This is a genomic window from Streptomyces sp. yr375 (genome assembly GCF_900110755.1).
Lineage (GTDB): Bacteria > Actinomycetota > Actinomycetes > Streptomycetales > Streptomycetaceae > Streptomyces.
In genome coordinates this window covers 114,386-172,056 of the sequence record NZ_FOFF01000012.1, presented here as the reverse complement: position 1 = coordinate 172,056, position 57,671 = coordinate 114,386, and the positions used below count along the sequence as shown (strand labels likewise).

General features: G+C 72.6%; 46 protein-coding genes (1 of these 46 cut by a window edge). 25 read left to right on the top strand and 21 right to left on the bottom strand.

What is annotated here, in order from left to right; genetic code table 11:
- Positions 1-1,191, top strand: partial view of a glycoside hydrolase family 31 protein gene (locus BMZ82_RS15665; protein WP_093776012.1) — the 3' portion only. It extends 1,176 nt beyond the left edge of the window; only the last 1,191 of its 2,367 coding nucleotides appear in the window; its start codon lies beyond the left edge, outside the window; the stop codon is at positions 1,189-1,191.
- A gap of 2 nt (positions 1,192-1,193) precedes the next feature.
- Here the strand turns inward: BMZ82_RS15665 and BMZ82_RS15660 are convergent, their stop codons facing one another.
- Both BMZ82_RS15660 and BMZ82_RS15655 read right to left on the bottom strand, forming a co-directional pair.
- Positions 1,194-1,730, bottom strand: coding sequence for an NUDIX domain-containing protein (locus BMZ82_RS15660; protein WP_093776010.1), 537 nt, complete (start codon positions 1,728-1,730; stop codon positions 1,194-1,196).
- Positions 1,731-1,777: 47 nt separating this feature from the next.
- Positions 1,778-2,596 (bottom strand): M15 family metallopeptidase, encoded by an 819-nt coding sequence (locus tag BMZ82_RS15655; RefSeq protein ID WP_093776008.1) that lies wholly within the window; start codon positions 2,594-2,596, stop codon positions 1,778-1,780.
- Positions 2,597-2,695: 99 nt separating this feature from the next.
- Here BMZ82_RS15655 and BMZ82_RS15650 point away from each other — a divergent pair, with 99 nt between their 5' ends.
- From BMZ82_RS15650 to BMZ82_RS15640, 3 genes are all read left to right on the top strand, one after another.
- The gene (locus BMZ82_RS15650; RefSeq protein WP_093776006.1) at positions 2,696-3,121 is read left to right on the top strand and encodes a Zn-ribbon domain-containing OB-fold protein; all 426 of its coding nucleotides are present in this window, start codon (positions 2,696-2,698) and stop codon (positions 3,119-3,121) included.
- On the top strand, positions 3,118-4,308 hold the full coding sequence (locus BMZ82_RS15645) for a lipid-transfer protein (protein ID WP_093776052.1): 1,191 nt from the start codon (positions 3,118-3,120) through the stop codon (positions 4,306-4,308). The genes BMZ82_RS15650 and BMZ82_RS15645 overlap by 4 nt, the downstream gene beginning before the upstream one ends.
- 134 nt (positions 4,309-4,442) lie before the next feature.
- Positions 4,443-6,098: a GGDEF domain-containing protein gene (locus BMZ82_RS15640; protein WP_093776004.1), complete on the top strand. Its 1,656-nt coding sequence runs from the start codon at positions 4,443-4,445 to the stop codon at positions 6,096-6,098.
- A gap of 194 nt (positions 6,099-6,292) precedes the next feature.
- On the opposite strand, the gene BMZ82_RS15635 is transcribed toward BMZ82_RS15640, so the two are convergent.
- Genes BMZ82_RS15635 through BMZ82_RS15615 form a run of 5 tightly spaced genes read right to left on the bottom strand, consistent with a single transcriptional unit; the run spans position 6,293 to position 14,311 of the window.
- On the bottom strand, positions 6,293-6,898 hold the full coding sequence (locus tag BMZ82_RS15635) for a GTP-binding protein (protein ID WP_093776002.1): 606 nt from the start codon (positions 6,896-6,898) through the stop codon (positions 6,293-6,295).
- On the bottom strand, positions 6,879-10,535 hold the full coding sequence (locus BMZ82_RS15630) for a hydantoinase B/oxoprolinase family protein (RefSeq protein ID WP_093776000.1): 3,657 nt from the start codon (positions 10,533-10,535) through the stop codon (positions 6,879-6,881). Before BMZ82_RS15630 ends, BMZ82_RS15635 begins: the two co-directional genes overlap by 20 nt.
- Positions 10,536-10,559: 24 nt before the next feature.
- A complete protein-coding gene (locus tag BMZ82_RS15625; protein ID WP_093775998.1) occupies positions 10,560-10,955 on the bottom strand; it encodes a DUF742 domain-containing protein in 396 nt (131 codons plus the stop codon).
- Between the two features lie 9 nt (positions 10,956-10,964).
- Positions 10,965-11,396, bottom strand: a complete 432-nt coding sequence (locus tag BMZ82_RS15620) for a roadblock/LC7 domain-containing protein (RefSeq protein ID WP_093775996.1) — start codon at positions 11,394-11,396, stop codon at positions 10,965-10,967.
- Positions 11,393-14,311, bottom strand: a complete 2,919-nt coding sequence (locus BMZ82_RS15615; RefSeq protein ID WP_093776050.1) for a sensor histidine kinase — start codon at positions 14,309-14,311, stop codon at positions 11,393-11,395. Before BMZ82_RS15615 ends, BMZ82_RS15620 begins: the two co-directional genes overlap by 4 nt.
- 420 nt (positions 14,312-14,731) lie before the next feature.
- Between BMZ82_RS15615 and BMZ82_RS15610 the strand changes: the two genes are divergently transcribed.
- Positions 14,732-15,391: a hypothetical protein gene (locus BMZ82_RS15610; protein ID WP_093775994.1), complete on the top strand. Its 660-nt coding sequence runs from the start codon at positions 14,732-14,734 to the stop codon at positions 15,389-15,391.
- 220 nt (positions 15,392-15,611) lie between these two features.
- Here the strand turns inward: BMZ82_RS15610 and BMZ82_RS15605 are convergent, their stop codons facing one another.
- Positions 15,612-16,796 carry an NAD(P)/FAD-dependent oxidoreductase gene (locus tag BMZ82_RS15605; RefSeq protein WP_177244510.1) on the bottom strand — a complete coding sequence of 395 codons (1,185 nt, stop codon included), beginning with the start codon at positions 16,794-16,796 and terminating at the stop codon, positions 15,612-15,614.
- 307 nt (positions 16,797-17,103) lie between these two features.
- A complete protein-coding gene (locus BMZ82_RS15600; RefSeq protein ID WP_093775992.1) occupies positions 17,104-17,427 on the bottom strand; it encodes a bifunctional 3-phenylpropionate/cinnamic acid dioxygenase ferredoxin subunit in 324 nt (107 codons plus the stop codon).
- Positions 17,428-17,731: 304 nt separating this feature from the next.
- Here BMZ82_RS15600 and BMZ82_RS15595 point away from each other — a divergent pair, with 304 nt between their 5' ends.
- From BMZ82_RS15595 to BMZ82_RS15555, 9 genes are all read left to right on the top strand, one after another.
- Positions 17,732-18,562, top strand: a complete 831-nt coding sequence (locus tag BMZ82_RS15595) for an IclR family transcriptional regulator (protein ID WP_177244509.1) — start codon at positions 17,732-17,734, stop codon at positions 18,560-18,562.
- A 235-nt stretch (positions 18,563-18,797) separates the two neighbouring features.
- Positions 18,798-19,883 (top strand): S-(hydroxymethyl)mycothiol dehydrogenase, encoded by a 1,086-nt coding sequence (locus tag BMZ82_RS15590; protein WP_093776044.1) that lies wholly within the window; start codon positions 18,798-18,800, stop codon positions 19,881-19,883.
- Entirely contained in the window at positions 19,880-20,023 is a 144-nt protein-coding gene (locus tag BMZ82_RS40690; RefSeq protein WP_177244508.1) for a hypothetical protein, read from the top strand. The genes BMZ82_RS15590 and BMZ82_RS40690 overlap by 4 nt, the downstream gene beginning before the upstream one ends.
- 31 nt (positions 20,024-20,054) lie before the next feature.
- Complete coding sequence (locus tag BMZ82_RS15580; RefSeq protein ID WP_093775990.1) at positions 20,055-22,592, top strand: GcvT family protein; 2,538 nt, start codon at positions 20,055-20,057, stop codon at positions 22,590-22,592.
- A gap of 56 nt (positions 22,593-22,648) precedes the next feature.
- Complete coding sequence (gene solA, locus BMZ82_RS15575; protein WP_093775988.1) at positions 22,649-23,818, top strand: N-methyl-L-tryptophan oxidase; 1,170 nt, start codon at positions 22,649-22,651, stop codon at positions 23,816-23,818.
- Complete coding sequence (locus BMZ82_RS15570; RefSeq protein ID WP_371271225.1) at positions 23,815-25,008, top strand: aromatic ring-hydroxylating oxygenase subunit alpha; 1,194 nt, start codon at positions 23,815-23,817, stop codon at positions 25,006-25,008. The genes solA and BMZ82_RS15570 overlap by 4 nt, the downstream gene beginning before the upstream one ends.
- The gene (locus BMZ82_RS15565) at positions 25,001-26,467 is read left to right on the top strand and encodes an aldehyde dehydrogenase family protein (protein WP_093775986.1); all 1,467 of its coding nucleotides are present in this window, start codon (positions 25,001-25,003) and stop codon (positions 26,465-26,467) included. Before BMZ82_RS15570 ends, BMZ82_RS15565 begins: the two co-directional genes overlap by 8 nt.
- Before the next feature lie 123 nt (positions 26,468-26,590).
- Positions 26,591-28,159, top strand: coding sequence for an APC family permease (locus BMZ82_RS15560; RefSeq protein WP_093775984.1), 1,569 nt, complete (start codon positions 26,591-26,593; stop codon positions 28,157-28,159).
- Positions 28,160-28,174: 15 nt separating this feature from the next.
- Positions 28,175-29,725, top strand: a complete 1,551-nt coding sequence (locus BMZ82_RS15555; protein ID WP_093775982.1) for a GMC family oxidoreductase — start codon at positions 28,175-28,177, stop codon at positions 29,723-29,725.
- Here BMZ82_RS15555 and BMZ82_RS15550 read toward each other — a convergent pair whose 3' ends face one another.
- From BMZ82_RS15550 to BMZ82_RS15535, 4 genes are all read right to left on the bottom strand, one after another.
- The gene (locus BMZ82_RS15550; RefSeq protein WP_093775980.1) at positions 29,726-34,360 is read right to left on the bottom strand and encodes a hypothetical protein; all 4,635 of its coding nucleotides are present in this window, start codon (positions 34,358-34,360) and stop codon (positions 29,726-29,728) included. It abuts the gene before it with no gap.
- A gap of 68 nt (positions 34,361-34,428) precedes the next feature.
- A complete protein-coding gene (locus tag BMZ82_RS15545; RefSeq protein ID WP_093775978.1) occupies positions 34,429-35,307 on the bottom strand; it encodes a hypothetical protein in 879 nt (292 codons plus the stop codon).
- 112 nt (positions 35,308-35,419) lie between these two features.
- Entirely contained in the window at positions 35,420-36,949 is a 1,530-nt protein-coding gene (locus BMZ82_RS15540; RefSeq protein ID WP_093775976.1) for a hypothetical protein, read from the bottom strand.
- Positions 36,950-37,081: 132 nt separating this feature from the next.
- Entirely contained in the window at positions 37,082-37,786 is a 705-nt protein-coding gene (locus BMZ82_RS15535) for a GntR family transcriptional regulator (protein WP_093775974.1), read from the bottom strand.
- 161 nt (positions 37,787-37,947) lie between these two features.
- Between BMZ82_RS15535 and BMZ82_RS15530 the strand changes: the two genes are divergently transcribed.
- Genes BMZ82_RS15530 through BMZ82_RS15510 form a run of 5 tightly spaced genes read left to right on the top strand, consistent with a single transcriptional unit; the run spans position 37,948 to position 42,529 of the window.
- The gene (locus tag BMZ82_RS15530) at positions 37,948-39,249 is read left to right on the top strand and encodes an MFS transporter (protein WP_093775972.1); all 1,302 of its coding nucleotides are present in this window, start codon (positions 37,948-37,950) and stop codon (positions 39,247-39,249) included.
- Positions 39,246-40,148 carry a putative hydro-lyase gene (locus BMZ82_RS15525; protein WP_256251931.1) on the top strand — a complete coding sequence of 301 codons (903 nt, stop codon included), beginning with the start codon at positions 39,246-39,248 and terminating at the stop codon, positions 40,146-40,148. Before BMZ82_RS15530 ends, BMZ82_RS15525 begins: the two co-directional genes overlap by 4 nt.
- A 28-nt stretch (positions 40,149-40,176) precedes the next feature.
- A complete protein-coding gene (locus BMZ82_RS15520) occupies positions 40,177-40,980 on the top strand; it encodes a LamB/YcsF family protein (protein ID WP_093775970.1) in 804 nt (267 codons plus the stop codon).
- Between the two features lie 2 nt (positions 40,981-40,982).
- Positions 40,983-41,645 (top strand): 5-oxoprolinase subunit B family protein, encoded by a 663-nt coding sequence (locus BMZ82_RS15515; RefSeq protein ID WP_093776038.1) that lies wholly within the window; start codon positions 40,983-40,985, stop codon positions 41,643-41,645.
- Complete coding sequence (locus tag BMZ82_RS15510; RefSeq protein WP_093775968.1) at positions 41,642-42,529, top strand: 5-oxoprolinase subunit C family protein; 888 nt, start codon at positions 41,642-41,644, stop codon at positions 42,527-42,529. The genes BMZ82_RS15515 and BMZ82_RS15510 overlap by 4 nt, the downstream gene beginning before the upstream one ends.
- Before the next feature lie 16 nt (positions 42,530-42,545).
- Here BMZ82_RS15510 and BMZ82_RS15505 read toward each other — a convergent pair whose 3' ends face one another.
- The 5 genes from BMZ82_RS15505 to BMZ82_RS15485 all read right to left on the bottom strand — a co-directional run bounded on the left by BMZ82_RS15505 (position 42,546) and on the right by BMZ82_RS15485 (position 48,231).
- The gene (locus BMZ82_RS15505; RefSeq protein ID WP_093775966.1) at positions 42,546-43,469 is read right to left on the bottom strand and encodes an SGNH/GDSL hydrolase family protein; all 924 of its coding nucleotides are present in this window, start codon (positions 43,467-43,469) and stop codon (positions 42,546-42,548) included.
- Positions 43,466-44,740 (bottom strand): glycosyltransferase, encoded by a 1,275-nt coding sequence (locus BMZ82_RS15500; protein ID WP_256251930.1) that lies wholly within the window; start codon positions 44,738-44,740, stop codon positions 43,466-43,468. Before BMZ82_RS15500 ends, BMZ82_RS15505 begins: the two co-directional genes overlap by 4 nt.
- Positions 44,737-45,864, bottom strand: coding sequence for a glycosyltransferase family 4 protein (locus BMZ82_RS15495; RefSeq protein WP_093775964.1), 1,128 nt, complete (start codon positions 45,862-45,864; stop codon positions 44,737-44,739). Before BMZ82_RS15495 ends, BMZ82_RS15500 begins: the two co-directional genes overlap by 4 nt.
- A gap of 229 nt (positions 45,865-46,093) precedes the next feature.
- The gene (locus BMZ82_RS15490) at positions 46,094-47,515 is read right to left on the bottom strand and encodes a hypothetical protein (protein WP_093775962.1); all 1,422 of its coding nucleotides are present in this window, start codon (positions 47,513-47,515) and stop codon (positions 46,094-46,096) included.
- 323 nt (positions 47,516-47,838) lie between these two features.
- Positions 47,839-48,231 (bottom strand): ankyrin repeat domain-containing protein, encoded by a 393-nt coding sequence (locus tag BMZ82_RS15485; protein WP_093775960.1) that lies wholly within the window; start codon positions 48,229-48,231, stop codon positions 47,839-47,841.
- 261 nt (positions 48,232-48,492) lie between these two features.
- On the opposite strand from BMZ82_RS15485, the gene BMZ82_RS15480 reads away from it, so the two are divergent.
- The gene (locus BMZ82_RS15480; RefSeq protein ID WP_020128927.1) at positions 48,493-48,687 is read left to right on the top strand and encodes a hypothetical protein; all 195 of its coding nucleotides are present in this window, start codon (positions 48,493-48,495) and stop codon (positions 48,685-48,687) included.
- Between the two features lie 40 nt (positions 48,688-48,727).
- A complete protein-coding gene (locus tag BMZ82_RS15475; RefSeq protein WP_093775959.1) occupies positions 48,728-50,299 on the top strand; it encodes a P-loop NTPase family protein in 1,572 nt (523 codons plus the stop codon).
- A 98-nt stretch (positions 50,300-50,397) separates the two neighbouring features.
- Here the strand turns inward: BMZ82_RS15475 and BMZ82_RS15470 are convergent, their stop codons facing one another.
- Complete coding sequence (locus BMZ82_RS15470; protein ID WP_093775957.1) at positions 50,398-51,897, bottom strand: SCO1417 family PLP biosynthesis transcription factor; 1,500 nt, start codon at positions 51,895-51,897, stop codon at positions 50,398-50,400.
- Between the two features lie 152 nt (positions 51,898-52,049).
- Between BMZ82_RS15470 and BMZ82_RS15465 the strand changes: the two genes are divergently transcribed.
- From BMZ82_RS15465 to BMZ82_RS15450, 4 genes are all read left to right on the top strand, one after another.
- A complete protein-coding gene (locus BMZ82_RS15465; protein WP_093775955.1) occupies positions 52,050-52,703 on the top strand; it encodes a membrane protein YczE in 654 nt (217 codons plus the stop codon).
- Positions 52,700-53,467, top strand: coding sequence for a glycerophosphodiester phosphodiesterase family protein (locus BMZ82_RS15460; RefSeq protein WP_093775953.1), 768 nt, complete (start codon positions 52,700-52,702; stop codon positions 53,465-53,467). Before BMZ82_RS15465 ends, BMZ82_RS15460 begins: the two co-directional genes overlap by 4 nt.
- A 54-nt stretch (positions 53,468-53,521) precedes the next feature.
- Positions 53,522-54,886 carry an MFS transporter gene (locus BMZ82_RS15455; RefSeq protein ID WP_107487669.1) on the top strand — a complete coding sequence of 455 codons (1,365 nt, stop codon included), beginning with the start codon at positions 53,522-53,524 and terminating at the stop codon, positions 54,884-54,886.
- A 279-nt stretch (positions 54,887-55,165) separates the two neighbouring features.
- Positions 55,166-55,540: an RNA polymerase-binding protein RbpA gene (locus BMZ82_RS15450; RefSeq protein ID WP_020128921.1), complete on the top strand. Its 375-nt coding sequence runs from the start codon at positions 55,166-55,168 to the stop codon at positions 55,538-55,540.
- 201 nt (positions 55,541-55,741) lie between these two features.
- On the opposite strand, the gene fxsA is transcribed toward BMZ82_RS15450, so the two are convergent.
- Positions 55,742-56,269, bottom strand: coding sequence for an FxsA family membrane protein (gene fxsA / locus BMZ82_RS15445; protein ID WP_093775951.1), 528 nt, complete (start codon positions 56,267-56,269; stop codon positions 55,742-55,744).
- Positions 56,270-56,315: 46 nt separating this feature from the next.
- Positions 56,316-57,173 (bottom strand): polyprenol monophosphomannose synthase, encoded by an 858-nt coding sequence (locus tag BMZ82_RS15440; protein ID WP_093775949.1) that lies wholly within the window; start codon positions 57,171-57,173, stop codon positions 56,316-56,318.
- Positions 57,174-57,671 lie beyond the last annotated feature (498 nt).

Sequence of the window (57,671 nt, the reverse complement as noted above, 5' to 3'; positions counted from 1 at the left end):
TTCGTGCGGGACGCGTCGGGACGCCTCGTCGAGGGTGTGGGGTGGCCGGGTGAGGTGGTTTTCCCAGACTTCACGCACGCGCGTGTGCGGCAGTGGTGGGGGGCTCTCTATGCCGAGCGGATCGCCCAGGGGTTCGCCGGTTTCTGGCACGACATGAACGAGCCGACGTCGTTCGCCGCCTTCGGGGAGTCGACGTTGCCCCGGTCGGCGCGGCATTCCCTGGAGGGGCGCGGTGGTGACCATCGCGAGGCGCACAACGTGTACGGGCTGTGCATGGCCCAGGCGGCCTACGAGGGGGTGCGGGAGCTGGTGGCCGACCAGCGGCCGTTCGTCTTCTCCCGGTCCGGTTGGGCGGGCCTGCAGCGCTACGGCGGCACCTGGTCCGGGGACGTCGCCACGGGCTGGCCGGGGCTGCGGGCGTCCCTGTCGCTGGTGCTGGGGCTCGGGCTGTGCGGGGTGCCGTATTCCGGGCCGGACGTGGGCGGTTTCGACGGCAGTCCGTCGCCCGAGCTGTATCTGCGCTGGTTCCAGTTGGGCGCGTATCTGCCGCTGTTCCGCACGCACGCGAGCCTGCGGGCGGGACGCCGGGAGCCGTGGGAGTTCGGTCCCGAGGTGCTGGAGCACGCGCGCGTGGCGCTCGTCGAGCGGCGCCGGCTGTTGCCGTACTTCGTGACGCTGGCGCATCTGGCCCGGCGCACCGGGGCCCCCTATGTGCGCCCGGTGTGGTGGGGAGCGCCGGGCAACCGGGCGTTGCGGGACTGCGAGGACGCCTTCCTGCTGGGTGACTGCCTTCTGGTGGCGCCGGTGCTCGACCCGGGCGCCGACCGGCGTGCCGTGCAGCTACCTCGGGGGCGCTGGTACGACACGGCGACGGGGCGGGCGTACGAGGGGCCGGGTCAGGTGCTGGTGGACGCCCCTCTGTCGCGTATTCCGGTGCTCGCGCGCGCGGGCGCCGTCCTCCCGGTGCGGGGAGACGACGGCGGGCTGGAGCTGGAGGTGTGGGCGCCGGTCCGGGGGCGGACGGGTGGCGGCCCGGTGGTGCGCGACGCGGGCGACGGCTGGGCGGAGCCGGAGATCGAGCGGTACGTCGCCCGCTGGGAGGGCCCGCGGGTCGTCGTCGAGCGGGAGGGCGAGGACGGCGTGCGGGTGCCGTCCCACCCGGTGCGCGTGCGCGGGCTCGGCGAGGGGTGAGGTCAGACGTAGCGGCCTTCGAAGAACGCCCGCACGGCGTGTGTGTGCAGGGGGAAGGCGAGTTCCTCGGGCCTGCGCAGGAGGTGCCAGCCCTCGGTCTCGTCCGTGGCGGCGGACGACGGGAGGCGGTCCGCGGGGCGATCGGGAAGGAGCCCGAACAGCAGCAGGTGGCCGTCGGAGGCGCTCATGGCGTCGGCGAGCCGCACGTCACGGGCCGCCGCCTCGATGCCGGTCTCCTCCTTGAGCTCGCGCACGACGGCCTGGCGCCAGTCCTCACGGTCGTCGATGTAGCCGCCGGGCAGTGCGACGCCCCCGCGCGCGGGGGCGATGGTTCGGGTGATGACGACCAGGGCGGTGCCCTTCGTGTCGTACACGGGCTGGAGCGCGACGGCCACCGGCAGCGGGTTGCGGTAGGCCACGGTGGCGCAGGCCTGACAGGTGCGGGGCCAGCCGGTGACGCCCTCCCCGTAGGGCGCTCCGCAGCTCGAACAGTGGGAGTCGCGCGCGGAGTTCGAAGTGGAGTGCAGAGTTTCGGACACGCGGCGGAGCGTATCCGATCTTGGGGAGAGCGTCGTACGGGGGCGGCTCACCTCCTCCTGGAGAGGGACTCGGCGGACACGGGGAAGTCGAAGTAGGTGTCCGGGTAGGGCTCGGGCTTGAGGGTGTAGTGCCACCATTCCTCGGCGAGGTTCACGAAGCCGAGGTCTTCCAGGGTGCTCTTGAGGAGCAGCCTGTTGGCGCGCTGCTCGCCCTGGATGCGTGGGTCCAGGGTGTGCGCGAGGGTGTCGAAGCAGTCGAACCCCGTTCCCATGTCGACGGAGTTGTCGGGGAAGCGCTGCTGTCGCGGCGCGTGGCAGGGGACGAGGGGCTCGCCGGGGACGTAAGGCCTGGTCGGCGTGGCCGGGAGCTTCACCAGGGTGAGGTCCATGGTCGAACCGCGGCTGTGGCCGGACTTCTCGGCGATGTAACCGTCCTCGAAGAGACGGGTCTTGTCGACGTCCGGGTAGAACTCCCCCTTAGTCGACTGGTCGTTCAGGTCCTCGGCCCAGCGGACGAAGTGGTTCACGGCGCGCTGGGGCCGGTAGCAGTCGTACACCTTGAGTGTGTATCCCTGGCGAAGCAGTTTCGCCTGGGCCTTGTGCAGCGCTCGGGCGGCCGGCCGCGTGAGGATGCAGATCGGCTGCCGGTAGCCGTCGATGGGCTCGCCGACGAAGTTGTGCGGGGTGATGTAGCGCATCTCCTGGAGGATCGTCGGGTCCACGGTGCGCAGGGCCACGAAGTCCGCCGGGGCCTCGGCGTCGGTGTGCGCCCGCGCGATGGCGGAGGTGGTGGGCACGGCCAGCAGGGCGGCGAGTGCGACGAGTAGGGCGACGGCACCGCGTGTTGCGCCGGAGAGTCGTGTCATGCCTGCTCCCTGCCCATTTCCCGACGACCGTGCCACACTTCTGACGGATCGTCAGGTTTGCTAGGCCGGGAGGGGAACTTGTCACGTACACGTACACCGGTGGTCGCCGGGTGGTTCACCGGGAGCGGAGACGACTTCAGACTGCTGGGGACGAGCTGCTCGGCATGCGGGGCGGTCTTCTTCCCGCGTGAGGACACGCACTGCCGCAATCCAGGCTGCCGGGGCGGCGACCTGGAGGAGATCCCGCTCTCGCGACGCGGGCGCGTCTGGTCCTACACGGACAGCCGGTACCGCCCTCCGTCACCCTATGTGACCGATCGGGAACTTCCGTGGGAGCCGTACGCGTTGATCGCTGTGGAGCTGGAGTCCGAGCGGATCGTGGTGCTGGGGCAGGCGGTTCCCGGGGTCACCGTCGCCGATCTGACGGTGGGCATGGAGGTGGAGGTCGTCCCGGGCGTGCTCGACGAGGACGCGGAGACGACCTGGACGACCTGGCGATGGCGGCCGACGGGGGTGACGGGATGACGGCAGAAGTGGCGGTGCTCGGCGCGGGCATGCATCCGTGGGGCAAGTGGGGGCGCGGCTTCGTCGAGTACGGAGCGAAGGCGGCGCGGGCGGCCCTCGCGGACGCGGGCGTGGACTGGCGGGAGGTCGGTTCGATCGTCGGCGCGGACACGGTGCGTGGCGGCTATCCGGGGTACGTGGCCGGGGCGACGTTCGCGAAGGCCCTGGGGTGGCAGGGCGCCCGGGTCGCGAGTGTGTACGCGGCGTGCGCGTCGGGGGCCCAGGCGATCAGCACGGCTCGGGCCCAGATCCTCGCGGGCCTGGCGGACGTGGTGCTGGTGGTGGGGGCCGACGCCGCCCCCAAGGGCTTCTTCCGCCCGGCGGGCGGGGACCGGCCGGACGACCCGGACTGGCTGCGGTTCCGGGTGCTCGGCGCGACCAATCCGACGTACTTCGGGCTGTACGCGCGCAGGCGCATGGCGGTGCACGGGGACACGGTGGAGGACTTCGCCCAGGTCAAGGTGAAGAACGCGGCCATGGGCGCACTGAATCCGAACGCGCGCTACCGGAAGCGGGTCACCGCGGAGGAGGTGGCCGCGTCGGCGGTGGTCGCCGATCCGCTGCGGCTGCTGGACATCTGCGCGACCTCGGACGGCGGGGCGGCCCTGGTGCTGTCCAGCATGGAGTTCGCCCGTCGGCACGGGGCGGCGGAACCGGTGCGGATCAGAGCCGTGTCCACCGTGACGCCCCGCTACCCCAACACGGTGCTGGACCTGCCGGACATCGCGACCGATTCCGCCGTGGCGGTGGAGCCGTCGGGTGAACCCTTCCGGGCCTCGATCGCCCGAGCCGCCTACGAGGAGGCGGGCATCGGACCCGAGGACCTGTCCCTGGCCGAGGTCTACGACCTGTCCACCGCCCTGGAGTTGCAGTGGTACGAGGACCTGGGGCTATGCGGCGACGGCGAGGCCGCGAAGCTACTGAGGGAGGGCGTGACGGCGCCGGGCGGCCGTATACCGGTGAACATGAGCGGAGGGCTTGCCTCCTTCGGGGAGGCGGTGTCGGCGCAGGCGATCGCCCAGGTCTGCGAGGTCACCTGGCAGTTGCGGGGGCAGGCGGGCGACCGGCAGATCGTGGACGCGCGCGTGGCCGTCACGGCGAACCAGGGGCTGTTCGGGCACGGTTCGGCGGTGGTCGCCGTACGGTGAGCGGGAGGGGATCACTCGAAGTGCCGCAGCCGTCGAGCAGTTGGCTTTCTCACGCTCTGTGAGTGGCTGGGAATCCTGTGTGAACGTCTCATGAACTGCGCCCGGGCGCACGCCCGCAGCGCCATCATGCTCCCGTGCAATCCTGGACGGACACACTCCACTTCGCCTTCCAGCCGGTGGTCAACCTGACCACCGGAGGGGTCACAGGGCTGGAGATACTCGCCCGCCCCGAGGCCGGCGACATCCTGGCCCGGGCCCGCCGGGAACCCGAACTCGACGGACAGTTGGCCGTGTTGGCGGTTCGCGCGGCGGCACGCAAGGAGACCCTGCTGCCCCTGCACGTGAACGTGTTCGCCGGCACCCTGGCCGACCTCGGCGGACTCACCCCGCTGCACAACGCCGTACGCGAGGCGGGGCGGCTGCCCTGGGAGGTGACGCTGGACGTCGTCCCGCCGTACACGCACGTGCCGCAGCCCGCGCTCCTGGAGGCTCTGGCGGCGCTCCGGGACCAGGGCTTCCGGATCAGCGCGGACGGGGTCGGGGACGGGGACGCGCCCCTGCGGCTGCTCGTCGACATCGCGCCGGACCTGGTGAAGCTCGACGCCTCGCTCCTGGCACGGCCCGCGGCGGTTCGGGCGATGCGGACGCTGTGCGACGAGTTGGGGGCGCTGCTGGTCGTCGAGGGGGTGGAGACCGAACCGCAGTGTGCGGCCGCGCTGTCGGCCGGGGCGCAGTGGGCGCAGGGCGCGCTGTTCGCGCCGCCGAGCCGGTTGCCCGCCGCCGACGTGTACGTTCCGCACCTCGGCCCCGGCCCTGAGCCTGAGACCCGGTCGGGGCCGTCGGTGCGGGAGTTCGTGCGGCCGGCCGCGCTGCTGCCCGTGACCGCCTCCGCCGATCAGGTGCGGGCGTTGCTGACCGGGTCGCCGGAGGTGTCCGGGGTGCTGCTCGTGGATCGCGCGGGGGTCCCGGTCCGCTCGGTGCACAGGTCGCGGTTCCTGTTGTCGATGTCGGGGCGCTACGGCCACGCCCTGTACGCGGACCGTCCCGCGGCGAAACTCGGCGATCCGCCGCGGACGGTGGGCGTCGACGCGACGGCGTGGGAGGTGCTGGACGTGGTCGCGGTCGGCGGCCGGGACCGTACCTCCGACGACGTGGCCGTCGTCGACCGCAACGGGCGATGCGTGGGCGTCGTCCGGCTCGCCGACCTCGTACGGGCACTGGCCGAGAACCAGGTCGAGGAGGCGGCCGGACTCAATCCGCTGACCCGGCTGCCCGGTTCGGACGCGATCACCGGAAAGGCCGACCGGCGGATCGCGGCGGGGCGGACGTTCGCGCTGAGCTGGCTGGACATCGACCACTTCAAGCAGGTCAACGACGGGGCCGGGTTCGCGGCGGGCGACGAGCTGATCCGGTCGGTGGGAGCGGCTCTACAGAGCGCGGCGGCAGGCAACGCGCGCGTGGGGCACATCGGAGGGGACGACTTCCTGGTGCTGGCCGATCCGGAGGGCCTGGTTCCGCTGGCCGCCGCCGTGCTGGACGCGCCGTGGTCGGCGGGCGGGCATCCGGTCACGCTGTCGCTGGCCACGGTCCTGTGCCGGCCGGGCAGCGTGGCCGATCACCGCCAGTCGGCGGCGTGTCTCGCGCCGTTGAAGAAGGCCGCGAAGTCCTTGAGAGGGGCGAGTTGGGTAGTGGGGCACGCGGGGCAGGCCGGCTACGAGATCCGGCGTGGGGTGCCGCCGCTGGCTCCTGCGGGTACGGAAGCGGTCGGGGCGGAGCCGGGGGTGGGCTGACCTGGAACAACCTGCTGATGCGGCATCAGGCGCGGTGTATGCGGCGGGGCTGGCCACCGGTGTGTGGAACGACCTCGTCGCGCTCCCGGGCGCGCTGGCAGATGGACGGCGAAGGCTGGTACGCGCGCGTGCTTCTGATCCGCGACACGCGCGCGTGTCTCTCGCTCGTGCTCACACGCGCGCGCGTGGGTGCCTCAGGTGGTGACGGCCTCGCGGTGTTCGGCCCCGTAGTCCATCGCGTGCTGGACCACGCCGACGAGGACGTCTCGGACCGACCTGCGGTCGCGGGCGTCGCACAGCACCACCGGGATGCCGTCATCGAGGTCGAGGGCCTGGCGTACGTCCTCCTCCGGGTAACGGTCGGAACCCTCGAAGCAGTTGACGGCGACGAGGAAGGGGATGGAACGCCGTTCGAAGTAGTCGACGGCGGCGAAGCAGTCCTCCAGGCGGCGGGTGTCGGCGAGCACGACGGCACCGAGCGAGCCCTCGGAGAGCTCGTCCCACATGAACCAGAACCGCTCCTGGCCGGGTGTCCCGAACAGGTACAGCACCAGGTCCTCGCGCAGGGTGATGCGCCCGAAGTCCATGGCGACGGTGGTGGTGTGCTTGGCCTCGACGCCGGTGGTGTCGTCGACCGGGCGGCCGGCCTCGGTGAGGTACTCCTCGGTGCGCAACGGCCTGATCTCGCTGACGGCGGCGACCAGCGTGGTCTTGCCCACGCCGAAGCCGCCGGCCACCAGGATCTTGAGTGTGACGGGCTCGACCGGGGGCTTGCCGCGCTCAGAACGCCCGAAGATCATCGTTCACTTCTCCTGCTTGATCACTTGACTTGGGGGTGGCGGGCGGTAGGCCGTAGCCTCCGCCGCCGGGGGTCTCGATGACGAGCACGTCGCCGGGGCCGACGTCCACGGTGTCGCTGCCGCCGAGCCGGAGGACGGTGCCGTCCGCGCGTTCCACCCGGTTGGCGCCCAGCGCGCCGGGGGCGCCGCCCGCGAGGCCGTACGGGGGGATCCTGCGGTGCTGGGACAGGGTGGAGACGGTCATCGGCTCGTGGAACCGGATGCGGCGGACCGCGCCGTCCCCGCCGCGCCAGCGTCCCGCGCCTCCGCTGCCGGGCCGGACCGCGAACTCGTCGAGTTGGACGGGCAGCCGCCACTCGAGGACTTCGGGGTCGGTCAGCCGGGAGTTGGTCATGTGGGTCTGGACGACGCTCGCGCCGGGGAAGCCGTCGCCTGCGCCGGATCCGGAGGCGACGGTTTCGTAGTACTGGTGGCGTTCGTTGCCGAAGGTGACGTTGTTCATCGTGCCGGAGCCCTCGGCCTGGACCCCCAGGGCCGCGTAGAGGGCGCCGGTGATCGCCTGCGAGGTCTCGACGTTGCCGGCCACGACGGCGGCGGGCGGTTCGGGCGCGAGCAGGGAGCCCGGCGGCACGACGATCCTCAGGGGGCGCAGGCAGCCGTCGTTGAGCGGGATGTCGTCGTCGACCAGGGTCCGGAAGACGTACAGGACGGCCGCGTCGACGACGGAGGAGGGTGCGTTGAAGTTGGTGGTCAATTGCGCTGAGGTGCCGGTGAAGTCGACGGTCGCGGAGCGGTTCTCGCGGTCCACGCGCACGCGTACCCGGATGATCGCGCCGGAGTCGGTCTCGTAGGCGTACTCGCCGTCGTCGAGAGCGTCGATGACGCGGCGTACGGCTTCCTCCGCGTTGTCCTGGACGTGCCTCATGTAGGCCTGTACGACGTCGAGCCCGAAGTCCCCGATCATGCGGACCACTTCGTCGGCACCTTTCCGGTTGGCGGCGATCTGGGCGCGGAGGTCGGCAAGGTTGGTCCGCGGGTTGCGTGAGGGGTACGGCGCTTCGGTGAGGAGGCGGAGGGTCTCCTCTTCGCGGAAGCGGCCGTTCTCGGCCAGCAGCCAGTTGTCGAAGAGGACGCCTTCCTCCTCGATGGTGCGGCTGTTCGCGGGCATGGAGCCGGGGGCGATGCCGCCGATCTCGGCGTGGTGGCCGCGCGAGGCGACGTAGAAGAGGAGCTTGTGCTCACTCTGCGTGGTTTCGGTGTGCTCGGTCTCGCCGGTGTCGAAGACCGGGGTGATCACGGTGATGTCGGGCAGGTGCGTGCCGCCGTGGTACGGGTCGTTGACCGCGTACGTGTCGCCGGGGCGCATTGAGGAGCCGCGGCGGCGGATGACCTCCTTGACGCTCGTGCCCATCGAGCCCAGGTGGACGGGGATGTGCGGGGCGTTGGCCACCAGGTTTCCGTCGGGGTCGAAGAGGGCGCAGGAGAAGTCGAGGCGCTCCTTGATGTTGACGGACTGGGCCGTGGACTCCAGGCGGGCGCCCATCTGTTCGGCGATGGACATGAAGAGGTTGTTGAAGACCTCGAGGAGAACCGGGTCGGTTTCCGTGTCGAGGCGGGAACTCTGCGTAATCGCCGTGCGTTCCATGACCAGATGCCCGTCGTGGCTCGTCGTGGCCTCCCAGCCGTCGTCGACCACGGTGGTGGCACTGGCCTCGGTGATGATCGCGGGGCCGGTGACGGTCTCGCCGGGAGGGAGGTCCTCGCGGCGGTGAAGGGGTACGTCGCGCCAGGCGCCGCCGGTGTGGAGGCGGACGGTCCGGGGTGCGGCGGGGTGGCCTTCGTACGGGGCGAGGGCGGACAGATCGGGGGTTTCGGTGATGCCAGTGGCTTCCACGGAGAGTGCTTCGACGACGATCGGGCGGTCGAGCGTGAAGGAGTACGTGGCGCGATGACGTTCTTCGAAAGTACGCCTCATCAGGGCGGGTTCGGTGAGCTCGACGGTGAGGGCGGTGTCGGTGCCGTCGTAGCGGAGCTGCGCACGACGGGTGATGCGGACGCGGTCGTCGGGGATGTCCTCGGCGCGGAGTTCGGCGCGTGCCGCCGCCTCCAGATCGTCGGCGGTCTTGAGGATCCCGGGCAGCGCGGCGGCCTCCAGGGGTGCTTCCACGGACTGTTCGCGCATGGCGGTCGTGTCGGCGAGCCCGATGCCGAGCGCGGACAGCACGCCCGCCATGGGCGGGACGAGTACGGTGCGGATGCCGAGCGAGTCGGCGACCATGCACGCGTGCTGACCGCCCGCACCACCGAAGGTGGTGAGGGCGTAGCGGGTGACGTCGTGGCCCTTCTGGACGGAGATCCGCTTCACCGCGCCCGCGATGTCGGCGACGGCGATCTGCAGGAAGCCCTCCGCGACCTGCTCCGGTGTGCGGTCGTCGCCGGTCTGCTGGTGGATCTCCCGCGCGAGGGCGGTGAAGCGGTCCCGTACGAGGGCGTCGTCGAGGGGCTGGTCGCCGTCGGGCCCGAACACCTCGGGGAAGTGGGCGGGTTGGATGCGGCCGAGCATCACGTTGGCGTCGGTGACGGCGAGCGGGCCGCCGCCGCGGTAGCAGGCCGGGCCGGGGGCCGCGCCGGCCGAGTCCGGTCCCACCCGGTAGCGGGAGCCGTCGAAACGCAGGACGGAGCCGCCGCCCGCGGCGACGGTGTGGATGTCCAGCATCGGGGCCCGCAGCCGCACGCCCGCGATCTGTGTGGTGAAGACCCGTTCGTACTCGCCCGCGAAGTGCGAGACGTCGGTGGAGGTGCCGCCCATGTCGAAGCCGATGACGCGGTCGAAGCCCGCGAGCTGGGACATCCGGGCCATGCCGACGATGCCGCCCGCGGGCCCGGACAGGATGGCGTCCTTGCCGCGGAACTGGCTCGCCTCGGCAAGCCCCCCGTTGGACTGCATGAACATCAGTCGCACACCGCGCAGTTCGTCGGCGACGTGCCGGACGTAGCGGCGCAGCACGGGCGACAGGTAGGCGTCGACCACGGCGGTGTCCCCGCGCGGAACGAGTTTCATGAGGGGGCTGACCTCGCTGGACAGCGAGATCTGCGCGAAGCCCGTGCGGGCGGCCAACTGTCCGACGGCCTGTTCGTGCGCGGGGTGGAGATGGCTGTGCATGCAGACGACGGCGACGGCCCTGATCCCGTCGTCGTACGCCTTCCGCAAGGGGCCGGCGAGGGCGTCCAGGTCGGGGGCGCGCAGGACGCCGCCGTCGGCGGAGATGCGCTCGTCGACCTCCAGGACCCGCTCGTACAGCAGCTCCGGGAGGTCGATGCGGCGGGCGAAGATGTGGGGGCGGTTCTGGTAGGCGATGCGCAGTGCGTCGCGGAAGCCGCGGGTGATGACGAGCAGCGTGCGCTCGCCCTTGCGTTCCAGAAGGGCGTTGGTCGCGACCGTCGTGCCCATGCGGACGGCCTCGACGGGGTCCCGCGAGTCCGCCAGGAGGGCGCGAACGCCGGCGACCGCCGCGTCGGCGTACCGCGCCGGGTTCTCCGACAGCAGTTTGTGCGTCAGCAGCCGGCCGTCCGGGCGGCGCGCGACGATGTCGGTGAAGGTGCCGCCCCGGTCCACCCAGAACTGCCAGCCGGTCACGTCCTCACCTCGCTTCCGCGCTGCTCACAGCGCTCGGAGGCCGTTGATCACATCGCGCAGAATACTCTCGTCCGGCAGTTCGGCAGGGGGTACCGGCCGGTTCACATGGACGAATTCCGCGTCCACGAGGTCCCCGACCAGGACCCGTACCACTCCGATGGGCAGGTTGAGTCCGGCGGCGAGTTCGGCGACCGACTGCGGAGCGTCCTGGCACAGCTCCACGATGTCCACGTGCTCCGGGGACAGCGAGGGGTCCACTTCCGCGTCGTCGGCGTGCGGCTCGGCGACGACCACCGCGATCAGATCGAGGCGGTGCTGGACCGCACTGGTGGTACGGCCGCGCGTCATGGCGTACGGACGGACGACCGGTCCGGCATCGTCGTCGAACCAGTGACTTCTTCCCTGACCGTCTGTGCTCATGCCATCCCACTACCCGCCCGCGGGCAGATCGGTGCGCGGGGCGGTGCCCAGATGTACGCCGACCCGCTTGACGAGGAGCGTCATCTCGTACGCCACCTGCCCCACGTCCGAGTCGGCGTCCGAGAGGACGGCGAGGCAACTGCCGTCACCGGCGGCCGTGACGAACAGAAAGGCGTCGTCGAGTTCGACGACGGTCTGGCGGACGCTGCCGGCCTCGAAGTGACGGCCGACGCCCTTGGCGAGGCTGTGGAATCCGGAGGCGACGGCGGCCAGGTGCTCGCCGTCCTCCCGGGACAGGTCCTTGGACACCCCTGTCGGCAGGCCGTCGCCGGAGAGCACGACGGCCTTGCGGATGCTGGCGACCCGGTCGACGAGTTCGTTGAGGAGCCAGTTCAGCTCCCCGTTGGTGGTGCTGTGGCCGGTCGCCTTCGGTGCGGTCATCGACCGTCCCCCTTTGTCGTTCCATGTGGTGCTGTGCCGCTGTGGGCGTCGTCGCCCGCGGCGTTCTCTACGCGACCGCGCTGCCAGCCGCGCTGGAGCGAGGCCATGCGGCTGCGCACCTCGTCGGCGTCCCGGTCTGCGGGGTCAACGTTGTTCTCGGTGCGCGGATCCGGGCCTTGGCGCAGTTGCGGGGCCAGGTTCGCCTGCCGTACGCGGCGCGGTAGCGCTCCCGTGCCGGAGCCGGTGGCATGAGGCGCGGATCCCTGGTCACGGGTACCGCTCCCCCGGCCGCCGCCCTGCGCGCTCTCGCTCGTCCCTGCGGACGCGGTGTCGGCGCGCGCGGCCGGGTCGCGGGGGTCGGGCAGGGCCGGAGCCTGTCGGCTGCGCCGGGGGAGAAGCGGTGGCCGCGACGGCTCTTCGGCGCCGCGGCCGGGGTGCTCCGGCGGTGCGGGGCGCTCGGTCGGGCCGCCGTTGTGGGGTATCTGCGCCGTCATGCCACGGCGGCGGGACGGCAGGGGCGCGGGGCCTTCGCTCTCCACGCGGCGGGGGCCGGGCCTGGTCGGGGGCTCGGTGTCCGTCTCCGCGCGCCGGGGGCGCTGTTCCGTGACCGGGCGACCGTGCGAGCTGACCAGCTTCGGCGTGCGGCGGCCGGGCAGCAGCGGTACGGCGGCGGCCGGGTCGGCGGCGGTCAGGTCGAGGTCACCGGGACCCTCGGACAGCCTGCGGTGCTGGTCGACGGCGTCGGCCGCCGACTCGTCCTCGGCGCGGGTGAGGGAGCGGCGCGGGCGGAACAGGCCGCCGTGCTCGTCGTCGTCCTCGTCCAGGGCGACCGGGAAGCCACCGACGGCGTCCAGGCCGACGGGGGCCTCCAGCTCGATCGGGCCGTCGAACATCGAGGCGGGCACGCCGGGAAGCTGCACCGAGGCCGCGGAGAGCGCGGGCCTACGGGTCTCCCCGGCGATTGCCTCCTTCGGGGGCCTGGGTCGGTCGAGCCTGAAGCCGATGCCGTTGGTGTCGGGGACGTCGTCGGTCAGGAGCGCGTCGGGGATGAAGACGATGGCGGTCGTCCCGCCGTACGGCGAGGGCTGCAGGGAGACGCGGACGTTCTGGCGCTGGGCGAGCCGGCTGACCACGAACAGCCCGAGGCGGTCGGTGTCGGACAGCTCGAATTCCGGTGTCTCGGCGAGCCGGAGGTTGGCTTCCAGGAGAGCCTCGGGTGCCATGCCGAGGCCGCGGTCGTGGATCTCGAGGGTGAAGCCGTTGGCGACCCGGTCGCCGAACACCTGGACGGCGGTGTGCGGCGGGGAGAACACCGTGGCGTTCTCGAGGAGTTCGGCCACCAGGTGGGTGAGGTCGGCGACGGCCGGGCCGGTGGCGGCGAGCCTCGGCAGGCGGCGGACCTCGATGCGTTCGTAGTCCTCGACCTCGGCGACCGCGGCACGCACGATGTCCATGAGCTGGACGGGCTTGCGCCACTGCCGGGAGGGGGCCGCGCCGGAGAGGATCACCAGGCCCTCGGCGTGCCGGCGCATGCGGGTGGTGAGGTGGTCGAGTCGGAAGAGGTCGGCGAGTTCCTCGGTGTCCTCGGTGCGGCGCTCCATGGTGTCGAGCAGGGTGAGCTGCTTGTGCAGCAGGACCTGGCTGCGGCGGGCGAGGTTGACGAAGACCTCGGAGACGCCGGAGCGCAGTTCGGCCTGTTTGACGGCGGCCTCGACGGCGGCGCGCTGGAGGGTGTTGAGGGCCCGGCCGACCTCGCCCAACTCGTTCCTGTCGTACTCCAGTCGCGGCACTTCGGTCTCCACGTCGACCTGCTCGCCCGCGGACAGGCGGCGCATCACGCTGGGCAGCCGCACGCCGGACGCGTCGTGGGCCTCCAGCCGGAGCTGGCGCAGGTCGCGGATGAGGCCGCGGCCGATGCGCACGGACAGGACGAGGGAGACGAGCAGGGCGATCAGTCCGAAGACACCGGCGACGACCGCCTTGACGATGACCCCGATGGCCACCGGACCGACCCGGTCCTGATAGCGGTCGTTGGCCTGTTCGTCCAGGGTTCCGACTTCGTCGAGGACGTTTCCGGCCGCGGTGTCCCAGTTCCGGGCGCCGACTCCCCTGGGCGGCTTGCCGGGTGTGGCGGCGGCGACGGCCTGCTCGACCGTACGCAGCGGGGCCGTGGTGGCGTTCTTCCAGAAGCTTTCGTAGCGCTCGCGCTCCGCGGTGGGCAGTTGGGCGAGGCTGATGTCGTAGACCACTGCGCGCTGGGCCTCGAGGTCCGACACGTCGCGGATCTCATCGCGGGTCAACTTGCCCACGACCAGGGCGGAGCCGAGCAGGGCGTCCTCCTGGGAGAGCAGTTCACGGGCGCGGGCGACGCCGACCAGGGCCCGGTACTGCTTGTCCATCTCCACGTTGTCGACCACGTCCATCTTGGCCAGCAGCGCGTAACAGGGGTCGATCAACTGGGTGTAGAGGTCGAGGGCCTGGGCTCGGTCGACGGTGCCCTCCTCGACGCTTCGGCGCAGGGAGTCGACGCCGTCGAAGGCGTCGAGCACCGCGGTCAAACCCTCGCCGTCCTCCTGGTCGAGGACGTCGCGTACGTCGGGGTCCTGGGCGTTCCTGCGGATCTCGGCGAGTGCCTCGTCGGTGGCGGTCCGGGTGCGGCGCAGCGCGGACAGCGCGTCGGAGGCGTGGGGGTCGGCGAGGTAGACGAGGGTCTGGCGGCGTTCCTGCTGGACGACGCGGACGGTGTCCTCGACGGGGTAGCCGACCTTCTCGACGAGGGACGACATGGTGAAGAGGCGGCTCGCCTCGCGTCCCGTGAGTACCGTGGCGAAGCCCCAGATGGCGGTGAGGGACACCAACGGCACGAGGAGCAACGCCACGATCTTCCGGCGGATCGACTTCCCGCGAAAGCGCATGGCCTCCCCCAGCTCGAACCCCCACCGGTAGGGGGTACGCATGTGCGTCAACAAACGGCGCGAGCCTACTACCGACGCGCAGTGAACTCGAAAAGCCGTGTGGAAGCCGAACTTCCGCACCCAGGGCAAGACATGGTGTGTTGTCAGGGCAATGTGGGAGATTGCGTCCCCGGATCCGGTGCATGGACTCAGACGGGATCCGGTCGACTCCGCAAACGAGTTGGCCAGATTTTTTCGCAACATGGGAATCTTCGGGGCATGTCGTTCGTCCTACTCATTGGGAATTGGGAGCGGAATCGGCCACACGAGCCGTATGCCGCACCTGGGCGGCGTAAATCAGCGCAAGCCGGGCAGCCACTGGGGAGCCGGGTCTTCGATCCGGAGGCGAGCGGTCTGCTGGCGGTGGGGAGTGACACGGTGATGGGCACGGCAGAGCGGCGTGAGGCGCTCGAAAAGGGCGCGGCGGCGGGCGGTACGGCGCTGCGGGATCCCGAGGCTTCGGGTGGCGGCAATCCGGCGAACGAGCACATGACAGCGGAGCGGCGCGACAGTTCGACAGACGGGCGTGGGGCGACCGACCGCGGTTCCATGGCGGCCCTCGGGGCCGTCAACCCGGCGCGAGCGGGTGTCCGGCGGACCGGTGCGGCCGGCGGCGGCGATGTGACCGCCACAGGACAGGAGCGGGCGGCCTACCGGCCGTTGTGGGTGGAGGAGCCCGCGCGTCGGCGCCGGATGCCCGATCCGGTGCGTACGGCGGCCGTGCGCGCGGTGCTCCTCATCGCCGTGACGCTGATTCAGGCGATGGTCGCCTTCCTGTGCACGCTAGCCGGATCCTGGCTGGCCTTCCCCATGGTGATCAGCGGCGTGGTCAGCACGGTGCTGGCCACCTGGGGCGCGCTGGACGTCTGGGTGACGCGCCAGGTGTGGAATCAGCGCAACGGTGTGGTGTCGACGCCGAGCAGTACGGCGCGTTCGCTGCGCCGCGAGCGCCGCAGGGCGCGTCGGCAGACACGGGTCGCCGAGCGCGCGCAGGAGCGGATACGCAGGCAGAGCGGCACCGGGCAACTGTCCCACCCCTGAGGCCGGTCGGCGGACGCACCTGAAGCGAGCAGCGCCGCGTCAGACGCCCCGTCAGGCCTGGGCCTGGGCAGGCCTGCTCTCTAACCCTGGGCGCGCCCAGGACGGCGCTGCTCTGGCTCCGAGCAGCCCCCCGGACAGGTCATCGCCAGGGCTTCGGCAGGGTTTGACCAAGGGTTCGGCAGGGCTTGACCAGGGTTTGTCAGGGCTTCGGCAGGACTGGTCAGACTGTGCCGGGTGCCACCCGTCCCTCCTCGTGGGCCAGTTCGCGTCGGGCTCGCATGAAGGGGCGGGGACGGTCGACGGACAGTACCGCCGTGGTGCGGCCCTCGCGTTCGTACCGGGCGAGGAAGCCGCCCTCGGCGGGGGCGCCGTCGTCGAGTCCCCCCTCGGTGATGCGGACGGTGTCGCCGTCCCGGCGCCGGCCGGCGAACTGGATGCGCGCGCCGTACTGGTCGGACCAGAAGTACGGCACCGACCGCACCGTTTCGGCGGTTCGTCCGGCGAGCAGGTTGGCCACCGCCACGCGGGGCTGTTCGGTCGCGGAGGTCCAGTGCTCCACGCGGGAGCCGCCGACCCGGGCGACATCGCCGACGGCGACGACCTGCGGGAGTGCGGTGACACAGCCGTCGTCGCACAGGACACCGTCGTGCAGGGCGAGCGTCGAACCGGCCAGCCAGGCGGTGTTGGGGAGGGCGCCGATGCCGACGATCACGAGGTCGGCGGGGAGGATCCGGCCGTCGGAGAGTTCCACGCCGGTGACGGCGGGGGTGCCGCGCAGGCCGGCCACCCCGGTGCCGGTGATCAGTTCCGCACCGCCGCGGCGGTGCAGGGCGGCGCAGACGGCGGCCATTTCGGCGCCGAGCGGGGGCACCAGGGGAAGCGGGGCGGCTTCGACGACGGTGACGGTATGGCCGAGGGAGACACACGAGGAGGCGGTCTCGGCGCCGATGAAACCGCCGCCGATGACGACGACCTCGCGGGGGCCTCGGGTGAGTTCCTCGCGCAGGGTGCGGGCGTCGTCGAGGGTGCGCAGGGTGTGGACGCCGGTGAGTGCGTCGCCCGGGAGCCGGCGGGCCGAGGCGCCGGTGGCGATGACCACGCCGTCGGTGGCCACGGTGCGGCCGTTGTCGAGGAGCACGGTCCGGCCGCGGGCGTCGAGGCCGCGGGCGCGGGTGCCGAGGAGCCACTCGGCCGCGAGGTCGCCTATCTCCTCGGGGTCGGTGAGGGCGAGTTGGGCCTCGTCGGCCCGGCCGGTGAGGAAGTCCTTGGAGAGGGGAGGTCGGTCGTAGGGGGCGTGGGGTTCGTCGCCGATGATCACCAGGCGTCCGTCGAAGCCCTGGGCGCGCAGTTCACGGGCCGCGTACAGGCCGGAGAGGGAGGCGCCGACTACGGTCACGGTCCTCATCCGGTGCTGCTCCTCTCGGTCGGGGCAGGGGCCGGAGCCCATGAGGTCGGGTGGGTGAGGGTGGGGGCGAAGGCGGCATCCCCTCGGCGCAGGGCCGGGGCAATGGAGGCGGCATCCGCCCGACGGAGGGCGAGGCCGAAGGAAGCGGCATCCCCTCGACGAAGGGTGGGGGCGAAGGAAGCGGCATCCGCCCGACGGAGGGCGAGGCCGAAGGAAGCGGCATCCCCTCGACGAAGGGCAGGGGTGAAAGGGGCATCCGCTCGACGGAAGGCGGGGCCGAAGGAGGCAGCATCTGCTCGGGCTGCGGTCATGCTGCTGTGCCCTCCTTTGCCGTCAGGTGGACGTGGATGATGCCGTCGTCGACGGTGACGCGGTGGGTGCGGACCGGGCGGCGGGCCGGGAGGCAGGTCGGGCGGCCCGTGCGGAGGTCGAACGAGGCGGCGTGCAGCGGGCATTCGACGAGGCAGCCCTCCAGCCAGCCCTCGGAGAGGGAGGCGTCCTGGTGGGTGCAGGTGTCGTCGATGGCGTAGAACTGGCCGTCTTCGGCGTGGAACACGGCGACGGGTGGGGTGGTGTCGACGCGGACGGACTCACCCTCGGGGAGGTCTTCGAGGCGGCAGACGGGTATCACGGGCCCCCCTCTCGGTCCGGGACGCTCGGTCCGGGACCTTGCGGTCCAGAGCAGCACAAGGAGTTCTCGGGGAATGCGCGAAGCAAGCGGAATCTCGACCCTTCCGGAGCCTCGTTGGTCCGGGGTGTCGTCGATCCGGGCTGGTCGGCCCCCTTTCGGGTGCCGGACGCTTCGGTAACATGGTGTTTCACATGGCGCACGATTACGCGCTATGCGCAACAGAATCCGGGCGGGATGACCGTGGCGTCAAGGGTTTCCCGCAGATGCGGTCCGAACCGGGCCGCCAGATGGTGAGAGTTGAGCCATGACCCGCACGCAGAAGCAGTCCGACCGCGGCGAGGAGAACGCCGGGACCACGGAGAAGCAGAGCGGCAGGGGTGCGGCCAGCGCCGTGCAGTCGGTGGACCGGGCCGTGAGTGTGCTGGAGATCCTCGCCCGGCACGGCGAGGCGGGTGTCACCGAGATCGCCGAGGCGCTGGACGTGCACAAGTCGACGGCGTTCCGGCTGCTCGGCGTCCTGGAGAACCGGGGTCTGGTCGCCCAGGCCAAGGACCGGGGCAAGTACTACCTGGGGGCCGGCGTGCTGCGCCTGGCCGGAGCGGCCGCGGTGCGGCTGGACATCTCCCAGGAGGGCGTCCCGGTCTGCCGCGAACTCGCCGACGAGCTGGGCGAGACGGTCAACATCGCGGTGCTCGACGACGACGCGGCCGTCAACATCATGCAGGCCCGCGGCACCGCCTCCGTGACCGCGCAGAACTGGCTCGGCAGACGCACTCCACTGCACGCGACGTCCAGCGGAAAGGTGCTGCTCGCGCACATGACCCCCACCCGGCGCGAGGGTCTGCTCGCCCGCACCCTGCCGCGTTTCACCGACCGCACGATCACCGGTGCGTCGATGCTGCGGGCCGAGCTGGAGGCGGTGATCGAGCGGGGGTTCGGCGTCACGATCGAGGAGCTGGAGCTGGGGCTGGCGGCCGTGGCCGCGCCGATCCGGGCGCACGACGGCAGGGTGATCGCGTCGATCAGCGTCTCGGGTCCGGTCTACCGGCTGAATTCGGACCGGCTGCCGGAGCTGGCGAAGCGGACGGTGGCGGCCGGGGCCGAGCTGTCCCGTCGTATGGGCTATGGCTTCTGACGGAGGGCCGGCAGACACCTGAGGACGCCCGAGGGCTCCTGAGGACTGAAGCGCCGACGGACGGTGAGCACCTTGGCGACACGCGGCAGGTGTCTGTGTGTCCGGCAGGTTTCGGGCCTCTCCGTCGTTTTGCCGAGGGTTAACTCGCGCCTCTTGACGGCTCCACGGTGCCGTTCCCAATATGTTCCTCATCGCGCAACCGTTCGCGCACTGCGCAACAGTCGAGGAGGGGATCGTGCCTCATGAGGTCCGTGCCGTAGTCGCTGTCGGGAGGGGCGCACCGGTCGAGGTGCGGACGATCGTCGTACCGGACCCCGGGCCGGGGGAGGTCCTGGTGGCCGTCCAGGCGTGCGGGGTCTGCCACACGGATCTGCACTACCGGGAGGGCGCGATCACCGACGACTTCCCGTTCCTGCTGGGGCACGAGGCCGCCGGGACGATCGAGGCGGTGGGCGCGGGGGTCACCGACCTGACGCCCGGCGACTACGTGGTGCTCGCCTGGCGGGCACCCTGCGGAAGTTGTCGTTCCTGTCGCCGCGGCCGTCCCTGGTACTGCTTCGACTCCCGCAACGCCACCCAGCCGATGACGCTGCTCGACGGCACGCCGCTCACCACCGCGCTGGGCATCGGGGCCTTCGCCGAGAAGACGCTGGTCGCGGCCGGGCAGGCGGTGAAGGTCGATCCGGCCGCCCGTCCGGAGGCCGCCGGCCTCATCGGCTGCGGGGTGATGGCCGGTTACGGCGCGGCCGTCAACACGGGCAACGTCGGGCGGGGCGACTCGGTGGCCGTCATCGGCTGCGGCGGCGTCGGCAACGCGGCGATCGCGGGCGCGTGTCTGAACGGCGCCATGAAGGTCATCGCCGTCGACGTCGACGACCGCAAGCTCGACCAGGCGGAGAAGTTCGGCGCGACGCACACCGTCAACTCGCGGGGCACGGACCCGGTCGAGGCGGTCCGCGCCCTCACCGACGGGTTCGGCGTGGACATCGCGATCGACGCCGTGGGCCGCCCCGAGACGTTCACCCAGGCCTTCTACATGCGCGACCACGCGGGCCTGCTGGTGCAGGTCGGCGTCCCCGCCCCCGAGTCGAAGGTCGAACTCCCGCTGGTCGACGTGTTCTCGCGGGGCGGTGCGATCAAGTCGTCGTGGTACGGGGACTGTCTGCCGAGCCGCGACTTCCCCTACCTGATCGACCAGTACCTGTACGGGCTGCTCGATCTCAACGCGTTCGTCTCCGAGACCATCGCCCTGGACCGGGTGGAGGAGGCGTTCGCCAAGATGCAGCGGGGTGAGGTGTTGCGCTCGGTGGTGGTCCTGTGAGCGACGACGTCCTGTTCGCCACCGACAACGCCCTCGCCCGCGTCCCCTGTCCCCGCCGCGTCTCCGTCCCCGCCCTCGCCCGCGTCCCCTGTCCCCGCCGCGTCTCCGTCCCCGTCCCCGCCCACATCCCCGCCCGCTGAGCACGTTCACCCCCACCCTGCAAGGAGGGGCATGTCCAGCACACCCACCGCCACCCCCGCATCCCGCCCGCGCGAACCCGAGGCAGTCGGACCCGAGCCAGTCGGCCCCAAGGTCGTCGTCATCGGGGCCGGTATCGTCGGCTGTTCGCTCGCCGACGAGCTGACCGCACGCGGCTGGACCGACGTCACCGTCCTCGAACAGGGCCCCCTGCCCGCCCCCGGCGGCTCCACCTCGCACGCCCCCGGTCTCGTCTTCCAGACCAACCCGTCCAAGACGCTCGCCGAGTTCGCCCGGTACACGGTCGAGAAGTTCGGTTCGCTCCACGTCGACGGCGTGTCCTGCTTCGACCGGGTCGGCGGCCTGGAACTCGCCACCACTCCCGAGCGCCTCGCCGAACTGCACCGCAGGGCCGGTTACGCCGCGGCCTGGGGCATCCGCGGCGAGATCGTCGGCGCGGCCCGCTGCAAGGAACTGTGGCCGCTGCTCGACGAGTCGGTGGTCCTCGGCGGCTTCCACACCCCCGACGACGGCCTGGCCCGCGCCCTGCTCGCGGCCCGCGCCCAGCAGGAACGGGCCACGGCGAGGGGCGCGCGCTTCCTGGACCGCCACACGGTCACCGGGATCGAGCAGCGGGACGGCCGCGTCACCGGCGTCGTCACCGACCGGGGCGCCTTCCCCGCCGACCACGTCGTCTCCGCGGCCGGGTTCTGGGGCCCCGTGATCGGCCGGATGGCGGGGATCGACGTACCGCTGCAACCGCTCGCCCACCAGTACGTGCAGACGCGACCGCTGCCGGAGCTGGCCGGGGCCACCGCCGAGGCGTCGCGGCCGATCCTCCGTTTCCAGGACCGTGACCTGTACTTCCGTGAGCACACCGACCGCATCGGCATCGGCACCTACGCCCACCGGCCGCTGCCCATCGACCCGTTCGCGGTCCTCCCCTACGACGAGGCCCGCGGCCAGGGCATGGACATGCCCTCCTCGTACCCGCTCACGGCCGAGGACTGGGCGCCGAGCTGGGACGACTCCCGGTGGCTGATCCCGGCCCTGCGGGACGCCGAGGTCGACGAGGGCTTCAACGGCGTCTTCTCCTTCACCCCCGACGGCATGCCCGTCCTCGGCGAGTCGCGGCAGGTCAGGGGCTTCTGGCTGGCCGAGGCCGTGTGGGTCACGCACTCGGCGGGCGTCGCGAGGGCGGTCGCCGAGTGGATGGTCGACGGGCGGCCCGCCCTCGACCTGCACGAGTGCGACCTCGCCCGCTTCGAGGAGGCGCAGCGCTCCCCGTCGTACGTCCGCGAGCGCGGGTGTCAGCAGTTCGTCGAGGTGTACGACGTCCTGCACCCGCTCCAGCCGATGGAGTCGCCGCGCCCGCTGCGCGTCAGCCCCTTCCACGCGCGGCAGCAGGAGCTCGGCGCGTACTTCCTGGAGGGCGGCGGCTGGGAGCGGCCGCACTGGTACGAGGCGAACGCCCCGCTCGCCGACGGGCTGGACCTCCCCGAACGGGACGCCTGGTCGGCCCGTTACTGGTCGCCCGTCGCGGCGGCCGAGGCGAAGGCCACCCGGGAGAAGGTCGCGCTCTACGACATGACGCCGCTGCGCCGACTGGAGGTCACCGGCCCCGGCGCGCTCGCCTTCCTCGACCGGATGACCAGCAACAACCTCCGCAAGAAGCCCGGCGCGGTCACCTACACACTCCTCCTCGACGAGACCGGAGGCATCCGTTCCGACCTCACCGTGGCCCGGCTCGCCCCCGACCGCTTCCAGGTCGGCGCCAACTCCATCGCCGACCTCGACTGGCTGCTGCGGCACGCGCCCGGTGACGTGCAGATCAGGGACATCACCTCCGGCACCTGCTGCATCGGTGTCTGGGGGCCGCTGGCCCGCGACCTCGTCCAGCCGCTGACCCGCGACGACTTCTCGCACGAGGGCTTCGGCTACTTCCGCGCGAAGGACACCTATCTGGGGCACGTGCCGGTGACGGCGATGCGGCTGAGCTATGTCGGGGAGCTGGGCTGGGAGTTGTACACGACCGCCGACCTGGGGCTCAGGCTCTGGGACACGCTGTGGGAGGCGGGGCAGGAGCACGGGGTGATCGCCGCCGGGCGGTCCGCCTTCAACTCCCTGCGGCTGGAGAAGGGGTACCGGTCCTGGGGCACCGACATGACCGACGAGCACGACCCGTACGAGGCGGGCGTCGGTTTCGCCGTGCGCATGGACAAGGACGGCTTCGTCGGCCGGCAGGCGCTGGAGGGCCGGGGACAAGCCCTGGGGCAGGGCCTGGAGAACCGTGTCGCGTCCGGCCGCCGGCTCACCCCGCTCCTCCTCGACGATCCCGCGCACGTGGTCCTCGGCAAGGAGCCGGTGTACGTCGACGGCGTCCCGGCCGGTTACGTGACCAGCGCGTCGTACGGCTACACGCTGGGCCGCTGCGTCGCGTACGCCTGGCTGCCGACGGCCGCGACGGCGACCGGGACGGCCGTGCAGATCGAGTACTTCGGCGCGAAGGTGCCCGCGACCGTCGCCGAGGAGCCGCTGTTCGACCCGAAGATGACCCGAATCCGCCGCTGAGACAGCCACCCCAAGACGCTTCCACGACGCCCCAAGACGCCCACAGGAGGCCCTCCGTGTCCCCCACTCACGACGTCATCGTCATCGGTCTCGGCGGTATGGGCAGCGCCGCCGCCCACCATCTGTCCGCGCGCGGCGCCCGGGTCCTCGGGCTGGAGAAGTTCGGCCCCGTCCACAACCGGGGCTCCAGTCACGGCGGTTCGCGGATCACCCGGCAGTCGTACTTCGAGGACCCGGCGTACGTACCGCTGCTGCTGCGCGCCTACGAGCTGTACGAGGACCTGGAGCGGGCCACCGGCCGGGAGATCGCGATCCTGCCCGGCGGCGTGATGGTCGGCCCCCCGGACTCCCGTACCGTCTCCGGGTCGCTGCTCTCCGCCAGGCAGTGGGACCTGCCCCACGAGATGCTGGACGCCAAGGAGATCCGGCGCCGCTTCCCGACGCTCACGCCGCAGGACGACGAGGTCGCGCTGTTCGAGAAGAAGGCGGGTCTCCTGCGGCCGGAGAACACCGTGGCCGCGCATCTCCAACTGGCCACCCGGCAGGGCGCGGACCTGCACTTCGACGAGCCGATGACGCGCTGGGAGCCGTACCGGGACGGGGTGCGGGTGCACACGGCCGAGAACACCTACACCGCCGGCCAGTTGGTGATCTGCCCGGGCGCGTGGGCGCCCGAGCTGCTCACCGATCTCGGGGTGCCGTTCACCATCGAGCGGCAGGTCATGTACTGGTTCCAGCCGAGGCACGGTACCGGGCCGTTCCTGCCCGCCCGCCATCCGATCTACATCTGGGAGAACGCGGCCAGCGTCCAGGTCTACGGCTTCCCGTCGATCGACGGCCCCGACCTCGGTGCCAAGGTCGCCTTCTTCCGCAAGGGCGAGGTGACCACGCCGGAGACCATCGACCGGACGGTCCACGAGGACGAGGTGCGGGCGATGGCCGACCACATGGCCGGCTGCGTACCGGATCTCCCCGGCGCCTTCCTCAAGGCCGCGACCTGCATGTACTCGAACACCGCGGACGAGCACTTCGTGATCGCCCGGCATCCCGCGCACCCGGAGTCGGTCACCGTGGCCTGCGGTTTCTCGGGGCACGGCTTCAAGTTCGTGCCCGTCGTCGGCGAGATCCTCGCCGACCTCGCCCTCACCGGCTCCACCGCTCACCCCATCGGCCTCTTCGACCCCGCCCGCCTCGCCGCCGCGCCCGCCGAAGGAGCACACCCGTGACGACGACCCCCGCCCCCCAGAGCCCCCTCCCCGTTCCCTCGACCTCGGTATCCGCAGCCTCCGCAGCCCAGCGGATCTCCCCGAGCCTGATCGCGACGCTGCCCGGCGACTACTACACCGACCCGGAGATCTTCCGGCAGGAGCAGGAGCACGTCTTCGAGTCGATGTGGTTCTGCGCGGTGCGCAGCGCCGACCTCGGCAGACCCGGCGCGTTCCGCACCGTCCAGGTCGGCCGGGAGAGCGTCGTCATCACCCGGACCCGTACCGGTGAGCTGCGTGCCTTCCTGAACGTCTGTCGGCATCGCGGGGCCCGGCTGTGCACGGAGGAGTCCGGCGAGGTCCGGCGCAGCCTCCAGTGTCCGTATCACGCATGGACGTACGACCTTGACGGCAGGTTGATCGCCGCGCCCAACTTGATCAAGATGCCTGATGTTGATCGTGTCGAGTACGGGTTGATCAAGGTGGCCCTGCGCGAATGGCTCGGCTACGCCTGGGTGTGTCTGGCCGACGAGCCGCCGTCCTTCGAGGACACCGTGCTGCACGCGGCCGTCGAACGGCTCGGCGACGCCGCCGCGATCGACCACTACGGCACCGAGGATCTCGCCCTCGGCAAGCGGATCGTCTACGACGTGAAGGCGAACTGGAAGCTGATCGTCGAGAACTTCATGGAGTGCTATCACTGCGCCACGATCCACCCCGAACTCACGGACGTCCTCCCGGAGTTCGCCGACGGCTACGCGGCCCAGTACTACGTGGGCCACGGCGCCGAGTTCGGCGCGGAGATCCGGGGCTTCACGGTCGACGGCAGCGAGGGCTTCGAGAAGCTGCCGGCGGTGAGTGAGGACCAGGACCGGCGCTACTACGCGATCACGGTCAAGCCGTCGGTGTTCGTCAACCTGGTCCCGGACCACGTGATCGTGCACCGCATGTTCCCGCTGGCCGAGGACCGCACGGTCATCGAGTGCGACTGGCTGTACGCGCCGGAGGTCGTGGCGTCCGGAGCGGACGTGTCGAAGTCGGTGGAGCTGTTCCACCGGGTGAACGTCCAGGACTTCGAGGCGTGTGAACGGACGCAGCCGGCGATGTCCTCGCGGGCGTACCGCCGGGGTGGTGTGCTGGTCCCCAACGAGCACCACATCGGGATCTTCCACGAGTGGCTCGTCGAGAAGCTCGGAGGCGGCCATGGCTGATCTGTTCATCGACGGCGAGTGGCGGGGTGCGCTGGACGAACGCACCCGTGAGATCCGCTGTCCCGCCGACGGCACCCTGGTCGGGGTCGTCGACGAGGCCGGCGGCAAGGACACGGTGGAGGCGATCGCCGCCGCCCGCCGCGCCTTCGACACCGGGCCGTGGCCGCACACCGCTCCGGCCGAGCGCGGTGACCTGCTGCTGCGGGTCGCCGGTCTCCTCGTCCGCGACAAGGACGCGCTCGCCCGCGCCGAGTCGCTGGACACGGGGAAACGGCTGGTGGAGAGCGAGTACGACATCGACGACATCGCGAACTGCTTCCGCTACTTCGGGCGGCTGGTGGCGAACGAGACGGGCCGGGTCGTCGACACCGGGCAGCCGGAGATCGACAGCCGGGTGGTGTACGAACCCGTAGGGGTCTGCGCGCTCATCACCCCCTGGAACTACCCGCTGCTGCAGACCGCCTGGAAGGTCGCCCCGGCGCTCGCGGCCGGCAACACCTTCGTGCTGAAGCCGAGCGAGCTGACCCCGCACACCGCGATCCACCTGCTGCGGCTGCTCCAGGAGGCCGGGCTGCCGCCGGGCGTGGGCAACCTGGTCCTCGGCGCGGGCCCCGAGGCGGGCGCCCCGCTGGGCGACCATCCGGACGTCGACCTGGTGTCCTTCACCGGCGGGCTGCACACCGGCCGCCGGCTGATGGCGGCCGCCGCCGGCACGGTCAAGAAGGTGGCCCTGGAACTCGGCGGCAAGAACCCCAACATCGTGTTCGCCGACGCCGACTTCGACACGGCCGTCGACATGGCGCTGACCGCGGTGTTCCTGCACTCCGGGCAGGTCTGCTCGGCCGGGGCGCGGCTGCTGGTCGAGGACGGTCTGCACGACCGGTTCGTCGACGAGGTCGTGCGCCGGGCCGCCGGGATCCGGCTGGGCGGGCCCTTCGACGAGCGGGCGCAGACCGGCCCGCTGATCTCCGCGGCCCACCGCGACAAGGTCGAGGCGTACGTCGCCCAGGGGCTGGCGGAGGGCGCGGTCCTGCGGTGCGGGGGCGAGCGCCCGTCCGGGCCGGAGCACGCCGCGGGCTTCTACTACCCGCCCACCGTGCTGGACGAGTGCGCGGCCGGGATGACCGTGGTCCAGGAGGAGTCCTTCGGGCCGGTGCTGACCGTGGAGCGCTTCACGGACGAGGCCGAGGCGGTGCGGCTCGCCAACGACACCGTCTACGGTCTGGCCGGCGCCGTCTGGACGACCGACGAGGCGAAGGCGGCGCGGGTCGCGGCCCGGCTGCGCATCGGCACCGTCTGGATCAACGACTACCACCCCTACGTCCCGCAGGCGGAGTGGGGCGGCTTCAAGCAGTCCGGCTTCGGCCGTGAACTGGGGCCCTCGGGGCTCGCCGAGTACCGCGAGGCGAAGCACATCTGGCGCAATACCAACCCCTCCCCGCAAGGCTGGTTCGGCTAGCCGGCAAGGCCGGCCGCATACAACTCCCTTTCCCCACCCCCCTCATTGATCCCACCCCCCCGCATTGATCCCGGCACCCGCAGCTCGAACGGCTCCCTCCCCTCGTCCACCAGGAGTCCGCCCATGACGACGACCGAGCAACCGCCAGGCCCAGGCCCGGAGCAGGACGACGCCGAACTCGCCGAGTTCGGCTACCGACCCGAACTCAAGCGCACCCTAGGCAACTTCCACACCTTCGCCGCCGGCATCAGCTACATCTCGATCCTCACCGGCACCTTCCAGCTCTTCTACTTCGGTTACGGCAGCGGCGGCCCCGCCTACTGGTGGTCGTGGCCGATGGTGTTCGTCGGCCAGTTCGCGGTCGCCCTGTGCTTCGCGGAACTGGCCGCCCGCTATCCGGTCGCGGGCTCTGTCTACAACTGGTCGAAGAAGATCGGCAATCCGCATCTGGGCTGGCTGGCCGGCTGGATGATGTTGATCGCCTCGATCGTGTCGATCTCCGCCGTGGCCCTGGCCTACCAGTTGACGCTGCCGCAGATCTCCTCGACGTTCCAGTTCGTGGGGGACGGCACCGGCACGTACGACGTCGCGACCAACGCGGTGATCCTGGCCGCCGTGTTGATTCTTTTCACCACCGTGGTCAATGCGTTCGGCGTCAAGTTGATGGCCACGATCAACACGGCCGGTGTCTTCATCGAGTTGATCGCCACGGTCGTATTGATCATCCTGTTCGCCGTCCACATCACCCGTGGCCCGCAGGTCGTCATGGAGACCAACGGCACCGGGGCGGGGTACGGGGCCGGTTACCTCGGCGCGTTCCTGGTGGCGTCGTTGGCGTCGGCGTACGTCATGTACGGCTTCGACACGGCCGCCTCGCTCGGGGAGGAGTCCCTCGACCCGTCCCGCAACGCGCCCCGCGCGATCATCCGGGCGATCGTCGCGTCGTTCGTGCTGGGCGGACTGGTGCTGCTGCTGGCGCTGATGAGCGTCTCCAGCCTGAAGGGCGACAAGCTGTCCACGGACGGTCTGCAGTACGTCGTGCTCGACGTGCTCGGTCCGACGGCCGGCAAGGCGATGCTGTGGTGCGTGCTGATCGCCGTCACGGTGTGCGCCCTGGCCGTCCACACGGCGGCGATCCGGCTGGCGTTCGCGATGGCCCGCGACAACAACCTCCCGGGGTCCGCGCGGCTGGCCAAGTGCCACCCGCGCTTCCAGACCCCGGTGCTGCCGACCGTGATCATCGGTGTGCTGGCGCTGGCGATCCTCGTGGTCAACATCCGCCAGCCGCAGATCTTCACGGTCGTCACCAGCATCGGCATCATCATGATCTACCTCGCCTACCTGGGCGTGACCGGCCCGATGCTGGTGGCGCGGCTGCGCGGCAAGTGGCAGCCGGCGGGCGACGGGAAGTTCTCGCTCGGCCGCTGGGGGCTGCCCGTCAACATCGTCGCGGTGGTGTGGGGCGCGGCGATGACGATCAACCTGATCTGGCCTCGGGCCGCCGTCTACAACGCCGCCGCGCCCTTCCACTGGTACCTGAAGTGGGGCGCCGTCCTGTTCGTCGCCGTGATCGCGGGCGGCGGCTTCGCCTACTACTGGTTCGTGCAGCGGCACAAGACCGGTGTGCTCGAGGACCACCGGCTGGGAGCCGCCGCGCCGACCGCTCCCCTCACCGCCCCGGCGGCCGACTAAGGAGGTCAGCAGCTCATGAGCATCGACGAGTTCGACTACGTCGTGGTCGGCGGCGGCACGGCGGGCAACGTGGTCGCCGCCCGGCTCTCCGAGGACCCCTCGGTCACGGTGTGCGTCCTGGAGGCCGGTCCGAGCGACGTCGGCGACGACGACGTCCTGAGGCTGGAGCGCTGGATGGGCCTGCTGGAGTCCGGCTACGACTGGGACTACCCGGTCGAGCCGCAGGCCAGCGGGAACAGTTTCCTGCGGCACGCCCGGGCGAAGGTGCTGGGCGGCTGTTCGTCCCACAACTCCTGCATCGCCTTCTGGGCGCCCGCCGAGGACCTCGACGACTGGGCGGCGGCGGGCTGCACGGGCTGGAGCGCGGCCGACCTCTTCCCGCTGTACCGGCGGCTGGAGTCGAACGACGCGCCCGGCGACCACCACGGCCGCACCGGCCCGGTGAGGCTGCGCACGCTGAAGGGCGCGGACCCGTGCGGGAGCGCCCTGCTGGAGGCGTGCGCGCAGGCCGGGATCCCGACGGTCGGCTTCAACACCGGCACGACGGTGGTGCGGGGCGCCAACTGGTTCCAGATCAACTCCGACGAGAACAACATCCGCCAGTCCTCGTCCGTGGCCTACCTGCACCCGGTCATGGGCAAGCGACCCAACCTGGCCGTCCGGACGGGGGTGCGGGCCAAGAAGCTCGTGCTGGAGGGGCGGCGCTGCGTCGGCGCCGAGTACCTGGACCCGGACCTGGTCCACACCCGGACGGTACGGGCCCGGCGCGAGGTGATCGTCTCGTGCGGGTCGATCGACACGCCGAAACTGCTGATGCTGTCGGGCATCGGGCTGGCCGCGCATCTGCGCGAGGTCGGCGTGGACGTGGTGGTGGACGCGGCGGGCGTCGGGGAGAACCTCCAGGACCACCCCGAGGGCGTGATCATGTGGGAGGCGAGCCGGCCCATGACCACCACGTCCAGCCAGTGGTGGGAGGCGGGCATCTTCTACGACACCGAGCCGGGCCTCGACCGGCCGGACCTGATGTTCCACTACGGGTCGGTGCCGTTCGACATGAACACCGCCCGGCACGGCTACCCCACCTCGGAGAACGCCTTCTGCCTCACACCCAACGTGACGAAGGCGAAGTCACGGGGGACGGTACGGCTGCGCACCCGGGACTACCGCGACAAGCCGCTGGTGGATCCGCGGTACTTCACCCACGAGCACGACGTACGGGTGATGACGTACGGGCTGAGGCTGGCGCGCCGGATCGCGGCGCAGCCGGCACTGAGCGGCTGGGCGGGCGCGGAACTGGCGCCCGGGCCGGACGTCCGGTCGGACGAGGAGCTGCTCGACTACATCCACCGGACCCACAACACCGTCTACCACCCGTCCTGCACCGTGAAGATGGGCGCGGACGACGACCCCTCGGCCCCCCTGGACGCGCGGCTGCGGGTCAAGGGGGTCGAGGGACTGCGGGTCGCGGACGGATCGGTCATGCCGGACCTCATCGCCGTCAACCCGTGCATCACGACGATGATGATCGGCGAGAAGTGCGCCGACCTCCTGAAGGAGGACGGCTGATCAACCGGTGTGCGGCGCGGGCCGTTTGAACATCCGGGTCGCGGTGATCTCGCTGTGCACCTGCGCCGCTTCGCCGTCTCCGGCCGGGGCCTGCTGGGGCAGCCCCGGCCGGAGGTGTTCCTCGACGCTGATGTACTTCAGGCCCGCCCGCAGGTCGGCGTCGTTGCGCAGTCGGATGACCAGCGGGAACTCCGCCAGCGCCGTCGTGTCGAACAGGCCGGTGGTGTAGAGGAGTTGCACGCCGAGGGCGTCCGAGACCGCGCGCTGGAGCTCCAGCAGATAGGTCGCGTTGGCGCGCCCGATGGGGTTGTCGAGGAACAGCGTGCCGGCGTGCCGGTGCTTGTCGCGGCCCCGGTCGTTGCTCCGCAGGGCCGCCATCGTGCAGTACAGGGCGATGGCGGCGGTGAGGAGCTGGCCGCCGGAGAACACGTCGCCCATCTGGCCGACGGGGACGCGCTCGGCGCGCAGCACGGCGTCCGGCTTGAGGATCTCGACGGCGACGCCCTTGGGCTCCAGGCCCGCGCCGACCCCGCGCAGCAGCAGGGACATGCCGTCGCGCCGCAGGTCGGAGTTCTTCTTGACCGCCGAGCGGGTCGCCTCGTCGATGACCTCGCCGAGCCGCTCGGCGAGGGTGGCCTGATCGGGCTCCTCGAAGCGGATCCGCAGGAACTCCTGCCCTGACCACTCGCCGAGCCCCTCGGGCAGGCGGGAGAGCCGCTGGGCCGAGCGCAGGGTGGCGAGCGCGGACTCGACGAGCCCCCGCAGCCGGTCCACGATCGAGTCCCGGTTGCGCTCCAACTGCGCCAACTCGTCGGTCAGGACGCGCAGTCGGGGCGCGAAGGCGTCCGCCCACTTCTGCGCGTTCTCGGGCAGCGCGACGGCGGGCAGCTCCCGGATCTGCTGCCGCGCGGGCGTACGGACCTGTTCGTAGCGCGTGGAGTTGGCGTGCCGGACGAGGATGTCGCCGGCCTCGCGGACGGCGGACTCGGCGGCGGACAGGTCGGCGGCGCAGCCGCGCAGCGAGCGGCGGGCCTCGGCGGCCGACTGGCGGGCCTCCTCCAGGGTGCCGGGGTAGGGGTCCGGCTCCTCCTGCTCCTCGTCCGGGGTGTGTTCGCGCAGCAGGTCGCGGAGCATCGCGGCGATCTCGTCGAAGCCGCCGGCCGCGTCCTCGGCGGCGCGGTGGGCGGCCTGGAGTTCGGCGTGGGCCTCGCGCGCCTGGTTCAACGCCTCGGCGCGGGCGGCGAGTTCGGCGGTCGCGGTGCGCAGCAGGGCCTGGGCGTGTTCGGCGTCGCGGGGTTCGAGCTCGTCGGCCAGTTCGGTGTGGGCCGCGCCGTCCTCGGGTGCGAGCCGTTCGTGGTCGCCGCGCAGTCGTCCGAGCTGCTCGCTCGCGGTGGACATGCGGGTCTCCAGGAGCTGCACCAGCTCCTCCGCGCGCGCGGCGGCGGCCTGCCGGGACGGTCCGTCGGAGCCGTCGGGCGACTGGAGCAGTTGCTCGGCGCGGGTGCGGACCTTGTTGCTGAGCCGGTCCAGGTCGGTCTGGGCCGCGCTCTTCTCGCTCTCCGCGCGCGCCTGTTCGGCCCGCAGGTCGGCGCCGACGCCGACCTTCTCGTACAACTGGGAGGCGGCCCGGTAGGCCTCGCGGAGGGCGGGCAGGGACGCCTTGGCCGCGTCCTCGTCGGCTTCCGGCAGGTCGTCGGGGGCGCCGGCGATCTCGGCGCGTTCGGCGCGCAGCGCGCGGGCGGTGCGGCGGGCGTCGTCGGCGGCGCGCTGGGCGGCGCGCCGGTCCTCGTCGGCGGCGCGGGCGCGCTCCAGGCAGGTCTGGGCGCGGGCCTCCGACTCGGCGGCCTCGTCGGCGAGTTCGCGCACCTTGACCTGCCAGCCGGCCCGCTCGCGCAGCCGGAAGGCGAGCCCGGCGAGGGCGTCGGCGGCCCGGCGGGCCTTCTGGGCGGCCTCCTGGCGTTCGTCGCGCATCCGGGTGGCCTCGGCGGCGGTCTCGTCGGCCTCCGCGCGCACGGTCCGCGCCTCGGCGAGCTCGGCCTCGGCCTCCTCGGCGAACGCGCGTGCCGCCGCCGCGGTCTGGGCGAGCTCGGTGAGCCGTCCGGCCGGACAGCCGGTGCGCCAGGACGCGAGCCGCGACGACAGTTCCCGGTCCTTGCCGAGGCGGGCCGCGAGCCGGCGGATGTCCTCGTCGCGCTCGGTGGCCCGCGCGCGCAGCGCCTGCCGTTCCTCGTCGGCGGCGTGTTCGTCGTGCATGGCCGGGTTCGGCGGGACGAGGAACACGTCGCCGTAGGGGCCGCTGTCGGCGGCCGGGGTCGGGGCCAGCAGGGCGGCGGCGGTGCCGACGGCCACGGCCGAGCGGGGCAGCAGGGCGGCCTCGCCGAGGGCCTCACGCGCGCGTGCGTGCGACGCGGGGTCGGTGATGATCACGCCGTCGACCAGCTCGGGCCGGGCGGCGAGCACGCGCGCGTGGTCGGCGGGGTCGACGGCCTGGGCGAGGTAGCGCCAGCCGGGCAGGGCGGGGATGCCGTGTTCGCCGAGGTACTCGACGGTGGCCAGCACGTCCGGGCCGGGCGGCAGCAGTCCGCCGTCGCCGAGCGCGCCGAGGATGCGGGCGTCGTCGGCGGCGGCGGTCCGCAGCTCGAAGAGCTGGCGTTCGGCGGCGGAAACGCCGTCGTCGAGGAGTTCGCGCAGGTCGTCGGCGCTGCGGTCGAGGTCGTCGGGGGTCAGCGAGGGGGTGTCGTCGGGGTCGCCGTCCTGCCGGGGCTGCGGGATCCGGTGGCGGGCCGCGCCACCGGTGAGGCCGAGGAGTTCCGTGAGCCGTTCCTCGCCGGCCAGGGACTCGGCGAGCCGCCGCTCGGCCTCGTACGAGCGCTGTGCGGCCGTCGCTGCGTCCGCGGCGCGGGCCGCGGTGAGTTCGGCGCGGGACTCGGCGGCGGCGGCCTCTCGCGCGTGCTCGCCGGCCCTGCGCGAGGCCTCCCGGGCGGTGTCCCAGGCGGCGACGGCCGTCTTCTCGGCGTCGCTGGCGGCGAGGGCCGCGCGGGCCGGGTCGGCGTCGGGCGCGCTGTCGTCGAGCCAGCCCGCGCGGACGGCCTCGGCGGTCTCCTGCTCGACCTCGGAGAGGCGTTGGCGCAGGTGGCCGACCTCGCTGCGGGCGCGCTGGGCGTCGGTCGCGGCGGCCGTCGCGTCCCGGTGCGCGGACTCGCCGACCTCCTGGAGGGCAGCCGAGCGTTCCTCCTCCTCGTTGGCGAGGTTCTCGGCGTTCTCGGCGGCCGAGTGCAGGGCGCGGACGAGGTCGACGGCGGCCTTGGCGCGGGCGGCGAGGGCGGGCGCGGCGTCGCGCTCGGCCTCCTGGATGGCGGCGGAGACGCGCGCGACCCGGTCGGCGGCGGCGCGGTGGCGCAGCACGGCCTCGGCGGCCTGCCAGGCGGCGTGCAGGGTGCGGGCGTCGGCGAGTTCGCGCTTCTGCCCGGCGGCGGACTTCTCGGCGGCGGCGAGCGCCAACGAGGCGTGCCGGAAGGCGAGTTCGGCGGCGATCAGCGCACTGCGCCCGCGGGCGCCCTCGGAGTGCGTGACGGCGTAGGCGGCGGCCGTGACGCGCTGGGCCAGATCGCCGGCCCGGACCTTCTCCCGCACGCCCCGCGCGGACAGCCGCCGGGCCTGCGCGCGGGTGCGCCGCTCGGCTGCGGCGTGCACGTCACGCGCGCGTGCCCGTGCGTCGGCGGCCTCGACGATCCGGCCCAGCAGGTCCACCGAGCCTGCGGTGAAGTCGCGTTCGGCGATCAGTTCGGCACGCCGGCCCAGCTTGTTGCCGAAGCCGCTGACCAGGTCGGCGAGTCCGTCGGTGTCGCGCGTGTCGGTGACCGCGCGCAGCAGCAGGTCGGTGAAGTCGGAGTCCTTCTTGACCGCGAAGAGGCCGGCGGCCTCGCCCTCGTCGGCGTTCATCTCCCGCTGGTAGCGGAAGAGTTCGGGGTCCAGGCCGAGTTCGGTGAGGTGCTCGACCCAGCGGTCGTGGATCTCCTCCCAGTGCACCTCCAGGTGCGGATACGCCTTCCCGGCCTCGGTGATGGCGTCCCGGAACCCCTTCATGGTGCGCCGCCGCCCCCGCGCCCCGGAGACGCCCTCGACGGGCGGGCGTACGGCGGTGGACTCGGCGACGGGCAGGTTGTCCAGGCTCAGCCCGGGTCCCGGCCGGAAGGAGTACCAGGCTTCCGCGAACTTGCGCGGATCGTTCGACACCTGGCGGCCGCGCCACTCGCTCGCCTTGCCGACGACGACGCACTCGCCGGTGAGGACGTGCTGCCACTCCAGCGCCACGTGTCCGCAGTCGTCGGCGAGCAGGAACTTGCGCAGCACGCCGGAGCTGGCGCCGCCGAGGGTGTTGCGGTGTCCCGGCAGCATCACCGAGAAGATCAGCTTGAGCAGAACGGACTTGCCGCCGCCGTTCTCCAGGAAGAGCACGCCGGCGGGCGCGGGCCGGCGCGGCGGGCCGACCGGCTCCTCCTCGAAGAACTCCGCCTGTGTGGGCGCGGGGTCGGGCACGACGTCGCCCACGCCCCGCAGGTCAAGCACGGTGTCGGCGTAGCGCGCACCGGCGGGGCCGATGGAGTAGAGGCGGACCCGGGACAGCTCGTACATGGCGGACTCTCGTAAGTCTTCGGCAGATCAGCAGATCGGTGAGGGGGAAGCAGTGGGGTGCGGGAGGGTCAGGAGTGGAAGGGCAGTCCGGCGTCGGCCACCAGGGCCAGGTCGTCGGTGTCCTCGGGGGGCAGCAGGGTCGGCGTGCCGTCGGTGACCGGGACGACGCCCAGCTCCAGCAGTTCGGCCAGGGCGGCGGTGCCCGCCATGTCGCGTACCTGGAGCTGGTAGCGGGCGGTCGTGCGGAAGGTGCCGCCGCTGTCGTCGCCGGTCCGCTGGAGGAAGCCGGAGTCGGTGAGGAACCCGACGGCCTTGCCGACGATGCCGGTCGTCGAACCGGCGAGTCTGCGCGCGTCCTTGGTGGCGCCGGTGGAACTGCGTCGGGCCCAGATCCGCCAGGCGGCCTCCAGGCCGGGCGCGTCGGTCGCGGGGTCGGTGTTCTCGCCCTGCTCCGCCGCCCGCTCCTCCAGACGCCGGCAGGCCTGGCGTACGAAGGCGTCGACCCCGTTGACGCTGACCCGCCCGATGTACGCGTCGTCGGCCAGGTCCTCGGGTCGCGGGAACGCCATCGCGGCGACGGCGAGGTGCGCGAGCCCGTGCAGGAAGCGGTCGCCGCCGTCGGCGGACGTACGACGCGCGTAGTCCCCCATCCGGACGGCGAACACCGAGTCCTCGGCGGCGGTCACCGCCATCCCCGCGCGCGGGGACACCTCCAGCACGATCAGTCCGAGCCCGGCGGCGACGGCGTCGGCGAGCCGGGCGAACGCCGGGTCCTCCCGGTGGCGCCGCAGCAGCTCCGCGTACTCCTGGTCCCGCGCGGGCTGCAGTTTGGGCTGTAGTCCGAAGGCGACGAGCCGCGCCGCGTCGGCGGCGTCGGCGGGGGTGACGGCGGCGCTGACCGCAGGGGCGGGGGCCTCCGTGTCGCTCCACTCGACGTGCTCGGTCACGGCTTCGACTCCTCGGTGTTCTCGTGCTCGGTGTTCTGGTGCAGGTCGTTCTCGGGCCTGTCGCGCTTGGGTCCGGTGTTCTCGGGCTCGTTCAGTCGGTTCCCGGGCCGGCTCATGCGGCCTCCGTGCGGTCCGCCGCCATCCCCGCGGCGTCCAAGAGGGCGGTGCCGACGATGAGGTCGGCCCCGCCGAACTCGGGGTCGTCCAGCTCCGTGCCGTCGTCCACGGCGAACAGCAGCTTCTCCTCGCCCTGGCGGTAGGCGGTGCCCACGGCCGGGCTGGCGGCGTGCACCGCCAACAGTGCGACCAGGTAGGGCAGTTCGAGGTCGCCGGTGCGGCGGGCCTCGGCGAGCAGCCCCGACAGCCGGCGCGGCGCGTCCGCCGGCAGGTCGAGCAGTTCCTTGGCGACCGCCAACTGCTCCTCGCTGAACCGGCTGTCGTCCGGTGTCGCGATGAGGTCCGGCTCCGGCATCTCCGCCCCCAGATGCTCCCGCTCCACGGGCGGTGTCAGCAGCAGGTCGACGAGATCGCCCACCCGCACGGACACCGGCGTACGCAGCCCGGTCCCGCGCGCGAAGAACGCGTCGGTGACGCGGACCGCCTGCTCCAGCGGCAACGGCAGCACGGGCACGACGAGATGCCCGTAGAGGTCGATTCCCGACGACGTCATCGGTGTGGCGAACGCCTGCCGGTCCTGCTCGGCGCGGAACAGCGGGCCGGCCTCCAGCAGCCGGGACTGGAGCTGGGTGTGGCGGCGGATGCAGTCCTTGACGATGTCGACGAGTTCGGCGGCCCGCCGCTTGTTCTCGGCGTCCTCGATCTCGTCGCGGGCCTTGCGGATGTTGGTGAGGATCGCGTTCTCGTGGCGGTAGCGGTCGGCGACGTGCTCGAGGGCCTCGGCGATCATGTCGGGCACGGCGTTGAGCCAGTCCACCGCGCGCACGTTGCGCCGGGTGGCCTCCAGGGCGCGGCGCAGCGTCTCCGCGTACTGCACGGTGCGGTAGCGGGCCTGCTCGGCGGCCAACTGGGCGTCGGCGAGGCGGCCGCGGCGGATGAGCACCTCGAGCTTGACCTCGGCGGCGATCTGCGCGCTGGTGACGTCAGTGTCGAGGGCGCCGACGAGGACGTTGACCGCTTCGTCGGTGGTCCGGAGGTAGACCACGCCGCCGTAGCCGGGGACCTCCTCGATCAGCTTGAAGTCGTAGTCGCGGCGCACATAGGTGCCGTCCGGCGCGAACGTGCCGTAGGCGGCGCGGAAGCCGCGGTCGACGCTGCCGACGTTGATCAGGTTCTCCAGGACCCAGCGGGCCACCCGCTCGTGCTCGGCGACGGGCCGCAGGGGGGCCTGTGCGGCGATGCGCGGCAGGAGTCGGGCCACTATCTGGTCGTGGTCGGCGCCGGTGTCGAAGTCCATGTTGAGCGTGATGAGATCGATGGCGGCGAGGGCGATCTCCGCCATGCCGTAGACCGAGTACTCACCGGCGAGATTGGCCTTGCGCGCGTCGAGGTCGTGGATCGGCGCGGTGCAGGCGAGCGCGCGCAGTCGCCGCGCCAGCCCCTCGTCGGCGGCCGGACCCAGCGCGGGGCGCGGCCCCGCGCTGAGCTGGGGCGGAACACGGTCCGTCGAAGCAGGCGAAGTCACGGTGCACAGACTAGGTCCTCGGTCTGACAACGACCCAAACGACGCGGATCGCCTCCGGCGCCGGGCCGGGCGACCACCGGTCGTTCTCCGGGTGCGGGCCGGTGGGGGCCTGTCGCGCAGTTCCCCGCGCCCCTAGCGGAGGGCTTCGCCCTCCCTCTCGCTGCGCCGGTAGACGTCGACGACCCGGGCCAGCGAGTCGGCCAGGTACACCGCGAGAAGTTGCTCCGCCTCGTGCCTGTCGCCGGCCTCCAGGGCCTCCAGGATCTGGCGGTTTCGCCCGAGGTACGGCTCGTGCAGCAGGCGCGGCTCGCCGACGAGGTGGAAGGCGAGGCGCAGCTCGGCGAAGACGCTGCGCATCAGCTCGTCGGTGCGGACACTTCCGGCCAGGGCGACGAGTTCCCGGTGGAAGTGGAAGTTGGCGGTCCCCAGCCCTTTCCAGTCATTCTCGGCGGCCGCCGCCTGCCCCTCCGTGACGCTCGCCCGGAGGCCGTCCAGGGCGTACGGCGGGTCCCCGAGCCCGCGCGTGACAGCGCACTCGACGAGCGTGCGCGTGCGGTAGATGTCCTCGACGTCCTCGACGGTCACGACCCGGACGAACACGCCCCGGTTCAACTCGTGGACGAGCAGTCGCTCGTGGGTGAGCAGCCGGAACGCCTCGCGCAGTGTGTTGCGGGACACACCGAGGGCCCCGCCGATGCTGTCCTCCGACAGCCGTGTCCCGGGCGGGAAATAGCCCTCGGCGATACGGCTCCTGAGGATGTCCGAAACCCGTTCGGCCGTGCTGGTGCGGCCCAGGAGGGCGCGGTCGTCGGCGAGTCCCGCTAGCTGCTCTGCCATGCCCGGAATTCAACCGCAGATACGAGAACGAAACAACGTAGGTATTGAAGGATCGTTCAACGATCCTCTACCTTCCCTTCAGGCACCCGCCCCGGCCCCACCCCGGCGACCGCCTCCCGCGCCACTCCCGCACCCTCCGTCCTCCCTCAGCGAGGTGCCCCATGAGTACGCCCCCTCCCCCGCAGGCCCCGGCCGCCGGCGCCCTCCCCGCGGCGTCCGAACACGCCCCCGACGACGGCGCGCTGGCCTGGCTCCGCGCCCTCGGCCCGCGTGGCCGCCGCGCCTTCGCCGGCGCGTTCGGGGGCTATGCCCTCGACTCCTACGACTACTTCACGCTGCCGCTGAGCATGGTCGCGCTGGCGGCGTACTTCGGTCTGGACAGCGGCCAGACCGGCCTGTTCACCACCGTCACCCTGGTCGCCTCCGCGGTCGGCGGGGCCGTGGCGGGCGTCATGGCCGACCGGATCGGCCGGGTCAAGGCCCTGATGGTCACGGTGATCACGTACGCGGTCTTCACCGTCGCCTGCGGCTTCGCGCCCACCTACGAGACGCTGCTGGTCTTCCGGGCCCTCCAGGGCCTCGGGTTCGGCGGCGAGTGGGCGGTCGGGGCGATCCTGGTCGCCGAGTACGCGAGCGCGAAGCACCGGGGGCGCACCCTGGGCGCGATCCAGAGCTCGTGGGCCGTCGGCTGGGGCATCGCGGTGGTCTCGTACACGCTGGTCTTCTCGTTCTTCGGCGACGACCTGGCCTGGCGCGTGATGTTCTGGACGGGCGCCCTGCCCGCGCTGCTCGTCGTGTGGATGCGGCGCCGCGTGCAGGACGCGCCGCAGGCCGTGGCCGCCCGCGAACAGAGCGCCGAGAGAGGCTCGTTCCGGGCCATCTTCAGGGGTCCGCTGCTGCGCACGACGCTCTTCGCGGGCCTGCTCTCGACCGGTGTGCAGGGCGGCTACTACACCCTGGCGACCTGGGTGCCGACGTACCTGAAGTCGGAGCGCGGTCTGTCGGTGGTCGGCACCGGCGGCTATCTGACCTTCCTGATCTCGGGGGCCTTCCTCGGCTACCTGACCGGCGGCTACCTCACCGACCGGCTGGGCCGGCGCCGCAACATCTGGCTGTTCGCCCTGCTGTCAGCGGTGTGCATCCTGGCGTACACGAACATCCCGAGCGGTGCGAACACCCTGCTGCTCGTGCTCGGCTTCCCGCTCGGGTTCTGCATGTCGGCGATCTTCAGCGGCTTCGGGTCCTACCTGAGCGAGCTGTACCCGACCGCCCTGCGCGGCACGGGGCAGGGCTTCACGTACAACACCGGGCGCGCCGTGGGCGCCGTCTTCCCCACCATGGTCGGCTTCCTGGCCGATAGCTGGGGTGTGGGCGGTGCGCTGGTGTTCGGCGCGATCGGTTACGCCATCGCCGCCCTGGCGCTGCTGGGGCTGCCGGAGACGCGCGGGAAGGAACTGGTGTGAACCGTCCGATCGCCACACAGGACAGTCGTCCCCTCCTCACTGAGGACTACCGTCCGACCCTCACGCGGGACGGCCGTCCGCCCCGTACCGAGGACCGTCCCGTCACCCTCGTCGACGAGCACGCGCACGCGTGGAGCCCCGCCGCCGCCCGGGCCCGCTTCCGGGCGGGCCTGGCGGGCCCCACGGCCGGGGTCGCGGCGGGCCACACCCAGGTCAACCTGATCTCGGTGCCGGCGGACTGGGCGTACGACATGCTGCTGTTCTGCCAGCGCAACCCGAAGCCCTGTCCCGTCCTCGACGTCACGGACGCCGGTTCCTGGTCGACCGTCCTGGCCGAGGGCGCGGACCTGCGCACCGATCTGCCGCGCTACCGGGTGTGGGAGGACGGGGAACTGGTCGCCGAGCCGACGGACGTGCGCGCGTACTGGCGCGAGGACCTGGTGTCGTTCCTGATCGGCTGCAGCTTCACCTTCGAGTGGGCGCTCGCCGGGGCGGGCGTCCCGATCCGCCACGTCGAGCAGGGGCGCAACGTCCCGATGTATGTGACGGACCGTCAGTGCCGCCCGGCGGGCCGGGTGCACGGCCCCATGGTGGTGTCCATGCGGCCGGTGCCGCCGCAGCATCTCGCGGCGGCGATCCGGGAGAGCAGTCTGCTCCCGGCGGTGCACGGCAGCCCCGTACACTGCGGCGATCCGTCGGGTCTCGGCATCGACGACCTCGGCCGGCCCGACTTCGGCGACGCGGTGGACTTCGCGCCGGACGACATCCCGGTGTTCTGGGCCTGCGGAGTGACCCCGCAGGCCGCGGTGATGGCCTCCCGCCCGCCGTTCGCGCTCACCCACGCCCCGGGACAGATGTTCCTCACCGACGCCCGCGACGAGCAGTACCGCGTGGCCTGAGCAGGAGACAAGGAGACACGGAGAAACCATGACCGCGACGACCGCTACGCCCCCTACCGGCGCTACGACCGCTACGACGGCGATCGATCTGAACGCCGACCTCGGCGAGGGCTTCGGCCGCTGGGAGCTGACCGACGACGAGCGGCTGCTGTCCGTCGTCACCAGCGCCAACGTGGCCTGCGGCTTCCACGCAGGGGACGCGGCCACCATGCGGCGGGTGTGCGAGCTGGCGGCCGAGCGGGGCGTGACGATCGGCGCGCAGGTCTCCTACCGGGACCTGGCCGGGTTCGGGCGGCGCGCCATGGACGTGCCGAGCGCCGAACTGGCCGCCGAGGTGGCGTACCAGATCGGCGCCCTGGAGGTGTTCGCCCGGGCGGCGGGCGCGCGCGTGGCGTACGTGAAGCCGCACGGCGCGCTCTACAACCGGGTCGTGCACGACACGGAGCAGGCCCGCGCGGTGGTCGACGGGGTACGCCTCGCCGACGCCGCGCTGCCCGTGCTCGGGCTGCCCGGCTCCCGGCTGCTGGAACTGGCCCGCGAGGCGGGGCTGCCGGCCGTCCCGGAGGCCTTCGCGGACCGCGCGTACACCGAGGAGGGCACGCTCGTGCCGCGCGGGCGGGACGGGGCCGTGGTCAGCGATCCGGACGCCGTGGTGGAACGGTCGGTGGGCCTGGCCCGCCTCGGCCGGGTCACCTCCCACGCGGGGTCGTCCATCGAGGTACGCGCGCGTTCCCTGTGTCTGCACGGCGACACGCCCGGCGCGGTGGAGCTGGCCCGCCGGGTCCGGCGCCGGCTGGAGGAGTCGGGCGTGCGGGTGGAGGCCTTCGCATGAGCCTGCGCGTCCGGCCCGTCGGCGACGACGCCCTGCTCGTCGAGGTCGCGTCGGGGGCGGCGGCAGAGGCCCTGCACGCCGAGCTGCTGCGCCGTCGCACGGCGGGCCTGCTCAGTGCCCGCGAGATCGTCCCGGCGGCCCGTACGGTCCTCCTGGACGGCCTGAGCGACCCCGCCCGGCTGGCGTCCGAGCTGGCCGCCGTCGTCATACCGCCGGTTCCCGCGCGCGAGCACGACGTCGTGGAGATCCCGACGCGGTACGACGGCCCGGACCTGCCCGAGGTCGCCGCCCTGTGGGGGGTCCCGGAGCAGGAGGTGGCCCGCATCCACGCGGCGGCCGTGTTCCGGGTCGCGTTCTGCGGGTTCGCGCCCGGCTTCGGCTATCTCACCGGCCTGCCCGAGCGGTACGACGTCCCGCGCCGGGCCACTCCGCGCACCTCCGTACCGGCCGGTTCGGTGGCGCTGGCGGGGCCGTACACGGGCGTGTACCCGCGTTCGTCGCCGGGCGGCTGGCAGTTGATCGGCACCACGGAGGCGGTGCTGTGGGACCACGCGCGCGTACCGGCCGCACTGCTGGCACCGGGCACGCGCGTGCGCTTCGTCCCGGCGGGGCCACAAGGGCCGGCGGAGACAACCGAAACGGTGGGGACGGTGGCGACGTCATGAGCGACCGTGCGCTCTGTGTCGTCCGTGCCGGTGCGCTCACCACGGTGCAGGACCGGGGCCGTCCCGGGCACGCGCATCTGGGCGTGCCCCGTTCGGGTGCGCTGGACGGGCCCGCGGCGGCCCTCGTCAACCGGCTGGTGGGCAACCCGCCCGACGCGGCCGTCCTGGAGACCACGCTCAACGGGTGCGCCCTGAGGCCGCGTTCCGCCGTGACCGTGGCGGTCGGGGGCGCGCCCTGCCGGGTCACGGTGGACGGCCGGCCGGTGGCCTGGGGCGCGCCCGTGCGCGTGCCCGCCGGGGCGGTGCTGGACGTCGGACCGGCCGTCGCCGGGATACGCGGGTACGTGGCCGTGGCCGGCGGCATCGCCGTCGAACCGGTCCTCGGCAGCCGCTCCACGGACCTGCTCTCGGGCCTCGGTCCCGCCCCGCTCACGGACGGCACGATCCTGCCGGTGGGCCCCCTGGTCCCCCTGGGGAGCGAACTCGCCCCGCACGCGCGCGTGGACGTCGCGCCGCAGCCGGCGCCCCCGGCCGAACTCGTCCTGCGGGTGACGCTCGGCCCGCGCGACGACTGGTTCACCCCGGACGCGGTCCGCGCCTTCACCTCCCGGACGTTCCGCGTGTCCTCGGCGAGCAACCGCATCGGGCTGCGCACCGACGGGCCCGCCCTGGAGCGGGCGCTGAGCGGGGAGCTCGCGAGCGAGGGGATGGTCCTGGGCGCCGTACAGGTGCCGCCCGCGGGCCGCCCGGTGGTGTTCCTGGCCGACCACCCGACCACCGGGGGCTACCCGGTGATCGGAGTCGTCCGCGCGGCCGACCTCCCGGCCGCCGCCCAGGCGGTGCCGGGCACACCGGTCCGCTTCGTGGCCGTACGCCGCCGCTGACGGCCGTCGCGTCCGCTCAGGCGGCGTCCGGCTGCCGTTCCGCCGCCGACAGGGCGGTGAGCGCGGCGGAGACGGCGGCGGAGGCCCGTAGGTCGAGGCGGGCGCTCGTGCCCCGCGCGCGGTGCCGCATCTCGTCGGCGGCCAGGGTGAGGAGTTGCGGGAGCAGGTCGGTGCACCGCCGGGCGACCCAGCCGGTGCCCGCGGTCGCCAGCCACCACAGGCTCGCCGACGTCGTGGGCGCCGGGAACTCGGGCTCGGGCGAGGGCGCGGGCCCGGTCGCGAGGTTCGCCTCCGTGAGCAACGCGTGGAAGCGGACGGCCAGTTGCCGGTGCCCGCGTTCGCCGGGGTGGAGCCGGTCCGCGCTCCACATCTCCCGGTCGGTGAGCCAGGCGCCCTCGGAGGCGTGCAGGTGGACGGCGCCGTACCGCTCGGAGAGGGCGTGGACGACGGTGTTGACGGCGCGCTGGCGTCGGGCCAGCGGCCTGGCGAGGGCGCCGGGCAGCCCGAGGGTGCCGCCGGGGTCGGGCAGGCACGCGGTGAGCAGGACCGCGCCCTGCTCGGCGAAGGCCCCGTAGACCGTGTCGAGCCGGGCGGCCACGGCATGGATGTCGAAGGTGCAGCGCAGGGTGTCGTTGACGCCGACGACGACGGAGACGACGTCGGGCCGCAGCGCCAGCCCGGCCGGGAGCTGCCGTTCCAGCACGTCCCGCGTCTGCGCCCCGCTGACCGCGAGATTGCTGAACTCCACGGCGGTCACGGGCGCCGCAGGTGCCACGGGTGCCACGGGCCCCTCGGCCGGGTCTGCCCTGTCGGCCCCTTCGGTCCCCCCCGCGATCCCGGCCGCGAGCAGCGCGGCCCAGCCGCGCCACCCCTCGCCCACGGGGTCTCCCACGCCCTCGGTGAGCGAGTCCCCGAGCGCGACGAAGCGGACGCGTCTCATCCGAGGCCTCCGGGCACGAAGGGTCGGACCGGGGCGGTGGCCGGCCGGGCGGGCAGCGTGGCGTCGTGCGCGGCGAGGAAGCCGTCGACGGCCGTCCCCCAGCCGAAGCACTCGGCACGCGCGCGTGCCGCCTCCCGGCGGGCCGCGAGAGGACGCTCCAGGAGGTTCTGCACGGCGTCCGCGAACGCCTCCCCGCGGTCGGCCGCGGTGGCCCCCGCGGCCCCGATCACCTCGGGGAGCGCCGAGGAGGCGCTCGCGACGACGGGGGTCCCGCACGCCATCGCCTCCAGGGCGGCGAGCCCGAACGTCTCCGCGGGCCCCGGTGCCAGGCACACGTCGGCGGAGGCCTGCAGCGCGCCCAGGGAGCCGCGGTCGGAGACGTGCCCGAGGAACGTCACGGGCAGCGCGCGCTCCCGGGCCCGCAGCTCCAGCCGGGGCCGCAGCGGCCCGTCCCCGGCGACGACCAGCACGGCCCGCACCCCGCGCCGCAACAGCGCCTCCAGGGCGTCCAGGGCCGTGCCGGGGCGCTTCTCCACGGAGAGGCGGGTGCACATCACCAGGAGGATCTCGTCGCCGCGCGCGTGGACGGCCCGCAGCCCGGCGTCGCGCAGGGCGGGGTGCCGCTCGACGAGGTCGACGCCCAGCGGCGCCCGCACCACATTGCGCGCCCCGATCCGGACGAACTCCCGCTCGGCGAACTCGGTGGTGCACACCACGCGCGCGTACGTGTGCGCCGTACGGAGGTTGAGGGCGTCGGCGGCGCGCCGGGCCGCTCCTTCGGGCACGCCCCAGGTGCGCAGGACGCCGTCGGCGGTCTCGTGGGAGACCATCACGGCGGGGACGCGGGCCCGGCGCGCCCATTTACCGGTCCAGCGCAGTGTCGTGCGGTCGGAGACCTCCAGGCGGTCGGGGGCGAGTTCCTCCAGGAGGCGGGCGACCCGCCGTTTGTCGGTGAGGACGCGGTAGCCGCCGGTGCCGGGGAGCAGCGGCCCCGGCAGGGTGATCACCCGGCCCTGTTCGGTCGTCCGGTCGCCGAACCGGTCGCCGGGCACGATCAGGACCGGCTCGTGGCCGGCCGCGCGATAGCCCTTGCCGAGCTCGCGCAGGGCGGTGCGCAGCCCGCCCGAGGCGGGCGCCACGAAGTTGGCGAGCCGCACGATCCGCAGCGGCCCGGAGCAGGTACCGGCGGCCCGGCCCGCGCCACCCAGGTCGCTCACGTCACTCACGTCACTCACCGCGTTCACGTCGCTCATGTCGTTGAGGGCGCTCATGCCGCCACCACCAGTCGGCGTGCGGCGAGGACGTCCTCGTAGTGGCCGATGAGCCGGTCGCCGACGGCGGCCCAGGTGCGTCCCTCGACCCAGGCCCGTCCGGCGGCGCCGTAGGCGAAGCGCTGTGCGGGGTCGGCGGCCAGCGCGGCCACCGCGTCCCGTACCTGGGCCGCGTCGCGCGGCGGGACGAGCAGGCCGGTGCGCCCGTGGGCGACCAGGTCCAGGGGGCCGCCCGCGGCGGGCGCGACCACCGGCACACCGCTGGCCATGGCCTCCTGGACGGTCTGGCAGAACGTCTCGAAGGGGCCCGTGTGCACGAACACGTCCAGGGAGGCGAAGATGCGGGCGAGTTCGTCGCCGGTGCGGTTGCCCAGGAAGACCGCGCCGGGCAGGGCCTCCTCCAGGCCGGGCCGGCTCGGCCCGTCGCCGACCACGACGACGCGCACGCCGCCCATCCCGCACACGCCGGCCAGCAGCTCGACCTGCTTCTCGGCGGCGAGCCGGCCGACGTAGCCGACGATCAGTTCGCCGTTCGGGGCCAGCTCGCGGCGCAGTGCCTCGTCGCGGTGGTCGGGGCGGAAGCGCGCGGTGTCCACGCCGCGCGGCCACAGCTTCACCCGGGGCACACCGTGCGTGTCCAGGTCGTGCAGGGCCGCGCTGGAGGGGGCCAGGGTGAGGTCGGCGGCGGCGTGCACGGACCGTATCCGCCGCCAGGCGGCCGCCTCGCCGGCGCCCATGTAGGTGCGGGCGTAGCCGCCCAGGTCGGTCTGGTAGACGGCGACGGCGGGGATGCCGAGCCGGGCGGCGGCGGCCATGCCGCGGACTCCGAGGATGAAGGGGCTGGCCAGGTGGACCAGGTCGGCGCGGTGCTCGGCGATGGCCGCGGCGACGCGTCGGCTGGGGAGGGCGACGCGGACCTGGGGGTAGCCGGGCAGTGGCAGGGAGGGGACTCGGACGACGGGGCAGGGCGCTTCGGCGTCCGGCCCGGTCCCGGCGGCGGTGGCCGGGGCGACGACGACGGGGGCGTGACCGCGATCGACGAGGTGTCGGGCGGTCTGGAAGGCGCAATGGGCCACGCCGTTCACGTCGGGCAGAAAGGATTCGGTCACGATGACGACACGCATACCCGTGTTGTCGCCGCCCCGGACGTGGCCACGTCAACGTGGATCTTTCCGAACGACTAACGTCCCGTGGCCGTTGAACTGCGCACCCGGTACCGGTGCGATCCGTACCGTGCAGGTCGGACGGTGGCCATGCCCGGCCGCCCCACCGGTCACCCGGTGTTCATCTGCCGGGCGGGCCGCCGCCCGGCTCCCCTCGGTCGGCGGCCCGCCCCGGTGTCGCACGGCGGTGTCACATGGCCGACGCGGCGTCCGGTCCGATCCGGCTCCGGACGGCGGTCTGGACCTCCGCCTCCTCGGCCGGGTCGGCGGCGAGCCGGCGCAGCCGCTCCACGACCCGGGTGTCACCGGTCTCGGCGTGCCGGGCGGCGATCTCGCGGGTGCCCTCCTCGCAGTCCCACAGGCACTCGACGGCGAACCCGGCCGCGTAGGAGGGGTCGGTGGCGGCGAGTGCGCGGGCGCAGCGCCCGCGCAGATGGGACGAGGCCGTCTCGCGATAGATGTGGCGCAAAACCGGTGCCGCGCAGCCGATGCCGAGCCGTCCGGCGCCGTCGACGAGGGTCCACAGGGTCGGCGCGTCGCAGCCCTCGCCGCGTACGGCCTCGCGCAGGGCGCCGAGGACCAGGTCGCTGTCCTGGACGCCGCCCCGGCAGGCGAGCATGCGGCCGGCGGCGGCGCCGAGGGCGTCGGGCCGGTGGACCCAGCCGCGGGCCCGGTCGACGGCGGCGACGCTGCGCATCCGTTCGAAGGCGTCGACGGCGGCCTCCACGACGGCCGTCGAGCCGGCGGCGACGGCCTGTTCGATCAGGACCGGGGCGTCGGGATCATTGCAGTCGGCGAGGTAGCGCAGGGCCGTACATCGGGCTCCGTCGCCGCCGTCCTTGGCCGCCTGCACGATCTCGGGGCGGTCCTCGGGGCCGGCCACGGCGGACAGGCAGCGGGCGGCGGGGACATGGAGGGCCGCGCCGCGCTCGACGCCCTGTTGGGCCCACTCGAACACGGCGCGCACGCTCCAGCCGGGCCGGGGTCCGCCGGGGCGCATCTGCCGTTGCCAGCGGTCGAAGGAGCCGGCCTCGTGGGCGGCACGCACGCGCGTGGAGACGTGTTCGCGGGGATCCTCGGCCCACAGCCGCCAGGGCCGTGGCTCGAAGGCGTCCCGGACGGCGGCGACGAGTTCGGCCTCGCCCTCGGCGTCGGTGGCGAACCGCGCGAGCACGGGCACGGCGAGGGCGCGCAGCCCTGCGTCGTCGTCCCGCAGGGCGAGTTCGTCCAGGGCCCAGGCCCAGTTGGCGCCCGAGGCGGCGTATCTGCGCAGCAGGTCGAGGGCGTCCCGCCGGCCGTAGGAGGCGAGGTGGCCGAGGACGGCGAGGGCCAGGCCCGTGCGTGACTCCTCGGTGTCGAAGACGTCCTCGACGTCGAAGAGGTGGGCCTCGATCTCGTCCAGCTCGCCGTTCAGGTCGAGGTAGAGGCGGGCGTAGTAGAGGGAGCGGTTCTCCACCTGCCAGTCGTGGCGGGGATCCCGCAGCACACAGTGGTTCAGCGCCGCGAGCGCCTCGGCGCGCGGGGCGGTGAGCGCGTGCAGCGTGCCGTCGCCGCGGCCCCTCTGAAGCAGGCCGAGCAGCGTACCGCTGGGCGCTATGACCGGATCGAACATGGGAAACAGCCTCACATCAAGCGTCGACGCAACCGGGGACGTGCACTACCTGGCCGCGTGACAACACGTCGGGGCGCCCGCCGTTTCCTGCTTGCTGTAGACCATTTCCTTCTGCCTCTCGTCAGTGGCCCATGCGGACCGCGTCACGGCCCGCGCGGTGCGGCAACACCTGCCCAGCCATCACGTCCGTGAATCACGACGTCATGATGACCCGGCTGTTCTACCTGCCGCGACCGAAATTTCCGGCGGCCTTGTACCGCCTCCCCCGTGGTCGTTGATTTATCCGGTCAGGAACTTCTCTCGACCTGCCCAGGACCGTCGGCTCAGTGCGCGCCGAACAGTGCCAGCAGCTCCGTCTTGCCGAACATGCGGGCCGTGTCGACGGCCGACGGCGTGCCCTGTGAGGGGTCGGCGCCGGCCTCCAGCAGGGCCCTGATGACGTCCGTCTCACCCTTGAAGACGGCTCCGGCGAGCGGGGTCTGCCCCCGGTCGTTGATCCGGTCGGCCTCGGCGCCGCGGGCCAGCAGGGCCCGGACCGCCTCGGCGTGCCCGTGGTACGCGGCGAGCATCACGAGCGAGTCGCCGCGGTCGTTGGTCAGGCCTGCGGGAACGCCCGCGTCGACGTAGGCCACGAGCTCCTCGGTCTGTCCCCGGCGGGCCAGATCGAAGATCTTCGTCGCCAGTTCCACGACCTCGGGGTCGGGGGCTTCGGACATCGGCCGGACCGCCTCTCGCTACAACCGTTCAGGTGAATCGCCAGCGTACTGGCTCGCCGCACACATGGCCGGTCCCGCCGGCGGCAAAGATCACGGGCAGACCCGTTCGACGCAATTTCGCTGCTCAGCAGCCCACCAGACGCTCCGCCAGCCGGGGGAAATCTGCCGAATTTCACCCGGTTGCACCTTTTATCGTATGGATACATCCTGTGAGCCTGGAAGTACTCATGGTGACTGTCCCCGCGAACCAGGAGAACTCAAATGATCCTGTCCATGTCAGGCGTGGTCCTGCTCGGCATCATCGTCTTCCTCTTCTTCCGCAAGGACGGGCTCAAGGCGTCCCACGCCGTGGTCTCGGCCCTCTTCGGCTTCTACATGGCCAGCACGGCCATCGCTCCGAGCATCAAGGCCGGCGGCGAGAGTCTGGCCAGCCTGCTGGGCGGCATCAAGTTCTGACGCCGCACGTCCCGTCCGTACGCACCTCCAGGAGACAGCAGTGGTCCGGCGCCCCCTCCCCCGCATCCTGAGCACAGGCAACGCGCAGATCGCCCGGAGCCGGGAGCTGGCCCGGACGGCGGCCGACAGCGCCACCGATGTCCTCCATCCGCTGATCACGATCACCCGCGGACTGCGCCGGCTGGCCTCGGCCGGGCGGCGCAGGTGGGCCGAGACCCCCAAGGACCGGCGCGGACCGCTGCTGTTCCTGGCGGCCTCGGTGATCCTGGTCGTCGTACTGGTGCCGTACGGGCCGCTGCTCGCCGTCATCACCCTGATGGCGGCGGCGGCCTGGCAGGGCAGGGACCGCACCCCACCGGCTCCCGAAGGCCCCGACGAGTCGCAGACCCAGCGGCTCCAGGTCCTGTACGACGCTCTGGTGCCGTACTTCTCGACGGCCGAGGACCCTTCTCCCCTCTACGCCCACGGCGGCGAGTGGGAGAAGGTCTTCCCGGCCCAGGAGTTCGACGACTCGGGCCGCATCACCCACCTCGTGATCCGCTACCCGGCGTACTTCCCGGACGGCGAAGCGGCCCCCCGCGCGCGGATCGAGCAGTTGCTCGCCGCGAAGTCGGGCCGCGGCCGCGAGTACCTCTTCGTCTGGGACGAGGAGGGCAACGAACTCACGGTCGGCGTCCTCGACCCCCTCCCCACCGACATCGCAGCCCAGCGCTTCGTCACCGCCCCCGGCGAGACGGTGCTCGGCTTCACCGACCCCTCCCGGGTCCAGCGCACGCTGCCCCTCGCCTTCGGCAAGGAAGGCAAGCACCAGCGCGACGTCCCGCCGGTCGTCTGGCGCACCGGCGTCCGCTCCACCGAGCCGCACCTGCTGGCGGTCGGCCAGCCCGGCAGCGGCACCTCGACCCTGCTGCGCTCCGTCGCCCTCCAGGCCCTCCAGTACGGCGACGTCCTGATCGTCGACGGCGGCGGCACCGGCGAGTACGCCTGCCTGACCGGCCGGGACGGCGTCCTGGGCGTCGAGGTCGGACTGGCCGGGGCGATGGCCGCCCTGGAGTGGGCGGCGGGCGAGACGGAGCGCCGTCTCATCGCCGCCAACCTGGCCCGGCAGGCGGGGCAGGCCCCGCCGGACGACACCAAGCGCCCCCTGTGGATCGTCCTGGACCGCCCCACCGCCTTCACCCACCTCGCCCACGCGGACGGCCACAAGGACCCGCTGGCCCTCCTCCAGGTCCCCCTCCGGCACGGCCGCGCGGCCGCCGTCACGGTGGTCGTCGCCGAGCAGTTCGACGCCCTGGACTCCCTGAGCGACGCCGTACGGCAGCACACCCGCGCGCGGGTCGTGCTCGGACCGGCCTCACGGGAGCACCTGTCGACGGTGCTCGGCGCGCCCCCGCACACCACACCCGTCGACCACGTCCCACCGGGACGCGGCTACGCCCGGCTGGGGTCGGGCCCGGTACACCGGCTCCAAGTACCGGCCACTCCGGACCCGTACGACGACGCGACAAGCGACGCCGACCGCAAGACGGTCCTGAACCTCCTGCCACCGCACTCCACACCGACCGCCCCGGAGGCACTGCCGATGCCGGTGGAGGCGGCGGTCGCCGAGTAGCCACCGCCGGCAGCGCAGCGGAAAAGGGCTGCACAGCCGGAGCGGCAGGTGCCCACGCGGGCGGGCGACACACCCGCCCGCGTCCTCATGCGCGGGCGTTACGCCACGAACGTGCGCGGGCCCTCGCCGGCCGTCGCGCCCCCGCTCTCGACGATCCGCGCTGCGGCGGCCAGTCGCGCGGCGGCCTCGTCCGCCACCGCGCCGCCCACCGTGAACGGCAGCCGCACATACCCCTCGAACGCGCCGTCGACCCCGAACCGGGGCCCGGACGGCACCCTGAGGCCCACCCGCTCCCCCGCCTCGGCGAGCCGCGACCCGGAGAGCCCGCCGGCCCGCACCCACAGCGTCAGCCCGCCCTTGGGCACGGTGAACTCCCACTCCGGCAGCTCCCGGCGCAACGCCCCCACCAGGTCGTCCCGGTGCCCCCGGGCCTGGGCGCGCCGCAGTTCGACGGCCTGCTCCCAGCCGCCGGTGCTGAACAGCCAGTTCACCGCGAGCTGCTCCAGCACGGGCGTGCCCATGTCGGCGTAGGCGCGGGCGGCGACGAGGCTGCGGATGACGTCCGGCGCCGCCCGCACCCAGCCGATGCGCATCCCGGCCCAGAAGGCCTTGCTCGCCGACCCGACCGTGACCACCGCCGACCCGGCGGGGTCGAAGCCGCACACGGGCCGCGGCATCTCGACGTCGTCGTCGAGCCACAGTTCGCTCATGGTCTCGTCGGCGACCAGGACCGTACCGGCGGAGCGGGCCGCCTCCACGAGGCGGCGCCGCTGGTCCTCGTCGGCGAGCGCGCCGGTCGGGTTGTGGAAGTCGGCGACGACGTAGGCGATGCGCGGCGCGGCGTCGCGCAGGACCTGGCGCCAGCGGTCCATGTCCCACCCGGCGAGGCCCTCGGCCATCGCGACGGGCACCAGCCGGGCGCCCGCCTCCCGCATCAGTTGAAGGATGTTGGCGTAGGAGGGCGACTCGACGGCGATGCGCTCGCCGCGCCCGCCGAACAGGTGGCAGATGGCGTCGATGGCCCCCATCGCCCCGGTCGTGACCATGACCTGCTCGGGCATCGTCGGGATCCCGCGCGCGGTGTACCGCTCGGCGATCATCGCCCGCAGCGCGGGCAGCCCCGCCGGGTAGTCGCCGTGCGTGTGGGCGTACGGAGGCAGCTCCTCCAGCGCGCCCTGGACGGCGCGGGTGAGCCACGGCTCGGGCGCGGGCAGGGACGCGCAGCCCAGGTCGATCATGGAGCCGAGGGCCTCGGGCGGCAGGGGCTCCAGGCCGCGCGCCGGAACCGGGTTGCCCGCCGGGACGGCCGTCCAGCTCCCGGCCCCGCGCCGCGACTCCAGGAACCCTTCCGCGCGCAGCGCCTCGTAGGCGGCGGCGACGGTCGTACGGCTCACGGCGAGGGAGAGGGCCAGTTCCCGTTCGGCGGGCAGCCGGGCGGCGACGGGGACGCGGCCTTCCAGCACCAGCAGCCGGACGCCGTCGGCGAGCGCCCGGTAGGCGGGCGGGCGGCGCGTCCCGGGGCCGGCCGGGCGGTCCTGCTGGGACTTGAGCAGCCGCGCGAGCTGTGCGGCCCCCACCGCCGAGGTCCACTGGGTCATGTTTTCCAGTCCACCTTCCCCGAATTGGCCATGGATGGCGTTCGCCTCCAAGCCACAGAGTGTCATGCGAAAGGCCACTAGGACCACCCACTCCACGCCACCCACCACGACCACTCGCCACGGCCACTCACCACCACAACAAGGGGCACCTCTTGCCGACCAGGGCACATCTCACACGACGGCTGGTCCAGCTCTACGCCGGCCTCGCGCTGTACGGCGCCAGCTCGGCCCTGCTCGTCGAAGCGGGTCTGGGTCTCGAACCCTGGAACGTGCTCCACCAGGGCCTGGCCGAGCTCACCGGCCTGACGATCGGCGTCGTGTCGATCATCGTGGGCGCGGCGGTGCTGCTGCTGTGGATCCCGCTGCGCCAGCGCCCCGGCCTCGGCACCGTCTCCAACGTGTTCGTCGTCGGCCTCGCGATGGACGGCACGCTCGCGCTGGTCCCCGACGCGCACAGCCTGGCCGTGCGCGTCCCGCTGCTGGTGGCGGGCATCGTGCTCAACGGCGCGGCCACCGGCCTGTACATCGCCGCCGACTTCGGCCCCGGGCCGCGCGACGGGCTGATGACCGGGCTGCACCGGCGCACCGGGCGTTCGATCCGGCTGCTGCGGACGGCGATCGAGGTGACGGTCGTGGCGACCGGCTTCGCCCTCGGCGGCACCATCGGCGTCGGCACGCTCCTCTACGCGCTGTCGATCGGCCCGCTCGCCCAGGTGTTCCTGCGGGTGTTCGCCGTCCGGGCGGCATCCGGCGGCAGCACGGTCGTTGCCACCGGGACACCCCAGGGAGCGATACTGCGTCCGTGACCAGCCTCGTACGCCACCCCTACCTCGACCATCCGGGCCCCATCCCGTTCGCGCACCGCGGCGGGGCGGCGGACGGCCTGGAGAACACCGAAGCGCAGTTCCGACGGGCCATCGAGGCGGGCTACCGCTACCTGGAGACCGACGTGCACGCCACGCGGGACGGCAAGCTCGTCGCCTTCCACGACGCGACGCTGGACCGGGTGACCGACGGCGCGGGCCGCATAGCCGACCTCCCGTGGTCGGACGTACGGCACGCGCGCGTGGGCGGCAAGGAACCGGTGCCGCTCCTCGAAGAGCTCCTGGAGACCTTCCCCGAGGCGCGCTGGAACGTCGACCTCAAGGCGGAGCCCGCCCTGCACCCCCTGCTCAACCTCATCGGCCGCACGGGCGCGTGGGACCGCGTCTGCGTCGGCTCGTTCTCCGAGGCCCGCGTCCTGCGCGCCCAGCGACTGGCCGGGCCGCGCCTGGCCACGTCGTACGGCACCCGGGGCGTCCTCAACCTGCGGCTGCGGTCCTGGGGCGTGCCCGCGGCGCTGCGCCGGTCGGCGATCGCCGCGCAGGTGCCCGAGGCCCAGTCGGGCATCCCGGTCGTGGACCAGCGCTTCCTACGCGCCGCCCACGCGCGCGGGCTGCACGTGCACGTGTGGACGATCAACGACGCGGATCGGATGCACCGGCTCCTGGACCTGGGAGTCGATGGCATCATGACCGATCACATCGACACGTTGCGCAAGGTCATGGAGGACCGGGGCGTCTGGGTCTGACCCCTCGGACCCACCGCCCGCGCGCGGTCGCGGCAGCGGGAAGCGAGGGCACGGGTGGGCATCGACACCGTGCGGACGGCGGACTTTGACGAGACCGCCGAGCGGCGGCGCGAGCAGCGCGGCTGGTACTTCTACGACTGGGCGTGCTCCGTCTACTCGACGAGCGTGCTCACCGTGTTCCTCGGCCCGTATCTGACCTCGGTCGCCAAGAACGCGGCGGACGCCGACGGGTACGTGCATCCACTGGGTATCCCGGTCCGCGCGGGCTCCTTCTTCGCGTACTCCGTGTCCCTGTCGGTGATCGTGGCCGTCCTGGTGATGCCCCTGGTAGGCGCCGCCGCCGACCGCTCCGGCCGCAAGAAGCCGCTGCTGGGCGCCGCCGCCTATGTCGGCGCCGCGGCCACGGCCTGCATGTTCTTCCTCGGCGGCGACCGCTATCTGCTGGGCGGTGTGCTGCTGATCGTGGCGAACGCGGCCCAGTCCGTGTCGATGATGCTGTACAACTCCTACCTGCCGCAGATCGCCCCGCCCGAGGAACGCGACGCGGTCTCCTCCCGGGGCTGGGCCTTCGGGTACGCGGCGGGCGCCTTGGTCCTGGTCGTCAACCTGGTCCTGTACCTCGCCCACGACTCGTTCGGCGTCTCCGAGTCGATGGCCGTCCGCATCTGCCTGGCCTCCGCCGGCCTGTGGTGGGGCGGCTTCACGCTCGTCCCGCTGCTGCGGCTGCGCGACCGGCCGGCCGCCACCGCGCGGGAGGCGACCGCACAGGAGGCGACCGCTCCGGGGCTGCGCCGGCTCGCGGCGACGGTCCGCGACATGCGCCGCCACCCGCTCACCCTCGCCTTCCTCCTCGCGTACCTCATCTACAACGACGGCATCCAGACCGTGATCTCCCAGGCCTCGGTCTACGGCTCCGAGGAACTCGGCCTCGCCCAGTCCACGCTGATCGGCGCCGTCCTGCTGGTGCAGGTGCTGGCCGTGGCGGGCGCCCTGGGCATGGGACGCCTGGCCCGGACGTACGGCGCGAAACGCACGATCCTCGGCTCGCTGGTGGCATGGACGCTCACCCTGGGCGCCGGGTTCTTCCTGCCGGCCGGGGCGCCGGTCGGCTTCTTCCTGCTGGCGTCCGCCATCGGGCTGGTCCTCGGCGGCAGCCAGGCCCTGTCCCGCTCCCTGTTCTCCCATCTGGTCCCGCCGGGCAAGGAAGCGGAGTACTTCTCCGCTTACGAGATGAGCGACCGGGGGATGAGCTGGCTGGGGCCGCTGCTGTTCGGCGTCACCTACCAGCTCACCGGGAGCTACCGGGACGCGATCCTCTCCCTGGTGGCCTTCTTCGTCATCGGGTTTCTGCTGCTCGCGCGGGTGCCGGTGCGGCAGGCGATCGGCGACGCGGGAAATCCTGTACCCGAGAAGATTTAGCGTTCAAGGCGAAAGGGCGGTAGTGTACGCGTTTGGCCCGCCAGGCGTACCGTTACTGCGCGTCAAAGATGCCGCAGCGCTGGGTGACATCTCCTTTCAGATGTGACAAACCGGGCGGCGGTGGGTACTGCACTGGTTGACAAGGCTGCGGCTACGACGGCGACGCATGAACCCGGAACGGGACTCGGAACGGGAATCTTTACCGCCGACCGGACGTTGACCGGATGACGACGACAGCGACACCTGTCCTGTGGGCGACAAGCCCGGGAGGCACGATTCATGAGTGAGCGAGCTCTTCGCGGCACGCGCCTCGTGGTGACCAGCTACGAGACGGACCGCGGCATCGACCTGGCACCGCGCCAGGCCGTGGAGTACGCATGCGAGAAGGGGCATCGGTTTGAGATGCCCTTCTCGGTCGAGGCGGAGATTCCGCCGGAGTGGGAGTGCAAGGTCTGTGGAGCCCCTGCACTCCTCGTCGACGGCGACGGCCCTGAAGAAAAAAAGGCCAAGCCCGCGCGTACGCATTGGGACATGCTGATGGAGCGGCGGACCCGCGAGGAACTGGAAGAGGTCCTCGAGGAGAGGCTGGCCGTTCTGCGGTCCGGGGCGATGAACCTTGCGGTACATCCCCGGGACAGCCGCAAATCGGCATAGCCGAAGGCCGGCGACATACGCACGCCAATGACCGCGGGCGCCGTACGTGAGGTTACGTACGGCGCCCGCGGTCTTTGCGCTGCCCTCTGCAAGTTCTGGGTGACCGTCTCTGGGGGCTGCACCCCCAGACCCCCCGTCGGCCCTGCGGGCCTCGTCCTCAAACGCCGGACGGGCTGGATGATGCCGGCTCCTGCTGGAAAGTCACCGCTCGTCCTTGATGACCTCGCCCGGGACCACCTTGCCGTCCGGACGGTGGATGCGGGCCTGCTGGAAGGCGTCTCCCAGGGAGCCCGGGGTGGCTGCCGCGGTGCGCAGCTTGCGTTCGGCGTAGGCGCTCACCGCCTTCTGGACCGGCGGGAGCAGGAGGAGCAGGCCGAGTGCGTCGGTGGCCAGGCCCGGGATCATCAGGAGGAGACCGCCGAGCATCATCAGGCCGTTGCCGCCGCCCTGGGCGGGGGCCGTGCCGCGCTGGAGCGTCTCGTTCAGGTTCTGGAAGGCTCGTCGGCCCGCCCGCTTGATGACCACCGCACCGAGCAGGAAGCCCGCGAGCAGCAGCAGGAAGACCGTGAAACCGCCGGCCGCGCCCGCCACCACGGTCAGCAGCCAGATCTCCAGGACCAGCCACGCGGCGAGGCCCAGCGGCAGGAACGTCCGCAGGCGGGAGCGGCGGGGCCGGCTGGAGGGGGCTGCGGAAGCGGGGTACGTGGGGATCGGAGCGCCAGTCGTCATGCTTCCAGTGTGCCTGGGCTCGGCTCAGACCGGCATAAGAGGACGTTCAGACCCCGCTGTGAGGCTCCGTGTCGCCCTGCGGCTTCGCCGCGGGCGGCTGGGGCCGCTCCGGCTGGTCTTCGGCGCGGCCGGTGATCTTGTTGACCCGCTCCCCCACACCCCACGCCGTGACCCGCCAGAGCGCCTCCACGAGGATGTCACGGCTCATCTTGGAGTCGCCGAGTTCCCGCTCGACGAAGGTGATGGGGACCTCCACGACATGGAAGCCGGCCTTCACCGCGCGGCGGGCGAGGTCGACCTGGAAGCAGTAGCCCTGGGAGGAGACCTCTTCGAGGCCGAGGCCCTCCAGGGTCTCGCGGCGGAAGGCGCGGTAGCCGCCGGTGATGTCGCGCAGCGGGAGGTCGAGGGCGATGCGGGAGTAGAGGCTGCCGCCCCGGGAGATGGCCTCGCGGGACTTGGGCCAGTTGACCACCCGGCCGCCCGGCACCCAGCGGGAGCCCAGGACCAGGTCGGCGCCCTTGAGCGCGGTGAGCAGGCGGGGCAGTTCCTCGGGCTGGTGGGAGCCGTCGGCGTCCATCTCGATGAGCACGCCGTAGCCGTTCTCCAGGCCCCAGCGGAAGCCCGCGAGGTAGGCGGCGCCGAGGCCTTCCTTGCCCTTGCGGTGCAGCACCTGGACCTGGTCGTCCCCGACGGCGAGTTCGTCGGCGAGCTTGCCGGTGCCGTCGGGGCTGTTGTCGTCGGCCACGAGGACATGGGCCTCGGGGACAGCCTCGCGGACCCGTTCGACGATGCTCTTGATGTTCTCCGCCTCGTTGTAGGTCGGAATGATCACCAAGGCGGTGCCGAGCGGACCGAATCGCCTCCCTCGGCGTTGTGCCGCGAGGGTCCCGTCGCCGTCGTTCACTGCTGCCCCTTCAAGTCCGTACGCAGGGGACCACCATAGTGGCCCTCGCCTGCGCCGACATGACAAGACGTTCGACTGCGGGTGTCGAATACGCGAGAGCCGGGTAACAACGTTCTTTTGAGCTTGTATGTACGGACTTCCCCCGCACGGGTCTGCTCAAGCCCGCTACGGGAGGGGGCCCGGCGCTCCCGCTGCGGGAGGGGGCCCGGCGCTCTTCGGGCCGGCCCGGGATCCGCTGGCTGCGGGTCGGCCGAAAGCCGTTGTCTACTGAGCGCCCGGGCCCCACCCGGGTCACACCTCCCCGACCGGCCGGAACGTTCCCTCGCCGCGGCGCGGGCGCTGAGCCTGGCTGGCAGTGGGGGTGCGCCGGTGGGGCACACCGTCCCTGACCCAGCGGCGCCGCCGCGAGTGCGCGGACGTTCCCCGGCGGGGCGTCCGGTGGTGGACTCCGCCGAACCTACCGGCCTTCCGCCGTCGGCTGTCAACAGCCGCTTGACC

Bases quoted from the DNA above. Each gene is read 5' to 3' on its own strand.
- BMZ82_RS15535 (WP_093775974.1), bottom strand. From the start codon at position 37,786: ATGGCAGAGCAGCTAGCGGGACTCGCCGACGACCGCGCCCTCCTGGGC.
- BMZ82_RS15610 (WP_093775994.1), top strand. From the start codon at position 14,732: ATGGGCACGGCAGAGCGGCGTGAGGCGCTCGAAAAGGGCGCGGCGGCG.
- fxsA (WP_093775951.1), bottom strand. From the start codon at position 56,269: ATGACGACTGGCGCTCCGATCCCCACGTACCCCGCTTCCGCAGCCCCC.
- BMZ82_RS15565 (WP_093775986.1), top strand. From the start codon at position 25,001: ATGGCTGATCTGTTCATCGACGGCGAGTGGCGGGGTGCGCTGGACGAA.
- BMZ82_RS15625 (WP_093775998.1), bottom strand. From the start codon at position 10,955: ATGAGCACAGACGGTCAGGGAAGAAGTCACTGGTTCGACGACGATGCC.
- BMZ82_RS15555 (WP_093775982.1), top strand. From the start codon at position 28,175: ATGAGCATCGACGAGTTCGACTACGTCGTGGTCGGCGGCGGCACGGCG.
- BMZ82_RS15645 (WP_093776052.1), top strand. From the start codon at position 3,118: ATGACGGCAGAAGTGGCGGTGCTCGGCGCGGGCATGCATCCGTGGGGC.
- BMZ82_RS15490 (WP_093775962.1), bottom strand. From the start codon at position 47,515: ATGTTCGATCCGGTCATAGCGCCCAGCGGTACGCTGCTCGGCCTGCTT.
- BMZ82_RS15495 (WP_093775964.1), bottom strand. From the start codon at position 45,864: ATGCGTGTCGTCATCGTGACCGAATCCTTTCTGCCCGACGTGAACGGC.
- BMZ82_RS15620 (WP_093775996.1), bottom strand. From the start codon at position 11,396: ATGACCGCACCGAAGGCGACCGGCCACAGCACCACCAACGGGGAGCTG.
- BMZ82_RS15615 (WP_093776050.1), bottom strand. From the start codon at position 14,311: ATGCGCTTTCGCGGGAAGTCGATCCGCCGGAAGATCGTGGCGTTGCTC.
- BMZ82_RS15580 (WP_093775990.1), top strand. From the start codon at position 20,055: ATGTCCAGCACACCCACCGCCACCCCCGCATCCCGCCCGCGCGAACCC.
- BMZ82_RS15530 (WP_093775972.1), top strand. From the start codon at position 37,948: ATGAGTACGCCCCCTCCCCCGCAGGCCCCGGCCGCCGGCGCCCTCCCC.
- BMZ82_RS15655 (WP_093776008.1), bottom strand. From the start codon at position 2,596: ATGACACGACTCTCCGGCGCAACACGCGGTGCCGTCGCCCTACTCGTC.
- BMZ82_RS15520 (WP_093775970.1), top strand. From the start codon at position 40,177: ATGACCGCGACGACCGCTACGCCCCCTACCGGCGCTACGACCGCTACG.
- BMZ82_RS15560 (WP_093775984.1), top strand. From the start codon at position 26,591: ATGACGACGACCGAGCAACCGCCAGGCCCAGGCCCGGAGCAGGACGAC.
- BMZ82_RS15505 (WP_093775966.1), bottom strand. From the start codon at position 43,469: ATGAGACGCGTCCGCTTCGTCGCGCTCGGGGACTCGCTCACCGAGGGC.
- BMZ82_RS15480 (WP_020128927.1), top strand. From the start codon at position 48,493: ATGATCCTGTCCATGTCAGGCGTGGTCCTGCTCGGCATCATCGTCTTC.
- BMZ82_RS15595 (WP_177244509.1), top strand. From the start codon at position 17,732: ATGACCCGCACGCAGAAGCAGTCCGACCGCGGCGAGGAGAACGCCGGG.
- BMZ82_RS15635 (WP_093776002.1), bottom strand. From the start codon at position 6,898: ATGATCTTCGGGCGTTCTGAGCGCGGCAAGCCCCCGGTCGAGCCCGTC.
- BMZ82_RS15450 (WP_020128921.1), top strand. From the start codon at position 55,166: ATGAGTGAGCGAGCTCTTCGCGGCACGCGCCTCGTGGTGACCAGCTAC.
- BMZ82_RS15510 (WP_093775968.1), top strand. From the start codon at position 41,642: ATGAGCGACCGTGCGCTCTGTGTCGTCCGTGCCGGTGCGCTCACCACG.
- BMZ82_RS15605 (WP_177244510.1), bottom strand. From the start codon at position 16,796: ATGAGGACCGTGACCGTAGTCGGCGCCTCCCTCTCCGGCCTGTACGCG.
- BMZ82_RS15550 (WP_093775980.1), bottom strand. From the start codon at position 34,360: ATGTACGAGCTGTCCCGGGTCCGCCTCTACTCCATCGGCCCCGCCGGT.
- BMZ82_RS15500 (WP_256251930.1), bottom strand. From the start codon at position 44,740: ATGAGCGCCCTCAACGACATGAGCGACGTGAACGCGGTGAGTGACGTG.
- BMZ82_RS15485 (WP_093775960.1), bottom strand. From the start codon at position 48,231: ATGTCCGAAGCCCCCGACCCCGAGGTCGTGGAACTGGCGACGAAGATC.
- BMZ82_RS15470 (WP_093775957.1), bottom strand. From the start codon at position 51,897: ATGACCCAGTGGACCTCGGCGGTGGGGGCCGCACAGCTCGCGCGGCTG.